A 57671-nucleotide genomic window follows, 5' to 3' on the forward strand; every position below is an offset into this window, starting at 1 on the left:
TTTTGCGTTTTGGGGCAGTAAAGCTCGAAAACCACCAATCCTCACGTTCCGGGTCTGCTGGGCACAACCAAGCTGAAATTTGGAGAGTCTTTGGCTATTTCGGGGCTTCTATCGGCATATACTTCCTATTATGGTAAGGTCTTGCGAAAACAGAAATTTGCGGTGAAGCACCGTAGCTAGATAGATGATGATCAATTTGAACATGACACTTCCTCAACGTCCGTTGACCATCAAGCGGGACGTTCTCTCCTTACCCTTCGTGTACTATTTCTCACCTCCCATCATTCTCGCGTTGCTGGTCGCGATGTTTTGTATGGAAGGGCCTGGAATTTTGCGCGATCTCCAGATCAAACAGGCTCCGCTGGAGTTGAAAGACGGCGACATTCAAGGAAGTTGCAGGACCAAGAAGGCAATTTTTACCTCATGCGAGGCCAAACTAACCTACGCCTATGACGGTGTGAAACACGTTGCAGAAACCGATTTCATGTTCGTGGATCTTCACAGTGGCGACTATGAAGCCAGCATCGTGATCTCGAAAACGGATCCGAAACTGGCAACGCTTTCGCTCGGCCTTTCCATGTTGTGGAATCGAATCATCAGTTTTTTGGCGTTCGGTTTCTTACTCGCTGCCGGCTTGGTTCTTTTGCTGTTAACGCTATTTCGGATACTTCGTTCGCGTGGCTATATCCGTCAGCCGGGAATGTTGAGCTTAGTTCCCGTTGCAATCACGGCTTCCAGCGAGAGCAGGGGCCGATTGACTCTGACTTATGCAGATACGGTCAGGGAGGATAAAACCAAACGGATGGCATTTACGCAACTTGAGAAAGGTGCTGAACCCATCGTTATTGGAGAATCAAAAGGACACCCTGTTGCATTAGCGGCGTGGCATGAACACGCTTCCGTACCCGTGTTGCTGGACAGTCGCCTTGAGCGCATCAATTTGGCGCAGGAAGAGCGCGCGAATTTGCTGCGTACTCTCACCGATCAAGGACTAATTGGTGAGCAGAGTGAAAATCATCCACAGGCGAAATCCCAGTTTTTCGTTCAGAGTCTCAAGGTGTTTGCGGCGGCCGTCTTGCTTCTGCTCGTTGCCTTGTTTGGTTATTGGCTTTGGTATGTCTTTGCGGCTCCGTCGCAGTTCACCTCACCGGCAACGGATATCAACAATATGATGCCAGCGCCTCTCAATCGTTGGGCTTGTACACATCTTCAAGAGCGTTTTGGCGATCAGAATGCGCCCTTCGGCTGCGTTGCAGACGATTTCAAAAGTTGGAAGTGATCTCTATGTCGCTGCGCATTTCATGGGATGCGTGGCGCTGACGTTATTCGCTCCCTCATGGCGGCGTGCTACAACTCTATGATCTGTACGTTATGTGAAACATGGGAGCAAAGATGAGAGCTGTGTTGTTTGAAGCCTACGGCGAAGATGCCAAGGTCGTGACCGTTGATGATCCGACACCGCCGTCGCATGGCGTGGTTGTGAAAGTTGAGGCGACGGGCGTGTGTCGCAGTGACTGGCATGGCTGGATGGGACATGACCCTGATATTACGTTGCCCCATGTGCCGGGTCATGAATTGGCAGGCACTGTTGTTGCCGTTGGCAAGGGTGTGGTCCGCTGGAAAGTGGGCGATAGGGTGACGGTGCCTTTCGTGGGTGGTTGCGGTTCGTGTGACGAATGCCACGCCGGACATCAGCAGGTTTGTCATAATCAGTTCCAGCCAGGGTTTACCCATTGGGGATCGTTTGCGGAATATGTTGCGATCCATCAGGCCGATCTCAATCTGGTTGCTTTGCCACAGACAATGGACTTTGCCACGGCGGCCAGCCTTGGCTGCCGGTTTGCCACATCTTTTCGCGCCGTTGTTGATCAGGGCAAGGCCGGGGCAGGGCAGTGGGTTGCGGTGCATGGTTGCGGCGGTGTCGGCTTGTCAGCCGTTATGATTGCCAATGCCGTGGGCGCAAACGTCGTGGCCATTGATATTGGCGAGGATAAATTGGCCTTGGCGAAGGAGTTGGGCGCTGTTGCTACCGTAAATGCATCGTCCGTTGCTGATGTGGCAGAGGCGGTGATGGAAATCACCAAGGGCGGGGCGCATGTGTCTTTGGATGCGCTTGGACATCCTGTGACTTGCTTTAACTCGGTACAGAACCTGCGTCGGCGCGGCAAGCATGTGCAGGTTGGTCTGATGTTGGCCGATCACGCCAAGCCGCAGGTTCCTATGGCCAAGGTGATTGGTTGGGAGCTGGAATTGCTGGGTAGCCATGGCATGCAAGCCCATCGCTATGGTGCAATGCTGGACATGGTGCAAAGTGGCAAGCTGGACCCGTCAAAGCTGGTTGGGCGTCAGATTAGCCTTGATGAGGCTCCGGACGCACTGGCCAATATGGATAAATTTCAAAGTGTTGGAGCTACGGTGATTACCCGTTTCTAACACTTAAAAAATGCCATTAAAAAAGCCGCCTTGCATAATTTTGCAAGGCGGCTTTTTCGTTTGAGAGGTTCTTAAAGGCTCGCGTCCGCAGCCCCTTCTTGCAACATGCCAAAGGCATATTCTGCAAAAGAACGCCAGCATTCTACGCGGAAATCCTGCTCATTCATCCGGTAGAGCACGATCTCGATCTTGCCGAACACCGTGCGGGTAACAGAACCCACCGGGAAGGTTTTTTGTGACAGATTGAGCGGGCAGGCGGTGTTGAGGGTTTGCACGCTACCGGGGCCAGACACCAGAATGGCGGTGTTGCGGTGTGATACATTGGTGGCGGAGTGGATGGTGCCGGAGGTGGCGCAAAGTGCCATCAGGTCGGCCTCGCTCTCGTCAATCACCAGCCATTCATCCGGGCCGAGCCAGAAAGCGAGGCTGGGGCCGGATTGGGTGGAGGTTTTTGGTGTTGTCGGCAGGGCAAGGTTGAGTGCTGTGGACAGGCCAGCTACAGCATCCGCGCCTGCCCGCAAGGAAATGCGCGAGGCAGGAGTTGCGGGTGTAAGTGTGACATGGGCGGAGCCTGCGGTTTTGCCATCCAAAACCGTTTTGCGGGTGGCATTGATCATATCAGCCATGGATACGGCCTCCTTCCTTGTCAAAGAACACCATGTCCGTCACCTCAACGGCAATGGTTTTGTCGGGCATCGGCACATAGAGCGTTTCGCCCATCTTGGCACGGCCCCCTGCCACAGTCGCAATGGCAATGGAGCGGCCAAGGTTTTCAGACCAATAGGATGACGTCACATGGCCCAGCATGGTCATCGGCTTGGGCTGATTGGGGTTGGCAACGATCTGCGCGCCTTCTTCCAGTACTTCGTTCGGGTCTTTGGTCAAAAGGCCAACCAATTGCTTGCGGCCTGAGGCCACCAGATCAGGGCGCTTGAGACCGCGAATGCCCACAAAGTCGGTCTTTTTCTTGGAGACGGCCCAGCCGTAATTGGCATCATCCGGCGTCAGCGTGCCATCAGTGTCTTGGCCGACAATAATATAGCCTTTTTCGGCGCGCAGCACGTGCATGGTTTCTGTGCCATAGAGGCAGGCACCTAAGCTTTCCGCCCGCTTCCACACGGTTTCAAACACGGATGCGCCGTAATCGGCGGGCACGTTGATTTCAAAGCCCACTTCGCCGGTAAAGGATACTCTGAACAAGCGGGTAGGCACGCCGCAGAACTTGCCTTCGGCCACGCTCATATGCGGGAAGGCTTCGTTTGAAATATCAATGCCTTCAATGAAGGGCTCGATAATCTCTCTCGCCTTTGGTCCCTGCACGGCAATCACTGCCCATTGCTCGGAAGCAGATGTGAGCCAGACCTTCAGCTCTGGGAATTCCGTTTGCAGATAGTCTTCCATATGGTTCAGCACGCGGGCCGCACCGCCGGTGGTGGTGGTAACGTGGAAGCGGTCTTCTGCCAAACGTCCGACCACACCATCATCATAGATAAACCCATCATCACGGGTCATGATGCCATAGCGGGCCTTGCCGGGCTTCAGGCTGTCCCACGGATTGGTGTAGAGCAGGTTGAGGAATTTGGCCGCATCCGGGCCAACCACTTCGATCTTGCCCAGCGTCGAGGCATTGAACACGCCCGCAACCTCGCGCACGGTTTTGCATTCGCGGTTGACAGCGGCGTGCATGTCCTCGCCGGGCTTGGGGTAATACCAGGCGCGTTTCCAGTTGCCGACATCTTCAAAATCGGCACCAAGTGCTGTTTCCAGATCATGCATCGGGGTTTTGCGCGTCGGGTCAAACAACTCGCCGCGCGAATGGTTGATCAGCGTGCCAAAGGTCACCGGCGTATAGGGGGCGCGGAAAGTGGTGAGGCCCACTTGCGGGATATCCTTGCCCAGCATTTCGGCGGCAATGGCCAGTCCGTGCATATTGGACAGCTTGCCCTGATCCGACGCCATACCATTGGTGGTAAAGCGCTTGATATGCTCAATGGAATGCATTCCCTCGCGCACCGCCAAGCGAATATCCTTGGCGCAGACATCGTGCTGGAAGTCGATAAAGGCTTTCACGGTTGTGTCACGGCCAGCCCCTTGGGCGGCACCAATCATACCGCCGGTCCAAGCAAAGGCGTTCTTGCCATTCGGAATCGCGGCTGTTGCACCGTCCGCGCCGGTCTCTTTGGCAAATTGGCTGCCTGCGGCATGGGCTTCCGCCAAAAGATCGCTCAAATCATCCGTGCCATTGCAGGCACCCACGCAGAGGCTTTCCTGCACGTACACATCCGGCAGGAACCGATCCTTGGCGGCATCAAACTTCAACTTGCCGCGCGATTGCGAAAACAGATGCACCGAAGGCGTCCAGCCTGCTGACACCAGCAGCGCATCCACATCAATCTTGCGGGTGGAGCCACCGGAATTGCGCTGCACGCTGATGGTTTTGACTCGCAGGCGACCGGATGTATCCGTCACACCATGGCCGGTCAGCACCTCAATGCCCAGCGCTCTTGCCTCCGCCAACACAGCTTCGCCGGGCTTTTCGCGGCAATCAATAATCGCTGCAATGGTGACGCCCGCTTTTTTCAGATCAATCGCGGCTTCATAGGCCGAATCATGAGCGGTGTAGACCGCCACTTTTGCGCCCACGGCAACACCAAAATGGTTGAGATAGGTGCGCGCAGCCGACGCCAGCATAATGCCGGGGCGGTCGTTGTTGGCAAACACCATGTGGCGCTCAATCGCGCCGGTGGCCAGCACCACTTTTTTTGCCCGCACCTGCCACAGCCGTTCGCGGGGCAAGCCCTTGGCGGGTTTGGCGATATGGTCGGTGATGCGCTCGGCCAGACCGAGGAAATTATGGTTGTAATAGCCAAAGGCTGTGGTGCGGGTCAGCACGGTGACATTGTCCATGGCTTTCAATTTCGCCACAGTGGCTTGCGCCCAGTCGTAGCCGCTCACACCATCAATCACCGCACCGGTGTCATAATGGAAAGCGCCACCCATTTCCGGCTGTTCATCGCAGATGATCACCGATGCGCCTGTCTCAGCCGCGGCAAGCGCCGCCGTCAGGCCCGCCACGCCGCCGCCGACCACCATCACATCGCAATGGGCGTAGCGGTTGGCATAATGATCGGTGTCGTCTTCGGTTGGGGCCACGCCAAGGCCTGCGGCACGGCGGATGATCGGCTCATAAATCTTGTGCCAGAAGCTTTTAGGCCACATGAAGGTCTTGTAGTAGAAGCCAGCGGCAAAGAAGGGCGAGAGCAGATCATTGACCGCACCAATATCCATCGACAGCGACGGCCAGCGGTTTTGCGTCTGCACGCGCATGCCATCAAACACTTCCTGCACGGGCGCGCGCACGTTGGGCTGACGCCGCGCACTATCGCGCGAAATGTCGAGCAGCGCGTTTGGCTCTTCTGGGCCAGCCGTGAGAATGCCGCGTGGACGGTGATATTTGAACGAGCGGCCGACGAGATGAATGCCATTGGCCAAAAGCGCCGATGCCACGCTATCACCTTCAAGGGCCGTGAGAATGCGGCCATCGACAGTGAAACGGGCGGTTCTGGCAGGGGTCAGACGGCCCTTGCCGGGGATACGATTGGCTCCGCTCATTTCGCAGCTCCCTTGTTGTCGATGAGGGCCTGCACAGCGGCATCATCCGGCTTTGCTTCACCTGCCTTATAGGTCAGCAAAAATTTGTCGCTGACCGTATCGCGCACCGCGTTGAAGAAGCGCCCGCAGCCATGCAGATGCCGCCAACGTTCAAAGATAATACCCTTTGGGTTATCGCGCAGAAAGAAATAGGCCTCAAACTCTTCATCGGAAATCTCGGCAATATTGGAAGGCCGCACAATATGCGCCTCGCCTGCGCCGTGAAACTCCAGTTCGGACCGTTCTTCCTGACAATAGGGACATTTGATCAACAGCATCTCGAAATCCCTTTATTTAGTGAGCCACCGCAGCCGCAGCCGCTTCATCAATCAATCGTCCGGTGCGGAACCGATCCAGCGTCAGGCCCTTGGCCAAGTCATGCGGTTCACCCTTGGCAATCAGATGGGCAAACAGGTTGGCAGAGCCGGGCGTGGCCTTGAAGCCACCGGTGCCCCAGCCGCAATTGACAAACAGATTGGGCACTGGCGTCACGCTCTGAATCGGTGAACGGTCGGCGGTGTTGTCGGTAATACCACCCCATTGGCGCATCATCTTGACGCGACGGAAAATTGGAAACAGCTCGCAAATCGCATCCAGCGTGTGGGTGATAATCTGCAAACCGCCGGTTTGTGAATAGGAGTTGTACTGGTCGGTGCCAGCCCCAATCACCAACTCGCCCTTATCCGATTGCGAAATATATGCGTGCACAGTGTTGGACATCACCACGCAGGGGAAAATCGGCTTGAGCGGCTCCGACACCAGCGCTTGCAGCGGCGTGGAATGGATCGGCAGGCGCACATCGGCCATGCCCATCACCATGGAATTGTGGCCGGAGGCGGAAACGCCGATTTTCTTCGCGCCAATAAAGCCCTTGGAGGTATCAACGCCAATGACTTCACCGCCGGGTCCGCGGCGAATACCCGTGACTTCGCAATTTTGAATGATATGCACACCGCGATCGGACGCAGCACGGGCATAGCCCCAAGCCACGGCATCATGGCGGGCCGTGCCGCCGCGCCGTTGCAGGGCGGCCCCATTGATGGGGTAGCGGGCGGTTTTGCCAATCTCCAGCGGCGGGCAGAAGGCCTTGGCCTGTTCCGGCGTCAGCCACTCATTATCAATGCCATAGAGCGTGTTGGCATGGACGTGGCGCTTGAAGCTCTGCTTGTCATGCACATTGTGCGACAGCATCATCACGCCGCGGGCCGAATACATCACATTGTAATTCAGCTCCTGGCTCAAGCCCTCCCAGAGTTTGAGGGAGTGCTCGTAAATGTCCATGCTCTCTTCATAGAGATAATTGGAGCGAATGATTGTGGTGTTGCGCCCGGTGTTGCCGCCGCCAATCCAGCCTTTTTCAATCACGGCAATATTGGTGATGCCATGTTCTTTGGCCAGATAATAGGCAGCGCCCAAGCCATGGCCACCGCCGCCAATAATAATGACATCATAGGATTTGCGTGGCTCGGGCGATGTCCATTGGGCGCTCCAACCGGTGTGGGCGCGAAGCGCCTCGCGGGCTACGGCAAAAACCGAATATTTGCGCATTCCTATCGTCTCCTATAACCACGTCACTCTGGCGTAGAGGCAAAGCTGTGACAGATCAATATGCGCCATGCCCCTTCCTTTGCGACACGCATCTGTTCGTCTTTCGACACGTCAGCATTATTCGTGCACAGCCATGGCATTTTCATCATAATCTTCTATCTAACGCATGGCGCGCTCCACTGGATCGTTTGAACGATAGCGTCTGTGTAAAAAAAGCGCTCCCCGCTTTGAACCCATGCAAATTGGGGTGCTTTCGAGTGCATTTGCAGGGTCTTTTTTAAAAGACTGTGCAACTGGATATAGACTCTGGCCTATCGATCTGTTATTGGCGCTCGAAATTACTGAACTCTCGGGTTCAGTGAACAGCATTTTTTTGGGTCCGTCCGATGGTATTCGTCTGGCGGCTGTTGAACATAAAACCAAAGGAACGGGATTCGACGTGCAGGTACTTGTCCGCGATAACAACGTTGATCAGGCGCTTCGCGCCTTGAAGAAGAAGATGCAACGCGAAGGCATCTTCCGTGAAATGAAAATGCGTGACTACTATGAAAAGCCGTCGCAGAAGCGTGCTCGCGAAAAGGCTGAAGCCGTTCGTCGCGTTCGCAAGCTTGCACGCAAGAAGATGCAGCGTGAAGGCTTGATTGCTGCGCCTGCTCCTCGTGTTGCCAGCCGTTAATCGGCCGCAATTTAGTGGTTTAAATTAAAAAGCGGCGACGGTCTCCACGTGGCCGCTTTTTCTATGTTGAAGATAGTCTATTGTGCAATGATGCCATGATACGCTTGGCCGGAATCGGTTTAAGAGATAATCATATGGCTGATTTCAATGGTATGACGTTTCTTTGCCGTCATTGTGACAGATACGTCGTTAGTTAAGCGGAACGGAAAGCATGGTGCATATGGCCGGGATATCTTCCAACATCAGCGGTAAGGCGCATATGTCGCGCTGGAATGGACTGGGAGTAAAGGCTTTCGGCGTCGCCGTCTTTTTCGCTCTCGCAGGCTGTCAGACCAGCCAGACCACGGATGTGATCAATATTGACCGCGCGCAAGGCTCCAAGGAGAATATCAGTTCTCTCACTGCTGTCATTGCGGCCAATCCCAAAGATCCAAGCGGTTACAATGTGCGCGGCTCTGCTTATGGGCGTGCCGGCGATTTCAATCGCGCTTTGGCTGATTTCAGCACCGCTTTGCAGATCAATCCAAATTTTTATCAGGCCTATGCCAACCGCGCTCTTGTGTATCGCAACATGGGTAAGCCTGTTGAAGCCGCGCGTGATTATACGGCCGCTTTGAAAATCAATCCGAATTACGATGTTGCCTATATTGGCCGCGGCAATATTTACCGCCAGGCCGGACGCGTTGATGAGGCGTTTCAGGATTTCTCCAAGGCGATTTCGCTCGATACCACCGATGGCCGGGCCTATCACAATCGCGGTCTGATTTACCAGTTGCGCGGCCAGCACGATAAGGCAATTGACGATTTCTCCAAGGCGATTTCTCTGTCGCCGGGTGCGCCTGAGCCATACAATGGTCGTGGTGTCAGCTACCTCGCCTTGAATGATGATGAAAACGCCTTTGCCGATTTCAATCATGCGATTGAAATGAACCCGAAGCTGGCCGAATCCTGGGCCAATCAGGCGCTGGTCTATGAGCGTCGTGGCGATAAGGTCAAGGCTGCAAAGTCCTATTCCCACGCCGTGGGGCTTGATCCCAATTATCAGCCGGCGCGCGATGGTTTGGCGCGCACACGCGGCACCAGCTGATTGCATCACCATTAAAAAAGCCGGGGCATTCCCCGGCTTTTTTGTGTCTCAAATTTTGATTTGCCAGCAAAGCACTGTCGCTCTTTAGCGCATCAAGAAAATACCGACAGCGCTGAGAATAATGAAGATGGCGAAGCCTCCCAAAAAGCCCGCCGCGCCAAAAAAACCTGCTGCCATGGCAATCATCAGAGCGACGAGAATGGCCGAGCCGTATTTTGTCAGATTGATAAAGCCGTCATAGGTCTTTTCGTGTTCGGAATAGTCCATTTTGGCACCAGTCTCGACTGGTCCTGAATGGTGTTCGCTCATGCTCCTGCTCCCCAAAAGCGGTTTCTCCCAACAAATCATGCGCGACAGCCTCCGACAGCCCATCTTTTGAACGGGCATTATCGAGGACATTATGCCTGATTTTTCTAAACTAACCGAACTCTGCTGCGCGTGCAACGCGAAGATTGCGGTGACCAAGCGCGCATCGTGGTGTGATCACCAAAAAGCTTCGACTTTAGACCAATATCACCTTGCTTTTGCCCAAATCTACTGAATGGCGAAGGTGCGCGGTTGCGCAACAACGCCGCTTGTTCTAAGCAAAACGAAGATTTGGGAGGGCCGCTATGAACCTTTTGTTGGGATTAAGCCGATCGGTCGATCGCTTAAGCGAATTTTTTGGTCGCATTGCAGAATATCTGGTCTTGCTGTGCTGCCTGATCAGCGCTGGCAATGCCATTATACGCTATATTTTCAACATCAGCTCCAATGGCTGGCTGGAGATTCAGTGGTATCTGTTTGCCTATGTGGTTTTGGTGGGCGCATCCCACACGCTGCGCAAGAATGGCCATGTGCGGGTGGATCTGATTTATGGATCGGTATCCGAGCGCAAACGCCTTTGGATTGATACCATCGGGTTGATTTTCTTTCTGCTGCCAGTGTGCGTCTACATGACCTTCCTGTGCTGGCCGTTCTTCTGGTTGTCCTTTACCCAAAATGAAATGTCCTCCAATGCGGGTGGGTTGCTGCGCTGGCCGGTCAAACTGGTTCTGGTAGCAGGCTTTGCGCTTTTGGTGCTGCAAGGGCTGTCCGAACTGGTCAAACGCATTGCTGCGCTGAATGGCAGGGTCGAAATCGACACCCGCTATGAAAAGCCGCTGCAATAAGCCACCGCATTTAGAGGGGACATCACCATGTTCGATTTCGGTATTATTCCGCCCGCCATGTTTCTTGGCATGGTCCTTTTCATGCTGTTTGGCTTTCCAGTGGCATTTTCGCTGGGGGCGGTCGGCATATTTTTTGGCCTGATCGGCATTGCCACCGGCCATTTTCAGGAAGTGTTCCTGCAAGCGCTGCCCTATCGCTTCTTCGGCATTGTTTCTAATGATTTGCTGTTGGCCATTCCGTTCTTCACCATGATGGGTGCTATTCTGGAGCGCTGCGGTCTGGCTGAAGATCTGCTGGAGGGAACCGGCAAACTGTTTGGTGCCGTGCCCGGTGGTATCGCCTACGCAGTCATTCTCGTGGGCGCGATTATGGGTGCCATCACCGGCACGGTTGCGGCCTCGGTCATCACCATGGGCATGATTTCTCTGCCGGTTATGCTGCGCTATGGCTACAGCGAAAAGCTGGCAACCGGCGTTATCGCCGCCTCTGGTACCATGGCGCAGTTGATTCCACCGTCACTGGTTCTGGTGATCTTGTCCGACCAGCTCGGCAAATCGGTGGGCGATATGTATATGGGGGCCGTGGGCCCTGCCATGATGCAGATCGGCATCTTTATCCTGTTTATCCTCGGCGTTTCCATCTTCCGCCCATCGCTTGTACCACCTTTGCCAAAGGAAGTGCGTGGTGATCTCGACTGGAAGCTGATCCGCAAGGTTCTGGCCGGGATGCTGCCGTCCATCGTGTTGATCTTTCTGGTGTTGGGCACCATCTTTCTGGGTCTTGCCACACCCACAGAAGCGGGCGCATTGGGCGTTGTCGGCGCATTGGTGCTGGCGGCCGCACACCGGCGTCTGACATGGCCGTTGATGCGGCAGGCAATGGAATCCACTATGTCGATCACCTCCATGGTGGTGATGATTCTGGTTGGTTCCACCTGCTTCAGCCTGGTGTTTCAAGGCATGGACGGCTCACGCTGGATTGAGCATATGCTGACGGGCCTGCCAGGTGGGCAAACCGGCTTTCTGCTGTTCGTCAACTTCTTCATTTTCTTCCTCGCCTTCTTCCTCGATTTCTTTGAAATCGCCTTTATCGTCGTGCCCATGCTGGCCCCTGTGGCCCAGCATCTTGGTATCGATCTGATCTGGTTCGGCGTATTGATCTGCGTGAACATGCAGACCTCCTTTATGCATCCACCCTTCGGATTTGCCCTGTTTTACCTGCGCAGTGTTGCCCCCAAAAGCGTCAAGACCCGCGAGATTTATCTTGGCTCAATTCCATGGGTCTGCATGCAATTGATCATTGTTGGCGTGGTGATTTTCCTGCCGCAATCGGTGACCATGTGGGTGGAAAAGCCAAAAGAGCTTAATCTGGACAAGGTGAAAATCGAAGTCCCGGCGCTTGGCGGCGGCCTTGGTTTGCCCCCTATTGGCGGCGGCTCGGGTGGGCCGAATTTCGACCTCGGCACGCCACCATCGTTTGGCGGTGCGGGTGCAGGCACAACACCCGCCGCTAAACCGGCAACGGATCTCAGCCAACCACCGGTTTTTAAGTGATTGAATAACAAGGCCCCGGATTTGCTCCGGGGCCTTTTTCACGTCTGTCGGCTTGATGTTGAACCAGGCAGGTGCCGCCTGCTGATGGTTATGGTGTCCAACCGGCCCAATTTATCCAACGGCCATGGAAATCGGCACGGCCAATTTCGCGTTTTTCACCATTTGGCCAGATCTGCAGGCTTAACGCCGCCCCCCGTTTGCCATCGGCTTCCATCTGCAAATGCGCCAAAGGCGCATGCATTGTTGCATGCTGCCCAGCTTGCTGAATGAGAGCTTCTCCCTCAGCTTTCAAGCGGTCTGGCAAATATTGCCATGCGACAGAGTTATAGATCACATGGATCAGGCCGTCGTGCGGCTGTGTCAGTCTGGTCTTGAGCCATTCAATCGCATCAGCGCGGGTGACGGAGAGGTTATTGTTGGTGGCGATATCGAGTGCTGCCTTGGTCCGTTCAAGCCGGTCAGTTTGATCTGGCCAGATATAGGAAAACAGCCGCATTTGATCTTCGCTTGATGTCGGATCAAGCGGGTTGAGATCGCATCCAGCCCGCTCGGCAACTGTGATGTCCGCAAATGGCGGCGAAGCGCCTTGCCATTCGGGTGCCAGCGTTACCTTTGAGGGGCCACCCCAGATGAAATCCGCCAGTTGATAGCGATACCGGTCCCATTGAAGGTTCAGCCCGGCGCTGGCCCCAACTTCTGAAAGCTTTAAGGGCAGGCCGAACAGAGAGGCAAGGGTGAGAAACCCGGGAAGCAGGGCCGCAGAGCGCCGGACTTCATTGGTTTGAGGAGCCGAGTTCAAACGCTCTTGAATAAAGCTTTCGTTCTCAACCAAAGCCTGTGAAACCGCTGCCCAAAGAGCATCATCATCGACGTGATGCGGTGGATAAACGCGCGCCAGAGACCCATTCAGACCGTTGAGCACCAAAGCATGAAGTGTGCCTGCCAGCCGCAACGGCACGGAATCACCTGCGGATGTTGTATCGCCGGGCCAAGAGAGGATGCGGTTGGCCACAGCATTGTTATCTTCAAGCTTTGCTGCAACCAGGCGGCAAAGGCGGGCATTGAAAGGCGAGCCGAGGGCCTCGCAGGATCGTGCTTGATCTAAAAATGAGTCGCGGATTGAAAGGGTGTTGGCCATGCTCCTTAAACGTCCTCCGGGCGGTCCTTCGGGTCAAACTGGATGATGGTTTGCCATGTGGCGGTGAGAGCGGGCTTTTGTTCGTTTTCGATTTCAACCGTCACATCATAGGTGGTCATGCACATGGCAGCACCGCGAAACCGCACATTGGTGAGCGTGAAGCGGCCGCGAATGCGTGCCCCACTGCGCACCGGCGAGATCAGGCGCAAAGCTTCAAAGCCATAATTGATCCCCATGGTTTGTTCGCGCACCACCGGCACGCAGTCGTAATTCATGGTCGACAATAGTGAAACCGTGAGAAAGCCGTGGGCGATTGTGCCGCCATAGGGGCTTTCTGCTTTGGCACGTTCTGGATCGGTGTGAATAAACTGATGATCATGGGTGGCATGGGCAAAGGCATCGATCATGGCCTGGTCGATGGTGATCCATTGGGAAACACCCACGTCCTGACCGACGAGGCCTGGCAATTCGGCAAGTGAAATTTCGCGTGGCATATTGCCCTCTTCGTCATCAAAGCGGCACCCGTCAGCCTGAGTTTCACCTAAATCCACGCGGATTTAGATGAACATCATGTTGTAGGTATCAAGTGTTATAGAGAACCTTTGTGCGCCATATATGGCGCACGGCGCTGTCATACAGGCTTGGGCGCATTTGTCCATAAAACACACTGTATCAAGACCGTTCAGTTGGGTCTTCCATCAGGAATGTCACAGAGCGGGCCGGAATTTCCATGCTGGTGCCGAGACTATCCGTCAGCACATTGCGCCATTGTCCGATGGATGGCTCGGTCATGGTGAGCGAAAACGCGCCGCCACGATTGATCAGAATGGCGAGACGAACCGCTGTGTCGGTCTGATGATCAAGCGTGTTGAGAATAAGTCCGACAAACGTGCCATATTGCGATTCCCAATCCCCCACAGACATGGGCTTAGCAGAGGCCGAGACCCATTCCACATCACCGTCTTGGAAAAACGCAGGATCACGCAGCACTGAAAAGCGCTTTCGCACGGCGGAAAGCGATGCGGTCAGATCAACGAGATCGCGATCGAGGTGTGACCAGTCCAGCCAGGTGATGGCATTGTCCTGACAATAGGCATTGTTATTGCCGCGCTGGCTGCGTCCGCCTTCATCACCTGCCGTCAGCATGATCCAGCCTTTGCTGGCAAACAGGGTGGAGAGCAGGGCGGCGAGATCCCGCTTGCGGGCTGCCAGAATGGCGGGATTGGAGGTTTCGCCTTCCGCACCATTGTTCCAGGAGTGATTGTCATTGTGGCCATCGCGATTGTCTTCGCCATTGGCCTCATTGTGCTTGTGGTTGTAGGCAACAAGATCATGCAGGGTAAAGCCATCATGGGCGGCGATAAAATTAACGCTGCGGGTGGTGTCTTGAGAGAAAATATCCGAGGAGCCAGCCAAGGCGGTGGCGATTTGCCCACTCATATAATCATCGCCACGCCAAAAGCGACGCATGACATCGCGGGCGCGATCATTCCATTCCAGAAACGGTTTTGGAAAATTGCCAAGTTGATAGCCACCGGGACCAATATCCCATGGCTCGGCAATCACGACCCGGTCACTGAGCAACGGGTCATTCAGAATGGCGCTTAGTGTTTCGCCCTGGGCTTCAAAGCCTTCGGCTGTGCGCCCAAGCACCGGTGCCAGATCAAAGCGAAAACCATCGACCCCGGCATTGGAGACAAAATGGCGCAGCGTATCGACAATCAATTGCCGTACCATCGGATGGTCTGCGGCGACCGTATTGCCGCAGCCGGTGTCATTCACCAGAACGCCGGGCTGATCGGACAGATGGCGGTAGTAACTGAGGTTATCCAGCCCGCGCATGGAGAGCGTGGCACCAAAACGGTCGCTCTCTCCGGTATGGTTGAACACCAGATCGAGAATGACACCAATGCCCTCGGCATGGAGGGCCGCGACAGTGTCGCGCAATTCTGCCAGCCCGCCGGGGCAGAGGCGCGGATCAAGCGCCATAAAGGCCACGGGGTTATAACCCCAACTGTTGCGAAGGTTTAAAGCCGCCAGATGGCGCTCATCAATCCATGCGGTGATTGGCAATAGCTCAATGGCATCAACACCAAGATGCTTGAGATGAGCAATGATGCTCGGATGGGCGAGGGCGGCCACGGTGCCTCGCATTGTCTCTGGCACATCAGGATGCAGCATGGAAAAACCGCGCACACTGACTTCATAGATCAAGCCACCAGCGGGCAGGCGAGGGGCCTCGATTTTGGCCGTGATGGGCTCGCTCAAAACCGCCTTTGGCACCAGCGATTCTGTATCAAAGCCAAATTCCGACAGGCGCGCATCATACTGGAAAGGCCGATCCAAAATCACCGCATAGGGATCGACCAGAAGTTTGGAGGGATCAAACCATTGCCCTTGGTCGGGATCATAAACACCATGCGCGCGATAGCCATAGCGCGCACCGGCCTTGACAGTCTTGACGCTGATACGGTGAAACCCATCAGCGCCGCGCTGCATGGCAAGACGCTTGGTTTCGCGTTCGCCCTTGTCGTCAAACAGGCAAAGTTCGACTTTATCCGCATGACGAGAGAAGACCGCAAAGTCTACTCCCGTCGCTGTCAATTTCGCGCCGCCACTTGCCATCAGCTTTGATCAGGTGATCACGCTGGGCGCATCGCGCCCGGTGCGGGCCTTGATGTCTGCCAGTTCTTCGGCGGCAACAATCAGATCGGCCAGCGCGTCCTTGGTTTCCATGCTGTGGTTGGACGAATCCGGCTCATACCGCTCGATATAAACACGCAGCGTGGCCCCGGATGTGCCGGTGCCAGACAGGCGGAACACAATGCGCGAGCCGCCTGCAAACAGGATTCGAATGCCCTGCTTCTTGCTTTCCGAATGGTCAATCGGGTCGTGATAGGCAAAGTCGTCGGCGGCCTCAACGGTCAGATCACCGATTTGAGTGCCGGGCAGATCGGCAAGCTTGGCGCGCAGCGCTTCAATCAGCCCATTGGCGGCATCTGAATCGACTTCTTCATAATCGTGGCGGCAATAGTAGTTTCGACCATAGCTGGCCCAATGCTGGCGCACGATTTCCTGCACGCTCTCACCCCGGCTTGCCAGCACGTTGAGCCAGAGCAGCACGGCCCATAGCCCGTCCTTTTCGCGCACATGGCTGGAGCCGGTGCCAGCACTTTCTTCGCCACAGATGGTCACTTTGCCAGCGTCCATCAGGTTGCCGAAGAATTTCCAGCCGGTTGGTGTTTCATACATGCCGATTTTCAGCCGCTCGGCCACTTTGTCGGCCGCCGCACTGGTGGGCATGGACCGGGCAATGCCGGCAATGCCTGCGGAATAGCCGGGGGCGAGGTTGGCATTGGCGGCCAAAATCGCAAGGCTATCAGACGGGGTTACAAACATGCCCTTGCCGATAATCAGGTTGCGGTCGCCGTCGCCATCCGATGCGGCACCAAAGTCCGGCGCATCTGGACCCATCAATTCATCATAGAGGTCTTTGGCATGCACCAGATTTGGGTCCGGATGATGGCCGCCAAAATCGGGCAGGGGTGTGCCATTGCGCACTGTGCCTTCCGGGGCACCCAGACGGTTTTCGAGAATTTCCTTCGCATAAGGGCCGGTGACGGCGCTCATGGCATCAAAGGACATGCGAAATCCGAGGCTGAACATGTTGCGAATGCCGGGGAAATCAAACAATTGCTCCATCAGTGCGGCATAATCCGCAACAGGATCAATCACCTCAACCGTCATCGCGCCCAGCTCAAAGCTGTTGACATTGTCGAGATTGATGTCGGCAACATCCAGCGTCTTATAGGAGGTGATGGTCTTGGAATTGGCATAGATGGCATCGGTGATGCGCTCCGGTGCCGGGCCGCCATTGCCAATATTGTATTTAATGCCGAAGTCTTCGGTTGGTCCGCCGGGATTGTGGCTGGCAGACAGAATAATACCGCCAAAAGCTTTGTATTTGCGAATGATGTTGGAAGCCGCAGGCGTCGACAAAATGCCGCCCTGACCCACCAGCACCCGGCCAAAGCCATTGGCAGCGGCCATTTTGATGGCTTTTTGAATGACTTCACGGTTATAGAACCGTCCATCGCCGCCGATCACCAGCGTTTTGCCTTTGAAATCTTCCAGCGAATCGAAAATCGATTGGATAAAGTTTTCGGCGTAATGTTCCTGCTGGAAATGCGGAACTTTCTTTCTCAGGCCCGATGTGCCGGGCTTCTGGTCAGAATAGGGTTTGGTTGGAACCGTGATAATCATGCGTGTTTCAGCCTTTTCCGAGGAGGCGATGATAAAGATGGACGTAAGCCTGTGCGCTTGTTTCCCATGATACGTCTGCTTTCATGCCCTGCTTCTGGATCTGATTCCATGTTTTTGTGTCTTTGAACAGACGAATTGTGCGTCGCACCGCCTGTCTTAATCCTTCCGCAGTCACTGCCGCGAATTGTATGCCGGTTGCCGCCTTAGCATTAAGCGCTGCCGCGTTGGCGTCAATGATCGTGTCGTTCAAACCACCGGTTCGTGCGACCACTGGCACGCAGCCGTAGCGCAAGCCATAAAGCTGGGTCAAGCCGCAAGGTTCAAAACGCGATGGAATGATAATGGCATCACTGCCTGCCTGCATGAGGTGAGACAGCGGCTCATTATAGCCCAATTGCACACCCACCCGGCCGGGATGGCGGTTTGCTGCCGTTTTCAACGCCCATTCCAGCCCCGGCTCTCCAGAGCCGAGAACCACAAGCTTGCCGCCTTCTGCCACCAGATCGTCAATAATCTCGGCCAGAACATCCATGCCTTTTTGCCAGGTCAGGCGTGAAATCACACAGAAAATTGGGGAATTATCATGATCGAGGCCAAAATGCTTGGTCAATGATTCCCTGTTGAGGCTGCGCTTTTTCAGCGTTGTCACGCCGTAAGATGCGGTAATGAGAGCGTCCTTGGCCGGATTCCAGGCCTCAATATCGATTCCATTGACAATCCCGTGCAGGCTGTCGGCGCGACTGGCCACAACGCCTTCCAATCCCATACCATAGGCGGGGTCGAGAATTTCCTCGGCATAGGATGGGCTGACGGTGCTGATGGCGTGGGCGGTGACAATGGCCCCCTTCAGGTAAGATACCGTGCCATGATATTCGAGCGCTTCCCAATAGGCATGGCCGGGAAGGTTCAGCTCTGGCAGGATATTGGCGGCAAACTGCCCCTGAAATGCAATGTTATGAATGGTCAAAAGGCTGGGGATTTCAGGCTTTTCACTATAGCGCATAAACACGGGCACAAGGGCTGCCTGCCAGTCATGCACATGCACCAGATCAGGTTGCCAATCGGCCAGCGCCCCTTGCGCAATCTGCGCGCCGGCCATGGATAAAACCGCAAAGCGTTTCCAATTGTCGACATAGTCTTGGCCTGTGGGGTCCAGATAGGGGCCACCGGCTCTTCGATAAAGGTCTGGTGCATCGAGAACCAGAAGGTCCAGCCCTTCATAGGTGGCGGCCAGAAGGGTGGCCGCTTCGCCCAGAAGATCTGGGAAATGCATCAAGGGATTGGCAGGCCCGATCTTGTCCATCACCGCCGGATAGCCCGGCAGCAGGGTACGGGTATTGATGCCCAGCACATCAAGCGCCAGCGGCAGTGCACCCGCCACGTCGGCAAGACCACCGGTTTTGATGAGCGGATAGACTTCCGAGGTGACGGATAAAACATTCATCTGATTACAGATCCAGCTTGTCGATCATGGCCTGGGTGATGAGGCAGATCCCATTTTCAGAACGGCGGAAACGCTTGGCATCCATTTCCGGGTCTTCACCCACGATCAGCCCTTCGGGAATGACCACGCCATGGTCGATCACCACATTGGTCAGCCGCGCATGACGACCAACAAGCACTTTTGGCAGAATCACCGCGCCCTCTAGCCGCGAGTAGGAATTGGCCCGCACACCGGTGAACAACAGGCTCTTATACAGGGCTGAACCGGAAATGATGCAATCGCCCGACACCAGAGATGAAATTGCCGAGCCGCGACGGCCCTCATCGTCATGCACGAATTTTGCGGGTGGATTGATCTCTGCATAGGTCCAGATTGGCCAGGTCTTGTCGTAGATATCCAGCTCCGGCACGATGTCTGTGAGGTCAACATTGGCCTGCCAATAGGCATCAATGGTGCCGACATCGCGCCAATAGGGGTTTCTTTCAAAATCGGAGCGGACGCAGGAACTGGCGAACCGATGGGCAACGGCTTTGCCGTTTTCAACGATATACGGGATGATATCCTTGCCAAAATCCCGGCTGGAATTGGGATCGGCCGCATCGCGGCGCAAGGCGTCCATCAGGAACTTAGTGTGGAAAACATAGATGCCCATGGAGGCAAGCGCCATGCTTTCGTTGCCCGGAATACCCGGCGGATCAGCAGGTTTTTCGACAAAAGCGATGATATTGTCTTTGTCATCAACATGCATGACACCAAAGGCGGTGGCTTCCAGTCTTGGAACCTCCATGCAGCCAACGGTGACATCGGCGCCACTGTCGACATGCTGCTGAAGCATCAGCTCATAGTCCATTTTATAGATGTGGTCGCCGGCCAGAATGACCATATATTCCGGCGCGTAGGATTCGATAATATCAATATTCTGAAACACGGCGTCAGCCGTGCCTTCATACCATTGCGTTTCCGAGACGCGCTGGCTGGCTGGCAAGATATCGAAGCTCTCGTTGCGTTCTGGCCGCAAGAAATCCCAGCCACGCTGCAAATGGCGGATCAGGGAGTGGGCTTTATACTGGGTGGCGACACCGATGCGGCGGATGCCCGAATTGATGGCATTGGACAGGGCAAAATCAATGATGCGGGCTTTGCCGCCAAAATAGACTGCGGGCTTTGCGCGGCGATCCGTCAGTTCTTTCAGGCGGCTTCCTCGTCCCCCTGCCAGCACATAGGCCATTGCATCGCGCGCCAAGGGTTGAACTCTCTTTGTTGTCATAAAATGCCCTCCCGCATTAAGATTCCAGCTCCAGCATAATCACGGCCAATGGTGGTAACGATAGGCTCGCTGCTGCCCAATCGTGGCCCTGAGGCACCGCCTCCACGCGACCGCCATTTCCCTTGCCGCTGCCGCCATAGATTTCAGCATCTGTATTTAAAATTTCCCGCCATCGGCCAGCAACCGGCAGCGGAACAGTATAATGCTCATGATAAACGGGGGTCAGGTTTGCGATCACCGCGATGGGCTTGCAATCGGGTGCTTTGCGCAGCCACGCAAACACTGATTGCTCGACATCATCGCTGATCAACCATTCAAAACCTTCTCCTTCGCAGTCTCGGGCATGCAGCGTTGGCTTGTTGCGATAGGTCAGGTTCAAATCGCGCACCAGCCGGCGCATACCTTCATGTAGAGGATATTGCAGCAGGTTCCAGTCCAGCGCGCGCTTTTCGCTCCATTCACTCCATTGCGCAAATTCCTGCCCCATAAACAACAGCTTCTTGCCGGGATACCCCCACATAAACGCATAATAAGCGCGAAGGTTCGCAAATTTCTGCCAATCATCGCCAGGCATTTTGGCAATCATTGAGCCTTTGCCATGCACCACTTCATCATGGGAAATGGGCAGCACGAAATTTTCGCTGAACGCATAGAGCAGGCCGAAGGTGATTTCCTGATGGTGGAATTTTCGATAAAGCGGATCACGGGCAAAAAAGCTGAGCGTGTCATGCATGAAACCCATGTTCCACTTGAAGCCGAAGCCCAAGCCACCCTCATGCACCGGCTGCGACACCTTTGGCCAGGATGTGCTTTCCTCGGCAATGGTCATCATCTGCGGATGGGCTGCATAGACCTGCTGGTTCATTTTTTGCAGGAATCGCACCGATTCCAGATTTTCCCTCCCGCCATATTCGTTGGGAATCCACTCGCCGTCTTTTCGCGAATAATCGAGATAAAGCATCGAGGCCACGGCATCGACCCGCAAGCCGTCGAGGTGGAATTTCTCGCCCCAATACAGCGCATTGTTGGTCAGATAAGAGAGAACCTCGGAGCGGCCAAAATTGTAGATGGCTGTGTTCCAGTCGGGGTGAAAGCCCTGACGCGGATCTTCATGCTCATAAAGGGCTGTGCCGTCGAACTGGCGAAGGCCATGGGCGTCGGTGGGGAAATGGGCTGGCACCCAATCCAGCAGCACGCCAATGCCAACCTTGTGGCAACCATTGACGAAACGGGCAAAGCCTTCCGGCTCGCCAAAGCGGGCCGTCGGGGCATAAAGGCCCGTGGTCTGATAGCCCCATGACGGATCATAGGGGTGTTCGCTGATCGGCAAGAATTCGATGTGGGTAAAGCCCATATCAACGCAATAGGGAATCAGCCGCTCGGCCATTTCATCCCAGCTCAGAAACGAGCCATCGTCGCGCAATTGCCAAGACCCGGCATGGACTTCATAGATCGACATCGGTTGGCGGCGCTTGTCGACGCTTGCCCAATGTTTGATATGGTCGCCGTCATCCCAGTCCTGCTCAAGCTCGCCTGTGGTGATCGAGGCGGTTTGCGGGCGCAATTCGCTGCGCCGTGCAAAGGGATCGGCCTTGAGCGGCAAAACATCGCCATAAATGCCGAGGATTTCAAATTTATAGGTGCTGCCGGCGCGCACATCGGGGGCGAAAATTTCCCAAATGCCGGTGTCGCGGCGCAGTCGCATCACATGGCGGCGGCCATCCCATTCGTTGAAATCACCCACCACGGACACCCGTTTGGCATTGGGTGCCCAGACCGCAAAGTGAAAGCCATCGACCCCCTGATGGTGGATGGGGTGGGATCCCATCTTGTCAAACAGGCGTAAATGCGAGCCTTCGCGCACAAAATAATCATCCATCGGCCCCAGCACCGGACCAAAGCTATAGGGGTCGGTGACGGACCATTCCACATCGCCGCGTGTGGCGCGGTAGCGCAATGGCTGGATGGATTTCACGGCAATGTTGCCCGCAAAAAAACCATCCGGGTGCAGGCAATTCAGCTCACCCAGCGTGGTGCTATCAAGCCCCATGGCCGTGATGGTTTCAGCACCGGGAATAAAGCAGCGGGCCACGAAGCCGTCTACGCTGTTATGCACGCCCAGCACGGCAAAAGGATCCGTATGCAGACCCGATAGAATGGCATCAACAACAGCAGGGGCTGGAGCCATAGGCTCCGTTGATTTTTCGGCCTGCTTGCTTGGTTTCTTCATTAGGCTCTCCAGATGTCGGCCGTATATTGCTTGATCGTCCGATCCGAAGAGAACCAGCCCATGCGAGCGGTGTTGTAGATGGTTTTGGCGTTCCACGTGCTGCGGTCCAGCCAGACCTCATCCACGGTGCGTTGGGCGCTAGCATAGGCATCGAAGTCGGCGGCCACCATGAACCAGTCGTGGGAATAAAGCCCATCCACCAGCTCCTGGAACCGACCGCGATCATCGGGAGAAAAGACACCGGACGCGATGGCGGACAGCGCTTGTGAGAGTTCGCGCGAATGCTCGATAATGGCGCGGGGATTGTGGCCTTCTGTGCGCACATTGCCCACCTCTTCGGCGGTCATGCCAAAGATGAAGATATTGTCCGCCCCAACATGGTCGCGCATTTCGACATTCGCACCGTCCAGCGTGCCGATGGTCAACGCACCGTTGAGGGCAAATTTCATATTGCCGGTGCCGGATGCTTCCATGCCTGCCGTCGAGATCTGCTCGGACAGGTCGGCGGCAGGCACCATGACCTCGGCCAGCGACACATTGTAATTGGGCACGAACACCACTTTGAGCAATCCGCGCACCGATGGGTCGTTGTTGATCACCCGCGCCACATCATTGGCCAGTTTGATGATCAATTTCGCGTTGTGATAGCTTGGCGCTGCCTTGCCTGCGAAGAGTTTTACCCGCGGCACCCAGTCGCGCTCAGGATGCGAGCGGATCTGATCGTAAAGCGCCACAGTCTCAATGATGTTGAGAAGCTGGCGCTTGTATTCATGAATACGCTTGATCTGGATATCGAACATCGCCGATGGATCGAGCCGAATGCCCATGCGGCTGGCCACCAGATTCGACAATTGCTGTTTGTTGGCCCTTTTGATCGCGGCGAATTTTTCCTGAAACGCGCTGTCGTGGGCAAAGGCATCCAGCGCCGTCAGCTTCTCGGCATCGTCGAGAAACTCATCGCCAATGGCTTCGCGGATCAGCGAGGTGAGGCCGGGATTGCACTGCATCAGCCAGCGGCGCGGGGTAATGCCATTGGTCTTGTTGTTGATGCGGTCGGGGTAGAGCTTGTGCAGGTTGGCAAACACCGTTTCCTTCATCAGCTCGGTGTGCAGCGCAGACACGCCATTGATGGAATGCGAGCCCATAAAGGCCAGATTGCCCATGCGCACGCGCCGGTCGCCATTTTCATCAATCAGCGAAATGCTGGAGATTTCCGCGTCGTTGAAGTTTTTCTCCTTGCGCGCCTCCACCAGACATTTGGCATTGATGGCATAGACCAGCTGCATATGGCGAGGCAAAAGCCGCTCAAACAGCGGCACGGGCCAGCTTTCCAGCGCTTCCGGCAACAACGTATGGTTGGTATAGGAGAATGTGCCCTTGGTGATCTCCCAAGCCGTGTCAAAGTCCAGACCATGAATGTCGCAGAGCTGGCGCATCAATTCGGCAACCGACACCGCCGGGTGGGTGTCGTTGAGCTGAATCGCCACTTTTTGCGGAAGATCGGTGAGCGCGTTGCCCTGTTGCAGATGGCGGCGCACAATGTCTTGCAGGGATGCGGAGCAGAAGAAATATTCTTGTCGCAGGCGCAATTCCTGACCGGCTGGCGTGGCATCGGCGGGATAAAGCACGCGGGTGAGGCTCTCAGCCCGGTTGCTTTCGCGCAGCGCGCCAATGTGGTCGCCAGCGTTGAAGGCGTCGAGCAAGATCGGATCGATCGGCTGGGCCGACCAAAGACGCAGCGTGTTGATGCGCGCGCCACGCCAGCCGACGATGGGGGTGTCGAAGGCCATGGCAATCACGCGCTCGCTGGGCTTCCAAACATGGCGGATTTCGTCCGTACCGGTGCTAATGGTTTCCACGCCGCCGCCAAAGCCGATTTCGTAAGAGCTTTCGCGGCGCTCAAACTCCCATGGATTGCCGTGGGCCAGCCATGTTTCCGGCAATTCCACCTGCCAGCCATCGGCCATCTGCTGGCGGAAAAGGCCGTGGACATAGCGAATACCATAGCCGTAGGCCGGGATATTCACCGTTGCCATGCTTTCCATGAAGCAGGCGGCGAGGCGGCCGAGGCCACCATTGCCAAGTGCGGCATCGGGCTCAAGACCTGCGATGACGGCCATATCCACGCCCAGAGAGCCAAGGGCTTCGCGGATTTCTTCCATCAAGCCCAGATTGCTCATGGCATCGCGCATCAGGCGGCCAATCAGAAATTCCAGCGATAGATAGTAAACCCGCTTGGCGTTGGTGGCATAGGTCTCGCGGGTGGATTCCATCCAGCGGTCAATGATGCGATCTCGCACCACCAAAATTGTAGCGGTCAGCCAATCATGGGGCTTGGCGACCTTGGCGTCCTTGCCAATACCATAGGTGAGCCGTTCGATGATCTCTGCTGCCAGTGTTTCAGGATTTGAAACGCGGGGTGCCGGAAGCGGGAGGTCAGCTTTGGGAAGATTTTTGATCATAACGTTCGCCACATGGTGAGAATGAATGGGCAGGGCGCAAGGACCGGACAGTGTGCAACGCAAACCACCAGGAAGTGCAGTTTATGCATCCTTGGTGAGTTGTGGCAACAGGGTATTTTCGAAAGATGAACTATTACTGTTGGTTGAGAGGATTTTGCGCGACGAAATGAGGCGCTAAAATTTTCAGAGAAAATTGGAATCCGGTTTTTTGATAAGGCAAACTCAAACAAAACAAGCGACGTCCGTCGTGTTCAGTCTGCACCTGACAGGCTCTAGAGTCTGATAATCGAAAGGGGCTGCGCTGCGGAAAATAAATTTACACGTGCAAATACCCCCTGCTTTACTGAGACTGCATCAATTGGTCAGGCGGGTGGTACTCTTGGAAACATCTTGCGCGATTGCCGTAAATGCACTGACAAGGCCTGCCATCGTATCGGGTTGATAATAGCTATTTGGATCGCTTGCGCAGGCTTGAAGCAGTGATTTACCTTTTTCCGGTGCCATGAAGGCCACGGTGAACAGATGAATTTCGTCAGACTTGATTGCTTTGCAAATTTCGCGAACGTTGTTGTCGAGGCCAGAGTTCCATGAGCCGCTGTCTCCCGTCATCTCGCCATCCGTCATGAAGATGATATACCGGTCGAAATTTGGAGTACCGGCGTCGGTATGGGCTTTTTGCTCTGTTTTGTTCTTTTTTCTAAGTGCTTTATACGCCGTGTTCAAGGCGTCACTGGCGTCGGTTCCCCCTGTCGGGTATGTGGGAATACTATCGACATAGTTTTGAGCCGCTTGCGTTCCCCATGCCGGGGCCTGCGCCGAAAAGGATTGGTCATTGAACGCGATAGCACCCACACGCACCAGCTGGGAGCGGGGTATCGAATAGGCACGGGCTGTTGGATCCTTGGCTGTCAAAGTGTCCGACATAACGCCAACAGCTGTCTTCAGCGAAGTCATCTTGTTGATATAGCAAGGCCTGCTTGGTGCCAGATAAGGATAATATCCCCAATTGCTTTCGGTGTAATTCGGGCAAGAGTACTGGCTTGTATCAACCTGGTCTGTGATGAACGACATAGATCCCGAACGGTCCAGAACCAGATAGAGAGAGAGGCCCTTTTGGGTCTGTTGGGTTTGGGTCGATGCCTCAGCCTTGCCATAAGCCGATATGGTCACGGTTTTCCAGCCAAAGGCCTGCGATAACGCATTGGTGGTCATGGTGTAGGAGCTGGTCAGGCCAACGTCATAGATTTTGCCATTGCCTGAACTTGGGGTGGGGGTCGAAATTTGGGCGACGGTTGTCAGGTTTGCTGATGCTGTTGTGGCATCGCTCGAGACATTGGCCATTTGCGACAGCACATAGCTTTTTGCCATGGCATCCGCATCACCTGTGCTCATGGTGTCTTTGGTCATGGCGGTTGCTGTGGCAAGGGCTGCGGCATCCACGGCATTTTGCAGGCTGCGCTTGTTTTGCAGCATGGTGGTGGCATCCAGACCAAGGCCAACAACCCCGATACTGACCGGCAGAAGCAGGGCCGTCATCATGCCGAAATTGCCTGAGGTTTCGCGCGCAAGCGAAAACAGGCGGTTTCGAAATATCGACATGACCATGATATCCATCCCTGATCGAGCATTCGACGATGTCAGCACTTTGGGCAAAGAGATAAACGATCGTCATGTATCTGATGTGATCAGAATTAGCTTTCGCAGGTTGATTTCCACCTAATGAAACTGCTTAAATTTTATCTAATCTCGCGATCATACAACTCTTGAGGCTGTCTTGCCGGTTCATGTGCCCGGCAGCGGAATAAGATCAACAGCCTGTACGGTTGAGTGGTTGCCGTAGCCTTTCAACACACCAATCACCGGAGCAACATCCGAATAGTCACGGCCATAGCCGACCACCACATGATCGCTGCCTGCCGGAATATTGTTGGTTGGGTCCAGTTCGATCCAGCCCATGGCCTTGCCACACCAGATGCGCACCCAGGCATGCATGGCATCGGCCCCCGCCAGCCGCTCTTTGCCCGGCGGCGGAATGGTGCGCAAAAAGCCGCTGACATAGCCAGCCGGAATGCCAAGACTGCGCAAGGCCACGATCATGATATGGGAAAAATCCTGACAGACGCCTTTTTTAAGCGCAAAGGCTTCGTTTGGTGAGGTGTCAACCGTGGTTGCCTTGGCATCATATTTGAAGTCTTTGTGAAGGCGGGCGCAGAGCGCTTTGGCAATCTGATGCACGGTCATGCTGGGGTGTAGATGTTCACGGGCATAGGCCGCAATGTCAGAGCTTTCGGGTAGGCGCGGGCTTTTCCCAAGGTAATGATGCGGTGAGTTTGGCTCCAGTGACCAATACGCGGCAAGTTCGCCCCCAAGGCTTTCCAGAAGCGGCGACAAATCGGCGGTGATGGGCGGCGCTTCCACATGGATGCGCGCCTGCATGCGAATATCCAGTTTTTCATGCGGTGAGCGATAGGCAAAGGTAATGGCGGGATGTTCGAAAAAATCCGTATAGCTGGTGCGCTCTTCCGGCTGCGGGTCAATCGCCACCGATCCCGCCACCAATCTTTGCCGGTGGGGCAGGGACAGCGGCATGATGCGCAGGATATGGCGGCCCCCAGCGGCGGCAACATCATAAATATAGCCCATATGCAGGGTTAAATCATACAGCATCTGCTATCCCAGATAGGTTTGCGCCAAGAGGTCCGACAGCAATTCCAGTTCGCGCTCCAGGCTGTGGTAAACCTCTTGCGTCAGCATGTCCGGCGTCATCACCACAACGCGTGCCTGAAGCCGCACGGTCTCGCGGCAAAAATGCGACATTTGCCCGTTTGCCTTGGCATTTGGCAATTCAACCACTTCGCTGAGAATTTCGTTGAGCTGAAACAGAATGGAGCGCGGGTTGAGCGGGTCCAGCGCCAGAAGGTCGGTCACCGTCAGATGGGCCGTGTTCACATTGTAGCGGCGGCGATGGGTCATGACGTTATCGCCAATTTCCAACAGCATATCCAGCGCGCCGTCGGGGGCGTCTTCGCTGGTGAGATGGCCGAGCAGCCGGGTCATGTGCAAGGCGCGCTCCAGCATGCGGCCAATGGTGAGGAAGCGCCAGCCGGTAAAGCGATACATGTTTTCATGCACTAAGCCGGCAAAACCTGCCAGCTTGCGCAGCAAAATGGTCATGGCATGGGTGGCATCATCACCCGGTTTGACATTGAGGCCAAAGCGGCGGGCGGTTTTGGCTAGATCATTCAGCGCCAGCCAGCCATCGGGCGAAAAGCGATCGCGAATATTGCTGGCCGAATAGACAGCGCTGTTGATGCTGCCCAGCAGCGTTTCCGGCACACCTTCCATGGTGTCAATGTCCAGCGCCTTCAGATAGTCGCTGACATAGGCCAAAAGCGGTTGCTCGGCATCGGCCGTTTCGGCAAAGCGTGAGTTCCACGCCCGCAAAATTCGAAGTGCGCCTTCGGCCCGTTCAATATAGCGCCCCAACCAAAACAGGTTGTCGGCGGCGCGGCTGGGCAGGCTGCCCGGCAAATTGCGGGTAAATTCCTCAGCATCCGGCAACAGTGTGGTGCGCTCGACCGGCTTGTCAGAGACAATCCAGACATCGGCGGCGGAGCCGCCCGATTGCATGGCAATGGCGGCAACATCCTTGCCAGAGCCGATGCGGCCAAAGCCGCCGGGCATGATTTGCCAGCCATTCTTGGTGCGGGCGGCAAACACGCGCAAGCTCATGGGTCGCGGTTGCAGCTTGCCATCCACCATGACCGGCGTGGTGGAAAGGGTTACGGCCTCTTGCCCCACCAGCTGTGCTCCATCGCTGGCAAGCCATGAGGCAATGGATTGTTGGGCTGTCGAGCGCAAGGTCGAGCCCAGCACCGATTGATGGTTGTCTTCAAAAAACGGCTGGCGCGAATAGGCCGGGCCAATCACCATTTTCTCGATGTTGTTGGCCACATGCTCGCGTTCGGATTTTTGGCCGCACCACCATGTGGCAATCGAGGGCATGGCCAAATCTTCACCCAGAAGATGGCGACACAGGGTTGGCAAAAAGGCCATCAACGCCCGTGTTTCCAATATGCCGGTGCCGAGTGCATTGACAAAACTGACCGAGCCTTCGCGCAGGGCCTGCACCATGCCGGGTGTGCCAATATGGCTGTTCTGGTTCAGCTCCAACGGATCGGCAAAGGCGGCATCCAGGCGCCGCCACAACACGCCAATCGGCTTTAAGCCTGCGACCGTGCGCACCATGACCTTGCCATTGACCACGGTGAGGTCTTCACCCTCCAGCAACATAATGCCGAGATAACGGGCAATATAGGCGTGTTCGAAATAGGTTTCATTGGCCGGTCCGGGCGAGAGCACGGCGATGCGGTCATCCGGGCTTTGCTTGTGGCCTTGCAAGGCGTCGCGGAAAGCTCCGAAAAACGATGCCAGCCGATGCACATGGGTTTCGGCATAAATATCAGAGAAGGCGCGGGTGGTGGCAACGCGATTTTCCAGCGCAAAACCTGCGCCAGACGGTGCCTGAGTGCGGTCTGCCAGCACCCACCAATTGCCATCTGGGCCACGGCCAATTTCAAACGAGCAGAAATGCAGATAATGGCCACCGGCGGGCTTAACCCCGACCAGCGGGCGCAAAAATTCGCTGTTGGCGGCAATTAGGGCAGGGGGGATGAAGCCTTCCTGCACCAGACGGTTTTCGCTGTAAATATCGGCAACCACCTTTTCCAGCAGTTCGGCGCGTTGCACCAGACCTTTGGTCAGCACTTGCCATTCGTCGTCGGCAATCAGCACCGGAATGTGGGAGAAAGGCCACGCCCGATCTGTGTTGCTGGCCGCCGAGCCATAGGCGCGATAAAACACCCCGGCATCGCGCAGGTAACGGTCAGCACGGGCGAAGCGCTCATGCATCTCCTCGGGCCCCATGGCCTGAATGGCGTTGACGAAATTTTGCCACACGGGCCGAATGTTGCCGTGCTTGTCCAGCATTTCGTCGGCAACGCCGGGCAAGGTCCGATAGTCATCGGCCAAAGCTTCCACTGTGGCTGATGTGGCTGATGCGTCCTGATGGCGCTCGTTAACCTCCATCACAGGTGTCTTGCTCATTTAAATACCTTGAGGTCGCCGCAAGTCCAATGTGTGCGGAAATTCTGGCGAAACCGTCTCTGGCCAAAGGGGATAAGATCCGGTGGTATGCCCCCACGGCTCGAAACGTGCAAGCCGTCTGGCCTCCGCTTCATTTCCATTCACAGGGAAAGTATCGTAACTACGACCGCCGGGATGGGCGACGTGATAGACACAACCGCCCACAGACCGCCCTGTCCATATATCATATATGTCGAAAGTTAGCGGTGTGTTTACAGGAAGCATAGGATGCAACCCGGATGCCGGTTGCCATGCTTTATAGCGCACGCCGCCCACCGCCACGCCATTGACGCCCGATTTTGACAGCGGAATGCGGCGGCCATTGCAGGCCACGGCAAAGCGTTCGGGGTTTGCGGTTTCAAGCTTCACCTGCAAACGCTCGACGGATGAATCCACATAGCGCACGGTGCCGCCAACGGCACCTTCTTCGCCCATTACATGCCAAGGCTCCAGCGCTTGGCGCAGCTCCAGTTTGGTCTCCGCGTATTCGACCTCGCCTACGAAGGGAAAGCGGAATTCCAGCTGGGCTGCAAACCATTCCGGCTTCAAATCGAAACCATTGTCGCGCAGATCAGCCAGCACTTCGAGAAAATCCTGCCAGATATAATGCGGCAGCATGAAGCGATCATGCAATGCTGTGCCCCACCGGACAAAATTGCCACCAACGGGATTTTTCCAGAACCGGGCAATGATGGCGCGGATCAACACTTGCTGGGCCAGTGACATGCGCGCATTGGGCGGCATTTCAAAGCCACGGAATTCCACCAACCCAAGGCGACCCGTGGGGCCGTCTGGCGAAAACAGCTTGTCGATGCAGATTTCGGATCGGTGGGTGTTGCCGGTGACATCGGTGAGTAGATTGCGAAAAAGCCGGTCCACCAGCCATGGAAGTGGTGGCAAGGCTCCGTTCCCCGGCATGGGAATTTGCGCAATAGCAATTTCCAGCTCGTAAAGGCTGTCATGACGGGCTTCATCAATGCGCGGGGCCTGACTGGTCGGGCCAATGAACATGCCGGAAAACAGATAGGACAGGGCAGGGTGGCGCTGCCAATGCAAAACCAGACTTTTCAGCAAATCCGGCCGGCGCAGGAACGGGCTGTCATTGGGGTTGGCACCGCCCACCACCACATGGTTGCCGCCGCCGGTGCCGGTGTGGCGACCGTCAATCATGAATTTATCGGCTCCAAGCCGCGTCTGGCGGGCCTCTTCATAGATGATGTTGGTGGTGTTGACGCAATCGTGCCAAGTGTCAGCCGGATGGATGTTGACCTCAATCACGCCCGGATCGGGGGCAACACGGATAACATTGATGCGCTCATCCTGCGGGGGGGCGTAGCCCTCGATATGAACGGGCAGGCCCAGTTCTCTTGCTGCCGTTTCCGCGGCTGCGACCAGTTCCAGATAATCCTCGATCTTCTCAACCGGCGGCATGAAAACGCAGAGCCGACCATCGCGCGGCTCAACACTCATGGCGGTGCGAACAGCCCCGCGAATATCCTCTTTGGAACCGGCAATGGTCTGTTCATTGCGATCCTGCTGGGTTTCAGGGGCTTTGCGCGATGCTTCAGACAAAGCACGACCCAGCTTGTCGCTCTCGCCACCATAATCGGGCAAAGGAGCACGTGGCAGCGATGGGTCTGCCGTGTGGATGTAAGGGTATTGCGACGGCGGCACATAAGGCAGCGTGCCAAGCGGCATGCGAAAGCCAATGGGACTATCGCCGGGAATAAGGAAGATCTTGCCGCGCCGCGTGCGCCAGCGCTCGCTAACCCAACGTTTTCCGCCTGCGCGCGCATTCCATGCCTGCACCGGCAGGATATAACCGGTGGGGGTGGTCAGGCCGCGCTCAAACACCTTGGCAATGCGGGCGCGTTCTTCCGGGCTTTCCAGCTTGGAATTGGAGGGATCGACATTTTCCGGCAGGCTGCCTTCCTTGATGATCCATTCGGCGGGATCTTCATAGGCCGGGATCAGCATTTCCGGCTCAATCTCCAGCTCTTTGGCAATGCCTGCCAGCAAGGCTTGCGCCTGCTCAGCCGTGACCTTGGTATCCTTGCTCTCAGCGGCAATCAGCTCTGGGTCATGCCAGATCGGCTTGCCGTCCTTTCGCCAATAGAGTGAAAACGTCCAGCGCGGCAGGCTTTCACCGGGATACCACTTGCCCTGGCCGTAATGCAGAAAACCACCGGGTGCGAATTTTTCGCGCAACCGGCGAATCAGGTGGTCGGCTTTGTCACGCTTGGTGGGGCCAACCGCGTCAGTGTTCCATTCGGCTGATTGGAAATCATCAATCGACACAAAAGTCGGCTCACCGCCCATGGTCAGGCGCACGTCATGGGCTGCCAACTCGCCATCAACCTTCAGGCCAAGGGCGTTGAGGGCTTCCCAGCTTTCATCCGAAAACGGCTTTGTGATGCGCGGATGCTCAGCGACGCGCTTGACCTCCATGGCAAAATCAAACTCGGTGTTGGCTTCGCCAAAATAGCCACCGGAAATCGGCGCTGCATTTTTATAATGCGGGGCCGCGGCCAGCGGAATATGGCTTTCACCCGTCATCAGACCGGAGGTGGGGTCCAGACCAATCCAGCCAGCACCGGGAATATAGGCCTCTGCCCAGGCGTGCAGATCGGTGAAATCCACATCGGTGCCGGAGGGGCCATCCAGGGCCTGCAAATCCGGCTTCAGCTGAATGAGATAGCCCGAAACAAAGCGCGCTGCGATGCCCAGATGGCGCAAAACCTGCACCAGAAGCCAGCCAGTATCACGGCAAGAGCCGAGGGCAGAGGTCAGCGTTTCCTCCGGCGTTTGCACGCCCGGCTCCATGCGGATGACATAGCCGATGCGCTGTTGCAGCATGGCATTGATGCCGACAATCATATCCACCGTGCCCTGGCCCGGCGTCTGGTCGAGCGTTTTCATAAACTCGCTCAAGGCCAGGCTGTCCGGCTCGGGCTTCATGTAGATGGCCAGATCGTCGCGAATATCTTCGGGGTAGGAAAACGGCCAGGTTTCGGCGGTTTCTTCGGTGAAGAAGTCAAACGGGTTGTAGACGGTCATATCGGCAACAAGATCAACCTCGATCTTGAATTCGGTCACGGGGTCGGGAAACACGAACCGGGCCAGATAATTGCCGTAAGGGTCTTGTTGCAGGTTCACAAAGTGATTGTCAGGCGTCACTTTCAGGGAATGGCTGAGAACCTTGGTTCTCGAATGGGCCGCCGGTTTAAGCCGGATGATCTGGGGACCAAGCCGCACAGGGTTGTCGTATTTATAATGGGTGAGATGATAAATGCTTGCCTTGATTGCCATGGAACCCCTTGTCCGGTGGGCCGGATCTGTCGTTGACCGCGTTGGGGTTGATCTTGTGCAATGCACGCCGAGAAAGCAAGGCGAAGTTGATGAATATCATTCGGTCATCGCACGCATAAAAAAGCCGCCGGATGACGGCGGCTTTTCTGATTGTCAGGATTTCGGTCCAATCAGGTTCTGCCGAACTCGTCGACCAGACGCACAATATCGTCCTCCCCAAGATAGGAGCCGGTTTGCACCTCGATCATTTCCAGCAGGATTTTCCCCGGATTGCCTAGGCGATGCACAGAGCCTTGCGGAATGTAAATCGACTGGTTTTCGTGCAGGATTGTCATGGTGTCATCAATGGTCACCTCGGCGGCACCCTTGACGCAAATCCAATGTTCGGCGCGGTGGTGATGCTTTTGCAAGGAGAGCTTCTTGCCGGGATGCACAAACAGTCGCTTCACCTGAAAACGATCGCCACTGAGGATGGAGGTATAACCGCCCCATGGACGAAGGGAGGTGGGATGGGTTTCCGTGAGGTTTGCGGTCGTTTCGCTTGCGGCCAGAATCTTGACGAGATTGCCGACATCCTGGGCGTTATCCAGCCGACCGACAAAAACCGCGTCTTCGCTGGCAATAACAGCCACGCCATCCATGCCCTGTACGGCCATATGGCTATTGCGCGAGATGACCAGAGAGTTCGTGGTGTTGTGAACGGTGACATTGCCTTGCACAACATTGCCATCCGCATCTGCATCGCCGATTTTCCAAACGGCATCCCAACTGCCCATGTCTGACCAGGTGATGGCGGCGGGCACCACGGCGGCCTTTTGGGTCTTTTCCATCACCGCATAATCAATGGAGATCGACGGTGCCTCGGCAAAGGCTTTGGCATCGAGCCGAAGAAAATCAAAGTCCTTGCTGGATTTGGCCACGGCGTCGGTTGCAGCCGCCATGACGGTGGGCGCAAAGGCTTCCAGCTCCGCAATAATGCTGTTTGCTGAAAACAGGAACATGCCTGAATTCCAGTAAAAATTTCCCGCTTCCAGCAATGTTCTGGCCTTGGCCTCATCGGGCTTTTCAATGAAGCGCTGGACGGTATAGACGCCGTTTTCCAGATCATCGCCAAGCTCGATATAGCCGTAACCGGTGGCGGGCTCGGTTGGATGAATGCCAAATGTCACCAGCTTGCCGCTCTTTGCCGCCGTTGCCGCCTTGGTGATCGAGCCGGTATAGATATCGTCCACGGTGATTGCGTGATCGGAGGGCAAAAGCAACAGCAGAGCGTCATCGCCAAAGCGATCTGCCACCACACGAGCCGCAACGGCAACGGCTGCCGCCGTATTGCGCGCCATGGGTTCCAGCACGATGCCGGACAGGGCGACGCCTTGTTCGCGCGCCTGTTCGGCCACCAGAAAGCGAAACTCCTCATTGGTCACAACGATGGGCGCTTCATAGACCGCATCATCGCGAACGCGATTTAAGGTCGACTGAAAAAGTGTTTCGTCACCAATCATTTTCAAAAATTGCTTGGCGGCGGTGGCCCGTGACAAAGGCCATAGCCGGGTGCCTTTTCCGCCAGCCATGATCACAGGGACGATTTTATCAGTCATGGTCGATCCTTCTGGTTTCAGGCACATATAAAATGGTCTCTCGCTGTTTGCTCTAACGCAGGGTGAGGATTGGTGCGAGAAATTTCTGCATGACCACAGCGCTATGGTGCGATATTTCTGTTTAGTCGTTTCTTACATAAAGGCCGGAACTTTTCTCCTCACCATTCGTTTTTATTTCGAACCGCTTGCAATGGTGCAGGCACAACGGAGGCGAGATTATGGGTAGCATGTCTGATAAAATCAAAGGCACCGGAAACGAAATTGCTGGCAAAGCCAAGCAGGCTGCGGGCAAGGCAACCGACAATGATCGTTTGCGCGCCGAAGGTGCAGGCCAGGAGGCGAAAGGCAAGATCCAGAAGAACGTTGGCAAAGCCAAGGACGCCGTCAAGGACGCTGTTGACCGGCTTTAAGCGCCTACGTTCAGTCGGGTTGAGTGCGGCTTGATTGAAAGCCGATTGTGAACCTGCGACATTATCGAAAACAAAAAAAGGTCTCGCGATTTCTCGTGAGACCTTTTTTATGAATTCGAATGGTGGGCGTAACAAGGATCGAACTTGTGACCCCTACGATGTCAACGTAGTGCTCTCCCGCTGAGCTATACGCCCATCCGATGACGGCGGATAGACCATAAAACCTTCCGCTCCGTCAAGTGTGCTTTGAAGATCTTTGGCAATATTTTGCCAACCCCTTACGCTGCAAGCAGTTTATTCACTTCATCCACGAGATCGCGCAGGTGGAACGGCTTGGACAGAACCTTGGCATCCTTGGGCGCCTTGGAATCAGCATTGAGAGCAACGGCGGCAAAGCCGGTGATGAACATGACCTTGAGGTCGGGGTCCAGTTCGGTTGCGCGCCGGGCAAGCTCAATGCCGTCCATTTCGGGCATGACGATATCTGTCAGCAGCAGCGAAAAGGGTTCTTCGCGCAACCTGTCATAGGCGCTGGCACCGTTATCAAAAGAAGCGACTTTATAGCCGGCCTTTTCCAGAGCTTTTACCAGGAAGCGGCGCATATCGTTATCGTCTTCGGCGAGAAGAATTTTCTGAGTCATTTCTGGACCGTTACTCGACTGATGATGGTGTTCTAGCTCTCCTCAATATTCCCCATCCCGTAAATAACTGGTGAAGGGAAGGAAAGCCTCTCGTGATGTTGTCTTAGTATGGACTTCATTGCTGCCAACTGGCAACATGTTTCATAATGATTTGCTGATTTGGTAAAGAAGAGGGTCGATGCAGCCGTTGTCAGCCACGTGCGAGCTGTTTGAGGTGCGTGAACCCGTAGAGCAGTCAATTCCTTTCGTTTACAATTCTCCCCACAGTGGCAGAGCCTATTCGCAAGCGTTTCTGGAGCGCTCGAAGCTGGATGCTTTTTCCATCCGCCGCTCTGAAGATTATTTTGTCGATGAGCTGTTTTCCAGTGCACCTTCCCATGGTGCGCCGCTTTTGGTGGCCAATTTCCCCCGCGCTTATGTTGATGTGAACCGCGAGCCCTATGAGCTTGATCCGCGCATGTTCTCCGGTCCCTTGCCGTCTTACGTCAATGGCCATTCCGTGCGGGTGGCCGGTGGGCTTGGCACTATTCCACGCATTGTGGCCGAAAATATGGAGATCTATCAGGGGCGATTGAGCGCGGAGGAGGGACTCGCCCGGATCGAAACCATTTATAAACCATATCACGCCTGTTTGCGGCGGCTGATTGCCAAAACCCACACCATGTTTGGCTCTGTGGTTTTGATCGACTGCCACTCCATGCCCGGCTCAGTCCGGGTGGGGGCGGGTGCGCTGCGCCCGGATTTTATCATCGGGGATCGTTACGGCACCAGCGCGTCCGCCGATCTCACCCATGCCGCCCTGCAAATTCTGGGCGATTATGGTTTTACGGCCGTGCGCAACAAGCCCTATGCCGGCGGCTTTATCACCGAGCACTATGGTCGCCCGGCGCGCGGGCTGCATGCGTTGCAGATCGAGATCAATCGGGCCATCTATGTGGATGAGCAAACCCTGGAAAAGCGCGCCGACTTTGCCTTGCTGGCCAGTGTGCTGTCGCGTTTCGTTGCGCAAATGGCGGGCGCGTGGGCCGGTATCGCCAATGATGATGCGCTTGCCGCCGAATAGGCTTTTATTTTGCGCAAAAAAAACCGCGCACGAAGCGCGGCTCAAATCTAGGGAGGAAACACCCAAGGAGGGTATTTACAGTCCGAAGACTGTGAGGATCAGTCTATATTGCGACGCACAAATGTCAAGAGGTTTTGATGCATTTTTATGCGTGGTTAAAAAATGGGCGTTTTGGTTTCTGTTGGGCATGGTGGGCTTAAAAATCAGTCGTATTCGCAATCTCCTGCCATCGGTGATTTGCAGGCTTTCGCGCAGGTCCATTTCGCTTTAAGAAATTGGTCCGTAAAGCCAAGCTACTTTGAGCCTTTGTGCGCCATATATGACGCACAAAGGCTCAAAGTAGCTCTTGATTTTTGTTGCATGATTTTATCTTCAAACCGATTCCGGTTTAAAGAAGTATGCAATAGAAGACCTGCACCTGAACGGGAGAGACCATGCGTCCGGATAAGAGTTTTTTTGATCGCCTTGCCGAGAGTGCCAAAGCGGAGACCTTGCCGCGGTTTCGCTCAAGTCTCGATGTGGTCAACAAGGAAGCGGGCGGCTATGATCCGGTGACAGAGGGCGATAAAGCCGCAGAAACCGTGATTCGCGGCATGATCGAGGCCGAATTTCCTGATCACGGCATTCTCGGCGAAGAGCATGGCAATATTGGTCTTGGCCGGGACAGTGTTTGGGTGATTGATCCAATCGATGGCACGCGCGCCTTTATCTCGGGCCTGCCCACATGGGGCACGTTGATCGGCTTTCAGGAAAAAGGCCGGGCCGTGATGGGCATGATGGATCAACCCTTCACCGGTGAGCGCTATTTTGCCGATGGAGAAAAATCCTGGTATCGCGGCCCGGATGGGGAGCGCCAGTTGCAAACGCGGGCCTGTTCTGATCTGTCGGACGCCATTCTCTACACAACATCGCCGGATATTTTCGAGGTTGATGAGCGAGCACGCTTTGATGCGGTGCGCGCCAACGTGCGCCTGACGCGCTATGGGGTGGATTGCTACGCCTATGCGCTGTTGGCGGCGGGTTTTGTCGATCTGGTGATTGAGACCGGCCTGAAACCCTATGATGTCGGAGCACTTATTCCGATCATCGAGCAGGCTGGCGGCATGATCACCACCTGGGATGGTGAACGGCCGGAAGCTGCGGGCAAGATCATCGCAGCCAGCTCAAAAGCGGTTTATGATCAGGCTCTGGCAATTCTTCGGAAATAATCGGGTCTTCAAGCGTAATCGGCAGCCGTTTCATCCGGCTCCAGCCCTGTCGCCGTCCATTGCTCCGTTGCGTCACTGCCGGGGATGAAGGCATGGATGGCGGCCAGCGCCTGGAGGCGATAGCGGTCGTCTTCCTGCAACAGTTCATGGCGCGCGCCGGGCACCGAGAGCAATTGGCCGGCACGAAAATGGCGGGCCAGATGTTCCTGCGCACTGAAGGGCACGATGCCATCCAGCATCGGGGCCAGCAGCAGGGTGGGGATGGTGATCTGGGTCAGATGCGCGGGATCATTCACCCGCTTGATGGCTTTGCTGCATTCATACAGCCAGCGCGCCGTTGGCCCACCCAGCGCCAACTCTGGAATCTGCGCATTGATGTCTGTGTTGCGATCAAAGCGTATTTTATCAGAGGTCAGCACATTGGTAGCAAAGTTTGGCGGCTTGCTCGATGATGACATGCGGCTATTGCCAAGGCCTGCCAAGCACAGCAGTCGCGCCAGGCCGAAAATCTTGCCCGCAGACATGGCCTCGCCATGCAGACCCACGAAGGGGGCCGAGAGCACCAGCCGGGCAATGCGGCCCGACAGGCGCGGGGCCGCTGACAAGGCAATCAGCCCGCCGGTGGAATGGGCGATCATGTACAGCGGCACGCGCGCGTCTGGCAGCACGACTTTTTCCAAAAACAGCTCGAGATCGCGCTCATAATCGGAAAAGCGGCGCACATGGCCGCGTGTTCTATCCTTGTGGACTCGATCGGAAAGGCCCTGGCCACGAAGATCAAATGTTGCCACCCAAAGGCCCGATCGGGTTAAATCCTCGATGGTCTCGTAATATTTTTCAATGGATTCTGTGCGTCCATGCACCAGCACCACAGTGCCTTTGGCGGGGCTGATGGCACTTTTGAAAATGGCATAGCGCAATCTCAATCCATCATGGGCGGTAAAATAACCCAGGATGTGATTGGCGGGAAGGGGATTGCCCGGCAGATCATGCAGCACTGTGTCCATGGCAAGGCCTCGCAAACAACGGATGATGCCTTTTTACTATGCGCGCCCTGCCTCGGGGTCAAAGAAAAAAGCCGGATCGCCAGACAGGATATGTCTGGCGATCCGGCCCAAAATACTGAAGACGCAGGGACGAATTCTTCAGTGACCAGAGTTGCCTCTGATGCGCTCAACGTTAGGAGCTGACACCTGAACGAAAACCAAATCGCCTGTTCATGAAAAATTCAGCCGCACGCATCCTGCGTCCTTCCTTAAAACGGCATCGATTTAGGGTGTGTCAGGGGAAAGTGGAATCCGGTTTTCTGATCAGACAGTCTCTGAGATGAAAATGATGCAGCAGATAGAAAGTGCCGTAGGATTTCAATTTAGGTCTTGAACTGGCAATTGCGCATTCCCATCTCCTGATTGCGGGTGCCAAACGGGCCTGCAAATCGGGAGATGCCGCCAAATTCGGGGCCTTTCTCGAGTGTTTATCGCAATCGTTGCTCATCAGGAGGACACTTATGCGTCACGTTGATTTTTCCCCCCTTTATCGCTCCACCGTTGGTTTCGACCGCCTGTTCACCATGCTCGACAGCCTTGGTCAGCCGGAAGCCGCCCAAAGCTACCCGCCCTATAATATCGAGCGCACCGGCGAAACCACCTATCGCATCACCATGGCTGTTGCTGGCTTTGATGAAAGCGAGCTGAGCATTGAGGTTCATGCGCATGTTCTGGCCGTGAAAGGCGAGAAGGCGCAAGAAGATCAGGCCGAGCAGACCGAGTTTCTCTATCGTGGCATCGCCAAGCGCGGCTTTGAGCGCCGCTTCCAGCTGGCCGACCATGTTGAGGTGCAAAACGCATCGCTGAAAAATGGGCTGCTGCACATTGATCTGTTGCGCAATATTCCCGAAGCCATGAAACCGCGCCGCATTTCCATTGCCACCGATCCGCTCAACGCGCCAAAGGCAATTGAAGCGCAGGTGATTTAATCTGACTATTGTGTTGAGACAGTTGAGGGCGGCCATTGGCCGCCCGATTTGCATTATAGGATATCCAAAAACCGATCGACATCCTCCTCGGTGGTGGCAAAGCTGGTGACGAGGCGAATGAGGGTCTCGTCCTTGCCGACCATATCGGGATGTTCGCGCGGCGGCAGCCAGTCGTAGAATTTTGCGCCCTTGTCTTGCGCTGCCTTGGCGGCCTGTTTTTCAAGAATGGCAAACACTTCATTGCCGCTGGTGTTCCACGCCAGCCGCGCCTTGTTGCTGCCCTCTAAGCCAGTGCGCAAGCGATCCGACATGGTATTGGCGTGGCGGGCCATATCCATCCACAAGCCGTCCTTGAAATAGGCGTCGAGCTGGGCTGAAATAAACCGGGTTTTGGAAAACAATTGCGCTGAACGCTTGCGGATATAGGGCATCTCCTCGGCCATCTCCGGCTTGAAAAACACAATGGCTTCCGCACACCAGCAGCCGTTTTTGGTGGCTCCAAAGGAGAGAATATCCACGCCGCGCTTCCAGGTCATCTCGGCTGGCGTGGTATCCAGTGCCACCAGCGCATTGGCAAAGCGCGCACCATCCATGTGCAAGGGCAGGGATTTGGCGCGGGCAATGGCGCTGATTGCGGAAATCTCATCCAGGCTGTAGACTGTGCCTGCCTCAGTGGCCTGCGTCATGGTGATAGCCATGGGGCGACCCTGATGCACAGACGGCACATCAAAGCGCGAGACGGCGGTGTGCAGCGCGCCCACATCCATTTTGCCATCCGGGCCTTCGACAGGATAAAGACGGCTGGCATTGGCCAGATATTCGGGCGCGCCGCCCTCATCGGCATTCACATGGGCGTCGGAATGGCAAAAGGTTACGCCGCCTGCGCGCGATACGCTGGCCAAGGCCAGTGAATTGGCAGCCGTGCCGGTGGCCACGAAAAACACCGCAACTTCGCGCTCGAAGATCGTGTTGAATTCGGCCTCAATACGTTTGTCGAGATCGCTGGTGCCATAGGCGCTGGCATAGCCTGCGGCTTCTTTCGCAAGGTGCTCAGTAATGGCGGGATGGGCACCGGCCCAATTGTCCGAGGCAAAGAACATCGATGGTTTCCTGACGTGTAGTGACGGGCATGGTGACGGGTTAGGGTTGGCGCGAAGTTTTAAGCATTTTTCAGATCGGTTCAATCTGTTCTCTTCGGGCATTCTGATTGTGGGGGTGCGCGCGCACGCCAAACTGTAATTTGCCGAATGATTGCCGGTGGTCTGCGACAGAAAAGAACAGAAGAAATGCATTTTCCGACGTTTTCTTTCGCGCAGGCTGGTAACTTTTTGTAGCGATCCCTTGCGAAGGGGTGAGGTTTCTGGCATATAGATTGCGAAAATAGGTCATGATGATTGACCTAATTTCCGGAAATGCGAGACAGGGAATTCCTTTTTGCACTCTGGCCTGCCGCTTGAAGCAAGCATGAAATGCGCCGCAGATGCAGCGATTTTCCAGTGTTTTCAAGGGATCGGATAGGTCAATCTTGCGACCTTATCGTTACGGTCGGCGCGCAAGAGAGGCAAGCAGGCGGTCTAAAACGCACTGGTACTGTCAAATAGCTGTGTGCCGGATCGTGCAGAGTGTGCGCGATGGCTCAACTGGAGGGAAGATGATGACGAAGATGACCCCATCCGAAGGGATTGCAGCGGCTCATGGTGCAGACGTGAAAACGGATGCCCGTCGAACTCCCATCCGTTACGGTCTGCCACAGGCGCAGGGCCTTTATAACCCCGCCAACGAACACGACGCTTGCGGCGTTGGCTTCATTGCCCATATGAAGGGTCAGAAGTCGCATCAGATCGTCAAGGACGGTCTGTTCATTCTGGAAAACCTCACCCATCGCGGTGCGGTTGGCGCAGATCCGTTGATGGGCGATGGCGCGGGCATTCTGGTGCAGATCCCAGATCGTTTCTTCCGCGAGGAAATGGCAGCCCAAGGCATTACCCTGCCCAAGGCCGGTGAATATGCCGTTGGTCACTTCTTCTTCCCGCAGGATGAAGAGCAGATCGCCCATTTCAAGAAGGTCATCACCGATGTCTGTCTCACCGAGGGCCAGCATCTGATTGGCTATCGTGATGTGCCGGTCGATAACTCCTCGCTGTCCAAGGCTCCAGACATTGCTGCCACCGAACCACGCCATATTCAGGTGTTTATCGGCGCGGGCCGCGATGCCGCAACGCAAGACGCTTTTGAGCGTCGTCTGTTCCTGCTGCGCAAGGTGATTTCCAACCGGATTTATGACGAGTTTGGTGGCGAAGAAACCGGCTTCTATCCGGTGTCGCTGTCTTCCTCCACCATTGTTTATAAGGGCATGTTCCTCGCCTATCAGGTGGGTGCCTATTATAAGGACTTGGCTGATCCACGGTTTGAATCGGCTGTGGCGCTGGTGCATCAGCGCTTTTCCACCAACACCTTCCCATCGTGGAAGCTGGCGCATCCTTACCGCATGGTCGCCCATAACGGCGAAATCAACACCCTACGCGGCAACGTCAACTGGATGGCGGCGCGTCAGGCATCTGTATCCTCGCCGCTGTTTGGCGATGACATTTCCAAGCTCTGGCCGATTTCTTATGAAGGTCAGTCGGACACGGCCTGTTTTGACAACGCGCTCGAATTTTTGATGCGCGGTGGCTATTCCATGGCCCATGCGGTGATGATGCTGATCCCCGAAGCCTGGGCTGGCAACCAGCTGATGGGCAAGGACCGCAAGGCGTTTTACGAATATCACGCAGCCCTGATGGAACCATGGGATGGCCCAGCCGCCGTTGCCTTCACCGATGGCAAGCAGATTGGCGCGACACTGGACCGCAACGGTCTGCGTCCAGCCCGCTACATGGTGACAGATGATGATCGTATTATTCTGGCATCCGAGGCTGGCACCTTGCCGGTGCCGGAAGAGCGGATTGTCAAGAAGTGGCGTTTGCAGCCTGGCAAGATGTTGCTGATCGATATGGAAAAGGGTGCCATCATTTCCGATGAGGATTTGAAGAGTGATCTGGCCACCAAGCACCCTTACCGCACATGGCTGGACCGCACCCAGCTAATTCTGGAAGACCTCAACCCGGTTGAGCCGCGCGCCCTGCGCCGCGACGTGTCCTTGCTCGATCGTCAGCAGGCCTTTGGTTATACGTCTGAGGACACCCGCATCCTGATGTCGCCGATGGCGACCACCGGGCAGGAAGCCATTGGCTCGATGGGCACGGATACGCCGATTTCGGCCATGTCGTCGAAGTCCAAGGTGCTCTACACCTATTTCAAGCAGAATTTTGCGCAGGTCACCAACCCGCCGATTGACCCGATCCGCGAAGAACTGGTGATGAGCCTTGTCTCGTTCATTGGTCCGCGTCCGAACATTCTGGACCACGAGGGGGCTGCCAACGCCAAGCGGCTGGAAGTGCGTCAGCCAATCCTCACCAATGGCGATCTGGAAAAGATCCGCTCGATCGGCCACACCGAAGACCGTTTCGACACCAAAACGCTCGACTTCACCTATGATGTCGAGCGCGGTGCGGAAGGCATGCCGGAAATGCTGGATCGCCTGTGCGAGCGTGCGGAAGCAGCGGTGCGCGGTGGCTATAACATCATCGTGCTGTCTGACCGTCAGATTGGCCCGGATCGCATTGCCATTCCGGCGCTGCTGGCAACGGCGGCTGTGCACCATCACCTGATCCGCAAGGGTCTTCGCACCTCGGTGGGTCTGGTGGTTGAATCAGGCGAGCCGCGCGAAGTGCATCACTTCTGCTGTCTCGCAGGCTTTGGTGCCGAAGCCATCAACCCTTATCTGGCCTTTGACACGCTTTTGGACATGCACAAGCATGGCGAATTCCCCAAGGAAGTCGATGCCAGCGAAGTGGTCTATCGTTATATCAAGGCCGTGGGTAAGGGCATTCTCAAGGTTATGTCCAAGATGGGCATTTCCACCTACCAGTCCTATTGCGGTGCGCAGATTTTTGATGCCATTGGCCTCAACTCCGAGCTGATCGAGAAGTATTTCTTCGGCACGGCGTCCAACATCGAAGGCATTGGCCTTGCGGAAATCGCGGAAGAGACCGTGGCTCGCCACCATGCAGCGTTTGGTAAGGATCCAATTCTGGCCAACACGCTCGATATTGGTGGCGAATATGCCTACCGTATCCGTGGTGAAAACCACGCCTGGAGCCCGGATTCGATTGCCACGCTGCAACATGCGGTGCGCGGCAACAGCCAGGAGCGCTACCGCGAATTTGCCGAGCTGGTGAATGAAAGTTCGCTGCGGATGAACACCATTCGCGGGCTGTTCAAGATCAAGAAGGCTGCCGATCAGGGTCGCTCACCGGTGTCGATTGATGATGTCGAGCCAGCGGTGGATATCGTCAAGCGCTTCTCCACAGGTGCCATGTCGTTTGGCTCGATCAGCCGTGAAGCGCACACCACGCTGGCCATTGCCATGAACCGCATTGGCGGCAAGTCCAACACCGGTGAGGGTGGCGAAGAAAGCGACCGTTACCTGCCGCGCTTTGATGGCTCGGCCAATCCTGAGCGTTCTGCCATCAAGCAGATTGCCTCTGGCCGCTTTGGTGTAACCACCGAATATCTGGTCAATGCCGATATGCTGCAAATCAAGGTGGCGCAGGGTGCCAAGCCCGGCGAAGGTGGCCAGTTGCCCGGCCATAAGGTCGATGCCACTGTTGCCAAGACCCGCCATTCCACACCGGGCGTCGGCCTGATTTCGCCTCCGCCGCACCACGACATTTACTCCATCGAAGATCTGGCACAGCTGATCTACGATTTGAAGAATGTGAACCCGGAAGCCGATGTCTCGGTCAAGTTGGTGTCGGAAGTGGGCGTGGGCACGGTTGCTGCCGGTGTTGCCAAGGCACGCGCTGACCATATCACCGTGTCCGGCTTTGATGGCGGTACGGGTGCATCACCTCTTACTTCGTTGAAGCACGCAGGTTCTCCTTGGGAAATCGGCTTGGCCGAAACCCAGCAGACGCTGGTGCTGAATGGTCTTCGCTCGCGCGTTGCCCTTCAGGTCGATGGTGGCTTGAAGACAGGCCGCGATGTGATCATTGGTGCTCTTCTGGGTGCTGACGAATTCGGCTTTGCCACAGCACCTTTGATTGCGGCGGGCTGCATCATGATGCGCAAGTGCCACCTCAACACCTGCCCGGTGGGTGTTGCCACGCAAGATCCGGTCTTGCGCAAGCGCTTCAAGGGAACCCCTGAGCATGTCATCAACTACTTCTTCTTTGTCGCCGAAGAAGTGCGCGAAATTCTGGCAGCTCTTGGCTTCACCAAGCTGAACGACATCATCGGCGCGTCGGAACTTTTGGAAAAGAACGACATGCTGGCCCATTGGAAGGCCGAGGGTCTGGACTTTACCAAGATCTTCCACAAGGTCGATGCACCGAAGGAAGCGACCTATTGGACCGAGCGCCAGCATCACCCAATCGAGGATATTCTCGACCGCAAGCTGATCGAAAAGGCAGCTCCTGCTTTGGAAAGCAAGCAGCCGGTGGTGTTCGATGTGGACATCAAGAATGTGGACCGCTCTGCTGGTGCCATGCTCTCTGGCGAAGTGGCCAAGCGCTACGGCCATAAGGGGCTGAAGGATGACACCATCCACGTGACCCTGAACGGCACGGCGGGTCAGTCCTTTGGGGCCTTCCTTGCACGCGGCATTACCTTTGATCTGGTCGGCGATGGCAATGACTATGTGGGCAAGGGCCTTTCGGGTGGCCGTATCATCGTGCGTCCGCCGGAAAACTCCAACATCAAGGCTGAAAACTCGATCATCGTGGGCAACACGGTTCTCTATGGTGCCATCTCCGGCGAATGCTATTTCCGTGGCGTGGCGGGTGAGCGTTTTGCCGTGCGCAACTCCGGTGCCATTGCCGTTGTTGAAGGTGCGGGCGACCATGGCTGCGAATATATGACCGGCGGTGTGGTTGTGGTTCTGGGTGAAACCGGCCGCAACTTTGCTGCGGGCATGTCGGGCGGTGTGGCTTACGTGCTGGATGAAAAGGGTGATTTTGCCAAGCGCTGCAACATGGCCATGGTGGAACTGGAGCCGGTGCCGGAAGAAGATGACATGCTGGAAAAGCTGCATCACCACGGTGGCGATTTGATGCACAAGGGCTTGGTGGATGTGTCGGAAGACATGACCCGCCACGATGAAGAGCGCCTGTACCAGCTGATTTCCAACCATATGCACTACACCGGCTCCACCCGCGCCAAGCAGATTTTGGACAATTGGGCCGATTATCGCCCGAAATTCCGCAAGGTCATGCCGGTCGAATACCGCCGTGCGCTCGAGGAAATGGAGCGCATGCGCATGGGCGTTGCCGCCGAGTAATTTGCCACCGCACGATCCCGGTTTTGGCCGGGATCGTGATCTGATGTAGGCTTCAATTTATTAGGACGAGAAAATGGGCAAGGTTACAGGCTTTATGGAAATCGACCGGCAGGTGGCAAAGTATCAGCCAGCCTCGGATCGTATTCGGCATTTCCGCGAATTCACCATTCCGATGTCGGAACCAGAAGTGCAAAAGCAGGCAGCACGCTGCATGGATTGCGGCATTCCTTACTGCCATGGTCCAACCGGCTGTCCGGTCAACAACCAGATCCCCGATTGGAACGATCTGGTCTATAACGGCAAGTGGGAAGAGGCGATCCGCAACCTCCACTCCACCAACAATTTCCCGGAATTTACCGGCCGCGTTTGCCCAGCCCCTTGCGAAGAGGCCTGCACGCTGAACCTTGAAGATGCGCCAGTCTCGATCAAGACGGTGGAACAGGCGATTGCAGACAAGGCCTATGAGCTTGGCTTTATCGTGCCGCAGCCGCCGACTGTGCATACGGGCAAGAAGGTGGGCATCATCGGTTCCGGTCCATCGGGTCTGGCCGCTGCCCAGCAGCTTGGCCGCGCTGGTCACGATGTGCATGTCTATGAGCGCGAGAGCAAGGCCGGTGGCCTGCTGCGCTATGGCATTCCAGACTTCAAGATGGAGAAAAACTTCATCGATCGTCGCGTTGAACAGATCAAGGGCGAGGGCGTCACTTTCCATTGCGGCGTCAATGTTGGCGTGGATGTCACTATGGAAAAGCTGTTGGCCGATCATGATGCCGTGCTCTATTGCGGTGGCTCGGAAACCCCGCGTGAGGCGGGCATTCCCGGCGTTGATCTGCACGGTGCCTATGACGCCATGCCGTATCTGGTGCAGCAGAACCGTCGTGTTGGCCGCGAAAACATCGACAGCGTTGGTTGGCCTGCCGAACCTATTCTGGCCGGTGGCAAGCATGTTGTTGTGGTTGGCGGTGGTGACACCGCGTCTGACTGCGTGGGCACGGCCTTCCGTCAGGGTGCTGTGAAGGTGACCCAGCTGGATATTCGCCCCCGCCCACCACAGACCGAAGACAAGCTGGCGGTTTGGCCCTATTGGGCCACCAAGATGCGCACGTCTTCCTCTCAGGCTGAGGGTGCTAACCGCGAATTTCAGGTGGCAACGCTGGAATTCGTCGGCGAAGATGGCGTACTGACGGGCGTCAAATGCTGCCAGGTGGATGAGCGCCGTAAGCCAATTTCTGGCACGGAATTCATCATCAAGGCCGATCTTGCCTTCATCGCCATCGGCTTCTCTGGCCCTTATACCGACAGCGTTTTGAAAGAGATGGATGGCAAGCTGGAGCTGAACACCGACAAGCGCGGCTCCACCAATGTGGTTGCCAACGACAAGGATTATCGCACCTCGGTGGATAAGCTCTGGGCTGCGGGCGACGTGCGCCGTGGTCAGTCGCTGGTGGTCTGGGCCATCCGTGAAGGCCGTCAGGCGGCGCGCGCCATTGATGAAGCGCTGATGGGATCAAGCGTTTTGCCGCGTTGATTGTTGGCGGATAGGATTGGAAAAGGGGCCGATTGGCCCCTTTTTGTTGCTTTACATATGCGTGATTCAACTGGGCGGTTTTGGGGGGTGGTTCACCCCCCTCTGGCTTGCCGGGCAGAGGGGGTACGCCGCGTGGTAAAGCGTGTGTGTTCTGTACTTACGTTTGGCGCGTCAACTCCAGGCATGCAGCGGTGGCTTTTCGCCATTGAGGAAGTATTTTCCCAGAATGGAATATTTCCACCGCACCGGATCATGCAGCGTGTGGGTGCGGGCATTGCGCCAATGGCGGTCGAGGTTATATTCCGCCAGGGTTGAGCGGGTGCCTGCCAGCTCAAACAGCTTGTTGGTGGCCTCAATGGCCACTTCGGTGGACAGAATCTTGGCTTCCGCCGTGGTGATCTGGGCATGCGCCACCGTCTCCGCTGTGGGATGGGCAACGGCGGCATCAATGGCAAGGCCAGCCTTTTCCAAAAGCGCTTGGGCTGCATGCAGGCGCAGCGTCAGCCCACCCACGGCCTGAATGGTATAAGGATCGTCATAGGCATGGTCGAGACCGCTATCCACCCAGGCGCGGCTTTTGTGGCGTACGAAATTGACCGTTTCATCAATGGCTGCCTTGGCAATGCCGGTATCCACCGCCACCTGAATGATCTGGAAAATCGCCCCATCGGCGGTTGGCACTTCATAGCCTTTATAGCCGGGCACCAGCCAGGCTTTGTCCACCCGCACATTGTCCAGAATGACGGTGCCAGACAGCGTGGTGCGCTGACCAAAGCTGGACCAGTCATCAATCACGGTCAGCCCCGGCGCGGAGCGATCAGCAATGGCATACCATGCACGACCTTGGTCATCGAGGGCCACAATCGGCACCTTATGGGCCAGCAAAGCACCGGAAGAGTAGAATTTCCGGCCATTGACGATCACATGGTCGCCGTGATCGGTGAAGGTGGTTTCAAAATCCACGGCGCGTTTGGAGCCAAACTCTGAAAACGCATTGCCAAAGCGTGTGCCTTTCAGCACTTCGCCAAACAGCAGTTTTTGCTGATCGAGATCAGACACGGTGCGAATGGCCGCCACCACGCCGAGATGGTTCTGGGCAATCTGGCCAATGGAGGAATCGGCTGCCGAGATGATCTCGATCACTTTGGACAGCGTCCCATAGGATAGTTCCGGCCCACCAAAGGCTTTCGGCACATTGATAGACCACAGGCCGCTTTGCGAAAACGCATCCAGTTCTGCCACGGGCCAGATACGGTCGCGGTCACGCTTGGCCGCGTCTTTGATGAAGTCGTTAGCCAGCTTGTGGGCAATCTCAATGGCTTCGGCATCGGTTGTAATGATATGAGCTGGCTCTGATGGTCTGGCAATGGCCGGAACGCCAGCGGCTTTATCGATCTGTTGATGCAAGGTCATGATACAAATCCTTTTGAACACTCACTCAGCGGCAATCGAGGCCTGAGCCTCATTGGCTTCCAGCTCGCGCACCAGCGGCAAAACATGCTTGCCGAAATACTCGACCTCTTCTTGAAAATGCAAAAAGCCCAGCAGGATGAGATCGGCCCCGGCGCGCTTGAGGCCAATAATCCGCTCTGCCACCTGTTCTGGCGTGCCAATCAGGTTGGAGCGGAAGCCGTCATTGTATTGCACCAGATCTTCCAAAGTGGATTTGGCCCAATTCCCCTCCCTTTCCGGCGACGCATTGCCCGCGTTTTGCACTTCATGGTGAAAGCCTTGAACCGCCTGCGGAATGGCTTTTTCAATAATCTCGTTCAGAACGGCTTTGGCTTCCTGCTCGGTCTCGCGCACAATGCCAAAGGAGTTTATGCCAACTTTGGTGCGCCAGCTCTTACCAAAGGTCTTTTCCTTGGTGCGGATGTCATCCACCTGCGCTCTCAACCCTTCGGGCGTGTTGCCATTGGTGAAATACCAATCCGACACGCGGGCCGCCATATCGCGGGCCGCACGCGATGACCCGCCCTGGAAAACCTGCGGCTGGCCAATCGGCTTGGGCTTTACCGCGTAATCATTGAAGCGATAAAAATCGCCGCGCAGATTGAAACTCTCTTCTGTCCAGATGCCACGAATGGCGCGAATAAACTCTTCCGAGCGGCGATAGCGCTCATCGTGGTCCAGCCATGGCTCGCCAATGGCGGCAAACTCGCCCCGGAACCACCCGGACACCACGTTGACATCCACCCGGCCATTGGTCAGCTGGCTGATGGTGGCGATCTGTTTGGCCAAAAGGGCAGGGTGCCACGGGCCGGGCAACACGGCCGCAATCACCCGCAACTTTTCAGTGGCGGCCAAAAGGGCGTGCGAGAAAGAGACCGATTCATGCTGGCTATCGGCACCATAGCCTGCCGTGAAGCGGATCTGGCTGAGGGCATAATCAAAGCCGCTGGCTTCGGCGATTTGCGCAAGCTTGCGGTTATAATCAATATCCCAGCTGGTGCGCTGCTCGATCGAGCTGATCACCAGCCCGCCGGAGACATTCGGCACCCAATAGGCAAATTTCAATGGTTCTGCTGCTGTCTGCGACATGTCGTTCTCCTTCAGGTTCCCAAGACGTGTTGTCGTATGCCAGCCGTGCCGAGGGTGATGTCGGCTTCAGCGATGGATATTAATCTATGGAAATAGTAGAATAATGATGCGTTGTGCGTAAGCCAACAGATTGCGACCCCGGAGAATTCAGGGGAATAATTTGCTCTACATTAGGGGTTCAGCGCACGAACCCGTCTGTCGCGGGCGCGCGGCGATGGTGGCGCCGGGCTAAGGCCGCAGATCAGAAGCAACGCCGAAGGCTGCACTGGCAAGACCAACCATCGGCAGCAAGACACCTGATGTGCGAAGCATAATATGGTGCAGGTTTGGCCGCCGTCACTTACTGTTTTGTGATGTATCGGTCACGCGATAATCATCAACGCGGCCTGCGGGGGCTGTGGGCATCAGTCCGGTGCTCACAAGCAGGTCGCGCGGAGAAGGGGTCTTGTTGGCGCTTGGCTTTTCCTTGCCGCCCAGCAGTACGGAACCACCATCCAACGCGGGATCGGAGATTTTCATGGGTGGGATGCTGTCGGGATTGTCTTTGGGCGGCTGTGGCGCGGTCAATTCGGGCAGGCTGGTGGCATCAAGACGCACAAGGCCGGGGCTTGCCATATCGCCCAGATATTTGCGGGCGGTTTTTTCCAGATAAAAGGCCATCTTGCGTTTACCAGCATCGGTCATGCTGATGCCGTCTTGCCCACGAAGACGCGCCTGCTGGCCGTTCACATCCGATCCGGTCAAAACAAAAGCGCCGTTTTCGTCGACGAAACCATCCCAGATGTCGATGAATTCGCCACCCGCCTGTTCGGTGGCTTTGCGATAAATGGCGTTGAATTTCACCAGATCGGCCGACATGCCGGGGGATTTGACCGGCGGCAGCCCCACCCAGATCACGGGAATCTTGCGGTTGGTCAGGATTTTGACGATACCGTCGACCCGCTTTTCGTATTCGGTAAACCAGCCATCGGAAGGAAAGCGCTGGTCATTGCCGCTGGCCGTCATCTGCTGACGATCATTGGTGCCCAGATCCACCACCACAATGGCGGGTTTGACCTCGTCGAGCATTTTGGGCAATTGCCTGCGCCAGTCAAAATAATCATCGCGCACCAGCCCGGATGATCCGTTGCTCCGGGTTTCGATCTGTGTGCCGGGAGCGTCCCGAAACGCTTCTTCGAGGCCATCGCCAAGCGCATTGGCGAAGAAATCGCCAATGACCAGAATTTTCTTGGCATTCTCAATCTTGGCCGGCCCCTGAGGTGGTGCCGGTGCGGCAAGGGCTGGCGTGCGCGCTACCGGCGTGGCGGGTTTCGATACCGTTTTCTTGCGGGTGCGCGGTGCAAGCGGGGCGCGTGGCTCAGGACCTCTTGGCATGTAGCGTGGCTGCTCCGGGGCGGAGCTGCCAAACAGAAAATCCAGCAAGGTGCGCCGACGCGGATAATCTTGTGCGCTTGCCGCATCAGCAAGCACGCCGGAGACCAGCAACACAGCCAGGAGCAAGCGAGCGAGCCGTAACAGATATGGAACGGTGCATTTGCGGCGTGTCATCTGGTGTTCCCGGGCGTGGTCAAACGATTATCGATGCCTGCGCAGGACATCGAGCAACGGCTTGGATGGCTCGCCATTGGCCTGCATGCCGATGCGTTGTTGAATGGCCGAAATGGCGGCTTTTGAGCCGGAGCCAAAATTACCATCAACCTCGCCATCATAATAACCAAGCGCTTTCATGCGCGTTTGTAGCTCGAACTTTTCCTTGATGTCCAGCGTGCCATTCGGGCGCGGCCATTTTTGCTGCATGCCGCCATAGCCTGCGATTTCATCCGCCAGAAGGCCAACGGCCAGCGCATAGGTGTCGGCGGCATTGTATTTCTTGATGGTGAAGAAATTGGAGGTCATGAGAAAACCCGGTCCGTTGCTTCCTGCCAGCAACTTCAGCTGTGCCCGGTCGCCGGGGCTTGAAAACCCTTTGCCGTTGGGGCGCACAAAGCCAAGTTGCTGCCATTGGCGCAATGTCATGGTCTTGCCCGCATATTTGCCGCCCCCATGGGGCACCACGGCTTCATAGCCCCAGGTCTTGCCGGTGTTCCAACCGTTTTTGGCCAGAAGATTGGCAGAGGTGGCCAGCGCATCGGGAATGGAGTTCCAGATGTCTTTGTGGCCATTGCCATCGGCATCGACGGCATAAAGCAGATAGCTGGTGGGGATAAATTGTGTGTGGCCCATGGCACCAGCCCAGGAACCGGTCATTTCCTTTGGACTGACATCGCCATTTTGCAAAATTTTCAGCGCGGCAATCAATTGCTTGCGGGCAAAACCAGCGCGCTTGGGATCGGCATAGGCCAGCGTTGCCAAAGCTTGCGGCACATAATGCAAGCGCTCGTCCTTTTCGAGAACGGCACCGTAATTGCTCTCCATCGACCAGATCGCCAGCAGAATGTGCTTATCCACACCAAAATGCTTCTCAATGGCGTTGAGCGTGCGGCCATGCTTTGCCAGCATTTCACGGCCAATCTTGACAGTATAAGGGTTAACCCGGCTGTCGAGATAATCCCACACTTCCGATTTGAATTCCGGCTGATAGCCCGCCTTTTGCAAGACCTCGGGGTCTGGCTCGCTCACCTTGGCAAAGGCGCGGTTATAGGTGGTGGCCGTGATTCCGCTGGCCGCAGCCGTTGGATAAAAATCGCGAACCCATTTGCGAAAACCAGCGTCGGCATGAGCTTCAAGTGGCAGGCATGCAACCATCATGGCAATTGCGATTGCCGGGAGGCGGCGAATTCGTGTCATTGGCTTCTCAATCCGTCGTTTGTGTGGGCCAAATGTTTGGGGTGCCAGATCGTTCAATGGCGTTGATGTTCGAGAGTATGACCATACTCTCAACAAATTCTTTACCAATTTAGAGAAATCGCAAACGGATTTGCAATTTCTTCGCAAATCTTTAGTAATCGGGGCGTCTGCAATTCTAGCAGTGCTGATAATCCTCCAGGAGGAATGTGTGGGACAACAGAAGAAACTTCGTAAGGCCGTCTTTCCCGTTGCCGGTCTTGGCACGCGCTTCCTGCCGGCCACAAAAGCTGTGCCGAAGGAAATGCTCACCGTTGTGGACAAGCCTGTCATTCAATATGTCGTTGATGAGGCGGCAGAAGCAGGTATTGAGCATTTTGTGTTCATTACCGGCCGCGGCAAAGGCGTGATCGAAGACTATTTCGATATCCAGTTCGAGCTGGAGCAGACGCTGAAGGCGCGCAACAAAAATGCCGAGCTGACACTTCTGTCCGGCCTTTTGCCCGTGGCTGGTTCCGCAAGCTTCACCCGCCAGCAAGAGCCTCTGGGCCTTGGCCACGCGGTCTGGTGTTCGCGTGATATTGTTGGCCACGAGCCCTTTGCACTGTTGTTGCCCGACATGATCATGCGTGGCGATAAAGGCTGCATGAAAGGTATGGTCGAGCTTTACAACAAGACCGGCGGCAACATCGTGGCCGTTGAAGAATGTGCGCCGGATCAAGCGCATAAATACGGCATTGTCGGCGTGGGTGAAGCGCTGGAAGGCGGCTTCAAGATCACCGAAATGGTGGAAAAGCCAGCCAAAGGCACCGCACCGTCCAACTTTTTCATCAATGGTCGCTACATTTTGCAGCCGGAAATCTTCAAGATTCTGGAAACGCAGGAGCGCGGTGCCGGCAATGAAATTCAGCTGACCGACGGCATGCTGAAGCTGGCCAAGCATCAGGATTTCGCGGGCTACCACTTCAAGGGCGATACCTATGACTGTGGTGCCAAGGACGGCTTTATTCTGGCCAACGTTGCCTTTGCAATCGAGCGCGAAGACATTCGCTCTCAGATCGAAGAGCCGTTGAAGGCCATTTTGGCGGCGCTGAAATAAGCAGCGAAGCGATCGAACCAAAGAGCCGTCACCTCATCGGGTGGCGGCTTTTTTATTATCGCTTCAAGGTCAGGCCAACGCCCGCCGTCAAGGATCTGTCGCTGCTGCCATTGTCGTTTGAGGTGCGCGCCCAGGCCAGATCGGCAGTCAGATCGAGATAGCGGTTGATGCGATAGGTCAGGCCAGCGCCTGCGGTGTAATAGATGCTGTTGAGCTGGCTGGCACTGTCATAATTGCGCCAGGTGGTGCCTCCGGAAAGCCGGGCGATAAGGTTTTCGCGCAATTCATGGGTAACAGCGGCGGTGAGCGCATAGGCGACATCACCGCTTATGCCTGCCGTGGTCGAGGGCTCAATCGAGGTGCCAAAGCCAAGTGCCACATCGGTGCCGCGCCGGGGTGACCAATTGACCGTGCTGTCCAGCGTCATCGCCCCCATGCCATCCAGGCGGGCATCATCAAAGCTTGCATGCTCATAGCCAATGGCCACCTCGCCCCGCAGTTTTTCACCCATATCGGACGAGATACCGGCCTTTGCGCCATAGATATTGCCGGAGCGCTGATAGCCCGCGCTATCGGATGTTTGGTCATAGCGGGTTTTGCCAACTGAGACCTCGACAAAGGGCGTGAAGGCTGGAGAAATTTCATAGCCAAGGCGTGACGAGACCGTCACCGTATTGCGGTTTCGATCCGAATTGGACAGCGTGCTGCCGTCGCTCAGTTGAGCATTGCTATAGGTCCAGCGCTGGAACTGAAGCCCAAGCGAGCCTCTGAGCTTGCCAACGTCGCGCGATAACACCGCACCCGCCGTAAACTGGCCGACACCTGATTGCACCAGCGCATTGCGAATGGCGTTGGGATCGGTGTTGCTCTCGCGGCTATAGGCATAACCCGTGGTGAGCCGTGCCGCCAAGTCGTCGGCCAGATCCAGCCGCAGTGCGGCATTCACCTGGCCCGAAGGATCATTGTCCCGATCACCGGCAATGCGTTGCCGCCATAGGCCGTTGCCGGTCACGGTCAGCTCATGGCGCGACCAGTCGGAGGTGAGCGTTCCCTTCAGGCCATTGTCCCAAAAGGTGGTGTTCTGGCGGTTGCCGCTGCTGTCGGATTTGCGCTCAACGCTGACCCCTTGCGAGACTTCGGGGCGTAAAATCATCGTGCCCAAGCGAATGCCAGTGCCATCGTCATTGGTTTTCTTCAGGCTTCGCCGATCATCCAGAGCCGATTGACGCAGATTGAGCCGATTGGCATCCAGCGCGTCATTGGTGATGCGGCGAAAGCTGTCGCTATCAAGCGTCGTGGTCTCGTCATCGCGGTTGGTGCGGCTGGCGGGTGGTGTATTTGTCGTGTCTGGTGTTGCGGGGTCGGTGCTTGCCCCATCCGTGACGGGTGTCGTGGTCGAGGTCGATCCGCGCAAGCCCAGCATATTGGCGGCCTGCTGGGCAATGCCGGGGGACGAAAAGAGCAAGCCGCTTAACGCGCACGCACCTAGCAGCGCATAGGAATATGCGCGCTTGGGCCGCTCTGCGGCAGGTTTACGTCTCTTTGTCATCACGACTCATTTCTGAACGGCCTTAGTATTACCGAAACGTAAATTGCCATGGTTAATTATTCGTATAGAGAAAGTGGTCGTTTTTCTGCTGCGTGCTTGACAAGGTGAATGGACAGAAACGCAAGTTGGCGTTATTTGACAGCCATGAACAAGCTCGATGTAAAACTCGTAGAAGCAACGGCAGTGAAAACTGCCGTGCGTGTGGTCTCCACCGAACAAAGTGGTTTGGCGGCGCTGGGGGAGGCGTTTGAAGGCCAACTCGCAGGCGCGTTTTGTGAAGCCATCAAGGCGATTGGCAAAAGCTCTGGCCGGGTTATTTTAACCGGCGTTGGCAAAAGCCATCACATTGGCGGCAAGATTGCAGCCACCTTTGCCTCCACCGGCACGCCTGCCTTCTTCATTCATCCGGTGGAAGCCAACCATGGCGATCTCGGCATGATTGGCCCGGACGATGTGGTGATTGCCCTGTCCTGGGGTGGTGAGAGCAGCGAATTGCGAGGCATTATCTCGTTTACCCGCCGCTTTTCCATTCCGTTGATTGCGGTGACGGCTGGCGAAACCTCAACCCTTGCCCGGGAAGCTGACATTGTGCTGCTGCTGCCCAAGGTGCAGGAGGCCTGTCCGCATGGCTTGGCACCCACCACCTCCACCATGATGCAAATGGCCATGGGCGATGCCTTAGCGCTGGCGCTTTTGGAGGCACGGGGTTTCGGTGCCAATGATTTCAAGGTTTTCCATCCCGGCGGCAAGCTGGGTGCCATGCTGACCCACGTCGGCGATATGATGCATGTGGGGGATGCGGTGCCGCTGGTGCCAGAGGGCACACCCATGCCCGATGCCGTTGCTGTGCTATCGCAAAAGCGTTTCGGCTGTGTTGGTATTGTGGATGAGGCAGGCTGCCTGATCGGGATTATCACTGATGGCGATATTGCCCGTCACCTGTCGCGCAATCTGGGTGAGCGGCTGGTGGAAGAGGTGATGACCCGCAACCCCAAGACCGTGGCCCATGATACCTTGGCCACCAGCGCCATGGCCATGCTGAACAAGCATAATATTGCAGCTCTGTTCGTCACCGACGCGGCTGGCATGCCTAGCGGCATCGTTCACTTCCATGATTTGTTGCGGATCGGGGTGGCTTGATTGCCACGCTTACTTGAAGTTGGATGGCAGAATCATCCTTCTTTGACGCCCATGAGTGCGTGGGCTGCCGGATATTCGACTGAGAAAAGACGAACGTCAGAAAATCCTGCCTTGATCAAATAGGTCCAGCAATCTGCTCCGAATTCTGTGTGAACCCGCCAATCATCTGCGCCGCTGGATGGATCGCCATGATAGCTGGGCTCCAGCCCGTCACGCGATCTCGTAAGCCGTCCGACAATCATCGGAATGGTAAAGCACACGCAGCCGCCCGGTTTCAAAACTCTGTGGCATTCCGAAAGCGCTCGAACAGGATCTGAGACATGCTCCAGTGTATCCGAGTGCAGGATCATGTCGAAGCTGTTATCCGCAAAGGACATGTTCATCATGTCAACGTCCGG

General features: G+C 55.9%; 42 protein-coding genes and 1 tRNA gene (1 of these 43 running past the window's edge). 14 read left to right on the forward strand and 29 right to left on the reverse strand.

The window, feature by feature from the left end; genetic code table 11:
• Positions 1 to 187: 187 nt before the first annotated feature.
• Both BJF95_RS11040 and BJF95_RS11045 read left to right on the forward strand, forming a co-directional pair.
• Positions 188 to 1279, forward strand: a complete 1092-nt coding sequence (locus BJF95_RS11040; RefSeq protein WP_245297300.1) for a hypothetical protein — start codon at positions 188 to 190, stop codon at positions 1277 to 1279.
• Between the two features lie 113 nt (positions 1280 to 1392).
• Entirely contained in the window at positions 1393 to 2433 is a 1041-nt protein-coding gene (locus tag BJF95_RS11045; RefSeq protein WP_075639531.1) for a zinc-dependent alcohol dehydrogenase family protein, read from the forward strand.
• Between the two features lie 71 nt (positions 2434 to 2504).
• Here the strand turns inward: BJF95_RS11045 and BJF95_RS11050 are convergent, their stop codons facing one another.
• From BJF95_RS11050 to BJF95_RS11065, 4 genes are read right to left on the reverse strand one after another with little or no spacing between them, the layout of a single operon-like run.
• Positions 2505 to 3059 carry a sarcosine oxidase subunit gamma gene (locus tag BJF95_RS11050; RefSeq protein WP_075639532.1) on the reverse strand — a complete coding sequence of 185 codons (555 nt, stop codon included), beginning with the start codon at positions 3057 to 3059 and terminating at the stop codon, positions 2505 to 2507.
• Positions 3052 to 6045, reverse strand: a complete 2994-nt coding sequence (locus BJF95_RS11055) for a sarcosine oxidase subunit alpha (protein ID WP_075639533.1) — start codon at positions 6043 to 6045, stop codon at positions 3052 to 3054. The genes BJF95_RS11050 and BJF95_RS11055 overlap by 8 nt, the downstream gene beginning before the upstream one ends.
• Positions 6042 to 6362 carry a sarcosine oxidase subunit delta gene (locus BJF95_RS11060; protein WP_075639534.1) on the reverse strand — a complete coding sequence of 107 codons (321 nt, stop codon included), beginning with the start codon at positions 6360 to 6362 and terminating at the stop codon, positions 6042 to 6044. The genes BJF95_RS11055 and BJF95_RS11060 overlap by 4 nt, the downstream gene beginning before the upstream one ends.
• 16 nt (positions 6363 to 6378) lie before the next feature.
• Positions 6379 to 7632: a sarcosine oxidase subunit beta family protein gene (locus BJF95_RS11065; protein WP_075639535.1), complete on the reverse strand. Its 1254-nt coding sequence runs from the start codon at positions 7630 to 7632 to the stop codon at positions 6379 to 6381.
• Between the two features lie 439 nt (positions 7633 to 8071).
• On the opposite strand from BJF95_RS11065, the gene rpsU reads away from it, so the two are divergent.
• Together rpsU and BJF95_RS11075 are read left to right on the forward strand one after the other, a co-directional pair.
• The gene (rpsU, locus tag BJF95_RS11070) at positions 8072 to 8308 is read left to right on the forward strand and encodes a 30S ribosomal protein S21 (protein WP_075640281.1); all 237 of its coding nucleotides are present in this window, start codon (positions 8072 to 8074) and stop codon (positions 8306 to 8308) included.
• Between the two features lie 259 nt (positions 8309 to 8567).
• Positions 8568 to 9395 (forward strand): tetratricopeptide repeat protein, encoded by an 828-nt coding sequence (locus tag BJF95_RS11075; RefSeq protein WP_139317520.1) that lies wholly within the window; start codon positions 8568 to 8570, stop codon positions 9393 to 9395.
• Between the two features lie 84 nt (positions 9396 to 9479).
• Here BJF95_RS11075 and BJF95_RS11080 read toward each other — a convergent pair whose 3' ends face one another.
• Positions 9480 to 9704, reverse strand: a complete 225-nt coding sequence (locus BJF95_RS11080; RefSeq protein ID WP_075639536.1) for an aa3-type cytochrome c oxidase subunit IV — start codon at positions 9702 to 9704, stop codon at positions 9480 to 9482.
• Positions 9705 to 10006: 302 nt separating this feature from the next.
• On the opposite strand from BJF95_RS11080, the gene BJF95_RS11085 reads away from it, so the two are divergent.
• Both BJF95_RS11085 and BJF95_RS11090 read left to right on the forward strand, forming a co-directional pair.
• Positions 10007 to 10546, forward strand: a complete 540-nt coding sequence (locus BJF95_RS11085) for a TRAP transporter small permease subunit (protein ID WP_075639537.1) — start codon at positions 10007 to 10009, stop codon at positions 10544 to 10546.
• Between the two features lie 27 nt (positions 10547 to 10573).
• Positions 10574 to 12100 (forward strand): TRAP transporter large permease, encoded by a 1527-nt coding sequence (locus BJF95_RS11090; protein ID WP_075639538.1) that lies wholly within the window; start codon positions 10574 to 10576, stop codon positions 12098 to 12100.
• A gap of 88 nt (positions 12101 to 12188) precedes the next feature.
• Here BJF95_RS11090 and BJF95_RS11095 read toward each other — a convergent pair whose 3' ends face one another.
• From BJF95_RS11095 to BJF95_RS11155, 13 genes are all read right to left on the reverse strand, one after another.
• Complete coding sequence (locus tag BJF95_RS11095; RefSeq protein ID WP_075639539.1) at positions 12189 to 13238, reverse strand: DUF2332 domain-containing protein; 1050 nt, start codon at positions 13236 to 13238, stop codon at positions 12189 to 12191.
• A gap of 5 nt (positions 13239 to 13243) precedes the next feature.
• On the reverse strand, positions 13244 to 13732 hold the full coding sequence (locus tag BJF95_RS11100; RefSeq protein WP_075639540.1) for a MaoC family dehydratase: 489 nt from the start codon (positions 13730 to 13732) through the stop codon (positions 13244 to 13246).
• Between the two features lie 178 nt (positions 13733 to 13910).
• The gene (glgX, locus tag BJF95_RS11105) at positions 13911 to 15863 is read right to left on the reverse strand and encodes a glycogen debranching protein GlgX (RefSeq protein ID WP_075639541.1); all 1953 of its coding nucleotides are present in this window, start codon (positions 15861 to 15863) and stop codon (positions 13911 to 13913) included.
• A gap of 9 nt (positions 15864 to 15872) precedes the next feature.
• Positions 15873 to 17501: an alpha-D-glucose phosphate-specific phosphoglucomutase gene (locus BJF95_RS11110; protein ID WP_075639542.1), complete on the reverse strand. Its 1629-nt coding sequence runs from the start codon at positions 17499 to 17501 to the stop codon at positions 15873 to 15875.
• 7 nt (positions 17502 to 17508) lie between these two features.
• Positions 17509 to 18945 carry a glycogen synthase GlgA gene (gene glgA, locus BJF95_RS11115; protein WP_075639543.1) on the reverse strand — a complete coding sequence of 479 codons (1437 nt, stop codon included), beginning with the start codon at positions 18943 to 18945 and terminating at the stop codon, positions 17509 to 17511.
• Positions 18946 to 18949: 4 nt separating this feature from the next.
• Complete coding sequence (gene glgC / locus BJF95_RS11120; protein WP_075639544.1) at positions 18950 to 20212, reverse strand: glucose-1-phosphate adenylyltransferase; 1263 nt, start codon at positions 20210 to 20212, stop codon at positions 18950 to 18952.
• 16 nt (positions 20213 to 20228) lie between these two features.
• The gene (gene glgB / locus BJF95_RS11125; RefSeq protein ID WP_245297332.1) at positions 20229 to 22400 is read right to left on the reverse strand and encodes a 1,4-alpha-glucan branching protein GlgB; all 2172 of its coding nucleotides are present in this window, start codon (positions 22398 to 22400) and stop codon (positions 20229 to 20231) included.
• Positions 22401 to 22441: 41 nt separating this feature from the next.
• A complete protein-coding gene (locus tag BJF95_RS11130; RefSeq protein WP_075639546.1) occupies positions 22442 to 24904 on the reverse strand; it encodes a glycogen/starch/alpha-glucan phosphorylase in 2463 nt (820 codons plus the stop codon).
• A 354-nt stretch (positions 24905 to 25258) separates the two neighbouring features.
• Complete coding sequence (locus BJF95_RS11135) at positions 25259 to 26503, reverse strand: vWA domain-containing protein (RefSeq protein WP_175577241.1); 1245 nt, start codon at positions 26501 to 26503, stop codon at positions 25259 to 25261.
• A 183-nt stretch (positions 26504 to 26686) separates the two neighbouring features.
• Positions 26687 to 27571 carry a transglutaminase family protein gene (locus tag BJF95_RS11140; protein WP_075639547.1) on the reverse strand — a complete coding sequence of 295 codons (885 nt, stop codon included), beginning with the start codon at positions 27569 to 27571 and terminating at the stop codon, positions 26687 to 26689.
• Between the two features lie 3 nt (positions 27572 to 27574).
• Positions 27575 to 30010, reverse strand: a complete 2436-nt coding sequence (locus BJF95_RS11145) for a circularly permuted type 2 ATP-grasp protein (protein ID WP_075639548.1) — start codon at positions 30008 to 30010, stop codon at positions 27575 to 27577.
• Complete coding sequence (locus BJF95_RS11150; RefSeq protein ID WP_075639549.1) at positions 30011 to 33358, reverse strand: transglutaminase family protein; 3348 nt, start codon at positions 33356 to 33358, stop codon at positions 30011 to 30013. It lies immediately after the preceding gene.
• Between the two features lie 170 nt (positions 33359 to 33528).
• Positions 33529 to 34956, reverse strand: a complete 1428-nt coding sequence (locus tag BJF95_RS11155) for a mannose-1-phosphate guanylyltransferase/mannose-6-phosphate isomerase (protein WP_075639550.1) — start codon at positions 34954 to 34956, stop codon at positions 33529 to 33531.
• A gap of 218 nt (positions 34957 to 35174) precedes the next feature.
• Here BJF95_RS11155 and BJF95_RS11160 point away from each other — a divergent pair, with 218 nt between their 5' ends.
• Entirely contained in the window at positions 35175 to 35366 is a 192-nt protein-coding gene (locus BJF95_RS11160; RefSeq protein ID WP_075639551.1) for a CsbD family protein, read from the forward strand.
• 120 nt (positions 35367 to 35486) lie between these two features.
• On the opposite strand, the gene BJF95_RS11165 is transcribed toward BJF95_RS11160, so the two are convergent.
• Positions 35487 to 35561: transfer RNA gene (locus BJF95_RS11165), tRNA-Val, on the reverse strand.
• Between the two features lie 83 nt (positions 35562 to 35644).
• Complete coding sequence (gene cpdR1, locus BJF95_RS11170; protein ID WP_075639552.1) at positions 35645 to 36007, reverse strand: response regulator CpdR1; 363 nt, start codon at positions 36005 to 36007, stop codon at positions 35645 to 35647.
• A gap of 178 nt (positions 36008 to 36185) precedes the next feature.
• Between cpdR1 and BJF95_RS11175 the strand changes: the two genes are divergently transcribed.
• Both BJF95_RS11175 and hisN read left to right on the forward strand, forming a co-directional pair.
• Positions 36186 to 37070: an N-formylglutamate amidohydrolase gene (locus BJF95_RS11175; protein WP_075639553.1), complete on the forward strand. Its 885-nt coding sequence runs from the start codon at positions 36186 to 36188 to the stop codon at positions 37068 to 37070.
• A gap of 434 nt (positions 37071 to 37504) precedes the next feature.
• Positions 37505 to 38278 carry a histidinol-phosphatase gene (gene hisN / locus BJF95_RS11180; protein WP_075639554.1) on the forward strand — a complete coding sequence of 258 codons (774 nt, stop codon included), beginning with the start codon at positions 37505 to 37507 and terminating at the stop codon, positions 38276 to 38278.
• 8 nt (positions 38279 to 38286) lie between these two features.
• Here hisN and BJF95_RS11185 read toward each other — a convergent pair whose 3' ends face one another.
• On the reverse strand, positions 38287 to 39285 hold the full coding sequence (locus tag BJF95_RS11185) for an alpha/beta fold hydrolase (protein WP_075639555.1): 999 nt from the start codon (positions 39283 to 39285) through the stop codon (positions 38287 to 38289).
• 500 nt (positions 39286 to 39785) lie between these two features.
• Between BJF95_RS11185 and BJF95_RS11190 the strand changes: the two genes are divergently transcribed.
• Positions 39786 to 40253 (forward strand): Hsp20 family protein, encoded by a 468-nt coding sequence (locus BJF95_RS11190; RefSeq protein ID WP_075639556.1) that lies wholly within the window; start codon positions 39786 to 39788, stop codon positions 40251 to 40253.
• Positions 40254 to 40306: 53 nt separating this feature from the next.
• On the opposite strand, the gene BJF95_RS11195 is transcribed toward BJF95_RS11190, so the two are convergent.
• Positions 40307 to 41353 (reverse strand): threonine aldolase family protein, encoded by a 1047-nt coding sequence (locus BJF95_RS11195; protein WP_075639557.1) that lies wholly within the window; start codon positions 41351 to 41353, stop codon positions 40307 to 40309.
• Between the two features lie 70 nt (positions 41354 to 41423).
• Positions 41424 to 41642: a hypothetical protein gene (locus BJF95_RS11200; RefSeq protein ID WP_139317471.1), complete on the reverse strand. Its 219-nt coding sequence runs from the start codon at positions 41640 to 41642 to the stop codon at positions 41424 to 41426.
• Positions 41643 to 41907: 265 nt separating this feature from the next.
• Here BJF95_RS11200 and gltB point away from each other — a divergent pair, with 265 nt between their 5' ends.
• Positions 41908 to 46632, forward strand: a complete 4725-nt coding sequence (gene gltB, locus BJF95_RS11205) for a glutamate synthase large subunit (RefSeq protein ID WP_075640284.1) — start codon at positions 41908 to 41910, stop codon at positions 46630 to 46632.
• A 73-nt stretch (positions 46633 to 46705) separates the two neighbouring features.
• Positions 46706 to 48160, forward strand: a complete 1455-nt coding sequence (locus BJF95_RS11210; protein ID WP_075639559.1) for a glutamate synthase subunit beta — start codon at positions 46706 to 46708, stop codon at positions 48158 to 48160.
• A gap of 171 nt (positions 48161 to 48331) precedes the next feature.
• Here BJF95_RS11210 and BJF95_RS11215 read toward each other — a convergent pair whose 3' ends face one another.
• The 4 genes from BJF95_RS11215 to BJF95_RS11230 all read right to left on the reverse strand — a co-directional run bounded on the left by BJF95_RS11215 (position 48332) and on the right by BJF95_RS11230 (position 53449).
• Complete coding sequence (locus tag BJF95_RS11215; protein ID WP_075639560.1) at positions 48332 to 49573, reverse strand: SfnB family sulfur acquisition oxidoreductase; 1242 nt, start codon at positions 49571 to 49573, stop codon at positions 48332 to 48334.
• A gap of 21 nt (positions 49574 to 49594) precedes the next feature.
• Entirely contained in the window at positions 49595 to 50701 is a 1107-nt protein-coding gene (gene sfnG, locus BJF95_RS11220; RefSeq protein WP_075639561.1) for a dimethylsulfone monooxygenase SfnG, read from the reverse strand.
• A gap of 336 nt (positions 50702 to 51037) precedes the next feature.
• Positions 51038 to 52249 carry an SGNH/GDSL hydrolase family protein gene (locus tag BJF95_RS11225; RefSeq protein ID WP_075639562.1) on the reverse strand — a complete coding sequence of 404 codons (1212 nt, stop codon included), beginning with the start codon at positions 52247 to 52249 and terminating at the stop codon, positions 51038 to 51040.
• Positions 52250 to 52276: 27 nt separating this feature from the next.
• Positions 52277 to 53449 carry a lytic murein transglycosylase gene (locus BJF95_RS11230; RefSeq protein WP_425348694.1) on the reverse strand — a complete coding sequence of 391 codons (1173 nt, stop codon included), beginning with the start codon at positions 53447 to 53449 and terminating at the stop codon, positions 52277 to 52279.
• 247 nt (positions 53450 to 53696) lie between these two features.
• On the opposite strand from BJF95_RS11230, the gene galU reads away from it, so the two are divergent.
• Positions 53697 to 54584, forward strand: a complete 888-nt coding sequence (gene galU / locus BJF95_RS11235) for a UTP--glucose-1-phosphate uridylyltransferase GalU (RefSeq protein WP_075639564.1) — start codon at positions 53697 to 53699, stop codon at positions 54582 to 54584.
• A gap of 55 nt (positions 54585 to 54639) precedes the next feature.
• Here galU and BJF95_RS11240 read toward each other — a convergent pair whose 3' ends face one another.
• Positions 54640 to 56133, reverse strand: coding sequence for an outer membrane beta-barrel protein (locus tag BJF95_RS11240; RefSeq protein ID WP_075639565.1), 1494 nt, complete (start codon positions 56131 to 56133; stop codon positions 54640 to 54642).
• Between the two features lie 144 nt (positions 56134 to 56277).
• Between BJF95_RS11240 and BJF95_RS11245 the strand changes: the two genes are divergently transcribed.
• Positions 56278 to 57273 (forward strand): KpsF/GutQ family sugar-phosphate isomerase, encoded by a 996-nt coding sequence (locus BJF95_RS11245; protein ID WP_075640285.1) that lies wholly within the window; start codon positions 56278 to 56280, stop codon positions 57271 to 57273.
• Positions 57274 to 57305: 32 nt separating this feature from the next.
• Here the strand turns inward: BJF95_RS11245 and BJF95_RS11250 are convergent, their stop codons facing one another.
• Positions 57306 to 57671 carry the 3' portion of a class I SAM-dependent methyltransferase gene (locus BJF95_RS11250; RefSeq protein ID WP_075639566.1) on the reverse strand. It continues 348 nt past the right edge of the window, so only the last 366 of its 714 coding nucleotides appear in the window; its start codon lies off the right edge, out of view; the stop codon is at positions 57306 to 57308.

The sequence above is a fragment of the Rhizobium oryziradicis genome (assembly GCF_001939045.1).
Classification (GTDB): domain Bacteria; phylum Pseudomonadota; class Alphaproteobacteria; order Rhizobiales; family Rhizobiaceae; genus Allorhizobium; species Allorhizobium oryziradicis.

Coding starts and splice junctions, on each gene's coding strand:
- BJF95_RS11175 (WP_075639553.1), top strand. CDS start 36,186: ATGCAGCCGTTGTCAGCCACGTGCGAGCTGTTTGAGGTGCGTGAACCC.
- BJF95_RS11135 (WP_175577241.1), bottom strand. CDS start 26,503: ATGTCGATATTTCGAAACCGCCTGTTTTCGCTTGCGCGCGAAACCTCA.
- BJF95_RS11045 (WP_075639531.1), top strand. CDS start 1,393: ATGAGAGCTGTGTTGTTTGAAGCCTACGGCGAAGATGCCAAGGTCGTG.
- BJF95_RS11185 (WP_075639555.1), bottom strand. CDS start 39,285: ATGGACACAGTGCTGCATGATCTGCCGGGCAATCCCCTTCCCGCCAAT.
- BJF95_RS11055 (WP_075639533.1), bottom strand. CDS start 6,045: ATGAGCGGAGCCAATCGTATCCCCGGCAAGGGCCGTCTGACCCCTGCC.
- glgB (WP_245297332.1), bottom strand. CDS start 22,400: ATGGCTCCAGCCCCTGCTGTTGTTGATGCCATTCTATCGGGTCTGCAT.
- cpdR1 (WP_075639552.1), bottom strand. CDS start 36,007: ATGACTCAGAAAATTCTTCTCGCCGAAGACGATAACGATATGCGCCGC.
- BJF95_RS11195 (WP_075639557.1), bottom strand. CDS start 41,353: ATGTTCTTTGCCTCGGACAATTGGGCCGGTGCCCATCCCGCCATTACT.
- sfnG (WP_075639561.1), bottom strand. CDS start 50,701: ATGTCGCAGACAGCAGCAGAACCATTGAAATTTGCCTATTGGGTGCCG.
- BJF95_RS11245 (WP_075640285.1), top strand. CDS start 56,278: ATGAACAAGCTCGATGTAAAACTCGTAGAAGCAACGGCAGTGAAAACT.
- BJF95_RS11130 (WP_075639546.1), bottom strand. CDS start 24,904: ATGATCAAAAATCTTCCCAAAGCTGACCTCCCGCTTCCGGCACCCCGC.
- BJF95_RS11190 (WP_075639556.1), top strand. CDS start 39,786: ATGCGTCACGTTGATTTTTCCCCCCTTTATCGCTCCACCGTTGGTTTC.
- BJF95_RS11155 (WP_075639550.1), bottom strand. CDS start 34,956: ATGACTGATAAAATCGTCCCTGTGATCATGGCTGGCGGAAAAGGCACC.
- BJF95_RS11215 (WP_075639560.1), bottom strand. CDS start 49,573: ATGACCTTGCATCAACAGATCGATAAAGCCGCTGGCGTTCCGGCCATT.
- BJF95_RS11160 (WP_075639551.1), top strand. CDS start 35,175: ATGGGTAGCATGTCTGATAAAATCAAAGGCACCGGAAACGAAATTGCT.
- BJF95_RS11240 (WP_075639565.1), bottom strand. CDS start 56,133: ATGACAAAGAGACGTAAACCTGCCGCAGAGCGGCCCAAGCGCGCATAT.
- BJF95_RS11210 (WP_075639559.1), top strand. CDS start 46,706: ATGGGCAAGGTTACAGGCTTTATGGAAATCGACCGGCAGGTGGCAAAG.
- BJF95_RS11230 (WP_425348694.1), bottom strand. CDS start 53,449: ATGATGGTTGCATGCCTGCCACTTGAAGCTCATGCCGACGCTGGTTTT.
- BJF95_RS11145 (WP_075639548.1), bottom strand. CDS start 30,010: ATGAGCAAGACACCTGTGATGGAGGTTAACGAGCGCCATCAGGACGCA.
- BJF95_RS11080 (WP_075639536.1), bottom strand. CDS start 9,704: ATGAGCGAACACCATTCAGGACCAGTCGAGACTGGTGCCAAAATGGAC.
- BJF95_RS11075 (WP_139317520.1), top strand. CDS start 8,568: ATGTCGCGCTGGAATGGACTGGGAGTAAAGGCTTTCGGCGTCGCCGTC.
- BJF95_RS11140 (WP_075639547.1), bottom strand. CDS start 27,571: ATGCTGTATGATTTAACCCTGCATATGGGCTATATTTATGATGTTGCC.
- BJF95_RS11225 (WP_075639562.1), bottom strand. CDS start 52,249: ATGACACGCCGCAAATGCACCGTTCCATATCTGTTACGGCTCGCTCGC.
- glgC (WP_075639544.1), bottom strand. CDS start 20,212: ATGACAACAAAGAGAGTTCAACCCTTGGCGCGCGATGCAATGGCCTAT.
- gltB (WP_075640284.1), top strand. CDS start 41,908: ATGACGAAGATGACCCCATCCGAAGGGATTGCAGCGGCTCATGGTGCA.
- BJF95_RS11100 (WP_075639540.1), bottom strand. CDS start 13,732: ATGCCACGCGAAATTTCACTTGCCGAATTGCCAGGCCTCGTCGGTCAG.
- BJF95_RS11150 (WP_075639549.1), bottom strand. CDS start 33,358: ATGGCAATCAAGGCAAGCATTTATCATCTCACCCATTATAAATACGAC.
- BJF95_RS11060 (WP_075639534.1), bottom strand. CDS start 6,362: ATGCTGTTGATCAAATGTCCCTATTGTCAGGAAGAACGGTCCGAACTG.
- glgX (WP_075639541.1), bottom strand. CDS start 15,863: ATGGCAAGTGGCGGCGCGAAATTGACAGCGACGGGAGTAGACTTTGCG.
- BJF95_RS11110 (WP_075639542.1), bottom strand. CDS start 17,501: ATGATTATCACGGTTCCAACCAAACCCTATTCTGACCAGAAGCCCGGC.
- BJF95_RS11200 (WP_139317471.1), bottom strand. CDS start 41,642: ATGACCTATTTTCGCAATCTATATGCCAGAAACCTCACCCCTTCGCAA.
- glgA (WP_075639543.1), bottom strand. CDS start 18,945: ATGAATGTTTTATCCGTCACCTCGGAAGTCTATCCGCTCATCAAAACC.
- BJF95_RS11095 (WP_075639539.1), bottom strand. CDS start 13,238: ATGGCCAACACCCTTTCAATCCGCGACTCATTTTTAGATCAAGCACGA.
- BJF95_RS11050 (WP_075639532.1), bottom strand. CDS start 3,059: ATGGCTGATATGATCAATGCCACCCGCAAAACGGTTTTGGATGGCAAA.
- hisN (WP_075639554.1), top strand. CDS start 37,505: ATGCGTCCGGATAAGAGTTTTTTTGATCGCCTTGCCGAGAGTGCCAAA.
- BJF95_RS11085 (WP_075639537.1), top strand. CDS start 10,007: ATGAACCTTTTGTTGGGATTAAGCCGATCGGTCGATCGCTTAAGCGAA.
- BJF95_RS11040 (WP_245297300.1), top strand. CDS start 188: ATGATCAATTTGAACATGACACTTCCTCAACGTCCGTTGACCATCAAG.
- BJF95_RS11090 (WP_075639538.1), top strand. CDS start 10,574: ATGTTCGATTTCGGTATTATTCCGCCCGCCATGTTTCTTGGCATGGTC.
- BJF95_RS11065 (WP_075639535.1), bottom strand. CDS start 7,632: ATGCGCAAATATTCGGTTTTTGCCGTAGCCCGCGAGGCGCTTCGCGCC.